At 73.2% G+C, this 55,989-nt stretch carries 54 protein-coding genes (2 of these 54 cut by a window edge); 23 read left to right on the top strand and 31 right to left on the bottom strand.

Features of this window, described 5'->3' with window-relative positions:
* On the bottom strand, positions 1-788 hold the 5' portion of the coding sequence (locus tag JOF41_RS12065) for an efflux RND transporter permease subunit (RefSeq protein ID WP_209618684.1). The gene continues 2,308 nt to the left of window position 1, outside the view; the window shows 788 of its 3,096 coding nt (coding positions 1-788); it begins with the start codon at positions 786-788; the stop codon falls past the left edge of the window.
* 239 nt (positions 789-1,027) lie between these two features.
* On the opposite strand from JOF41_RS12065, the gene JOF41_RS12060 reads away from it, so the two are divergent.
* Positions 1,028-2,299, top strand: a complete 1,272-nt coding sequence (locus JOF41_RS12060) for a cytochrome P450 (RefSeq protein WP_209618681.1) — start codon at positions 1,028-1,030, stop codon at positions 2,297-2,299.
* Positions 2,300-2,302: 3 nt separating this feature from the next.
* Here the strand turns inward: JOF41_RS12060 and JOF41_RS12055 are convergent, their stop codons facing one another.
* From JOF41_RS12055 to JOF41_RS12035, 5 genes are all read right to left on the bottom strand, one after another.
* Complete coding sequence (locus JOF41_RS12055) at positions 2,303-3,046, bottom strand: hypothetical protein (protein WP_209618679.1); 744 nt, start codon at positions 3,044-3,046, stop codon at positions 2,303-2,305.
* 43 nt (positions 3,047-3,089) lie between these two features.
* Positions 3,090-3,872: an IS630 family transposase gene (locus JOF41_RS12050; protein ID WP_209618676.1), complete on the bottom strand. Its 783-nt coding sequence runs from the start codon at positions 3,870-3,872 to the stop codon at positions 3,090-3,092.
* The gene (locus JOF41_RS12045; protein WP_209618673.1) at positions 3,761-4,177 is read right to left on the bottom strand and encodes a helix-turn-helix domain-containing protein; all 417 of its coding nucleotides are present in this window, start codon (positions 4,175-4,177) and stop codon (positions 3,761-3,763) included. The genes JOF41_RS12050 and JOF41_RS12045 overlap by 112 nt, the downstream gene beginning before the upstream one ends.
* Before the next feature lie 103 nt (positions 4,178-4,280).
* On the bottom strand, positions 4,281-4,853 hold the full coding sequence (locus JOF41_RS12040; protein WP_209618670.1) for a hypothetical protein: 573 nt from the start codon (positions 4,851-4,853) through the stop codon (positions 4,281-4,283).
* A gap of 49 nt (positions 4,854-4,902) precedes the next feature.
* Complete coding sequence (locus tag JOF41_RS12035; RefSeq protein WP_209618668.1) at positions 4,903-5,406, bottom strand: hypothetical protein; 504 nt, start codon at positions 5,404-5,406, stop codon at positions 4,903-4,905.
* A gap of 19 nt (positions 5,407-5,425) precedes the next feature.
* Here JOF41_RS12035 and JOF41_RS12030 point away from each other — a divergent pair, with 19 nt between their 5' ends.
* Positions 5,426-5,974 (top strand): transposase, encoded by a 549-nt coding sequence (locus tag JOF41_RS12030; RefSeq protein ID WP_209618666.1) that lies wholly within the window; start codon positions 5,426-5,428, stop codon positions 5,972-5,974.
* 923 nt (positions 5,975-6,897) lie between these two features.
* Complete coding sequence (locus JOF41_RS12025) at positions 6,898-7,194, top strand: hypothetical protein (protein ID WP_209618662.1); 297 nt, start codon at positions 6,898-6,900, stop codon at positions 7,192-7,194.
* A 47-nt stretch (positions 7,195-7,241) separates the two neighbouring features.
* Here the strand turns inward: JOF41_RS12025 and JOF41_RS12020 are convergent, their stop codons facing one another.
* Positions 7,242-8,780 (bottom strand): MDR family MFS transporter, encoded by a 1,539-nt coding sequence (locus JOF41_RS12020; RefSeq protein ID WP_209618645.1) that lies wholly within the window; start codon positions 8,778-8,780, stop codon positions 7,242-7,244.
* The gene (locus tag JOF41_RS36960; protein WP_229795634.1) at positions 8,780-9,406 is read right to left on the bottom strand and encodes a TetR/AcrR family transcriptional regulator; all 627 of its coding nucleotides are present in this window, start codon (positions 9,404-9,406) and stop codon (positions 8,780-8,782) included. The genes JOF41_RS12020 and JOF41_RS36960 overlap by 1 nt, the downstream gene beginning before the upstream one ends.
* A 175-nt stretch (positions 9,407-9,581) precedes the next feature.
* On the opposite strand from JOF41_RS36960, the gene JOF41_RS12010 reads away from it, so the two are divergent.
* The 3 genes from JOF41_RS12010 to JOF41_RS12000 are packed head-to-tail and all read left to right on the top strand — an operon-like array spanning position 9,582 to position 12,940.
* Positions 9,582-10,874 (top strand): ATP-grasp domain-containing protein, encoded by a 1,293-nt coding sequence (locus JOF41_RS12010; protein WP_244989571.1) that lies wholly within the window; start codon positions 9,582-9,584, stop codon positions 10,872-10,874.
* Between the two features lie 30 nt (positions 10,875-10,904).
* Positions 10,905-12,179 carry a 3-dehydroquinate synthase family protein gene (locus JOF41_RS12005; RefSeq protein WP_209618639.1) on the top strand — a complete coding sequence of 425 codons (1,275 nt, stop codon included), beginning with the start codon at positions 10,905-10,907 and terminating at the stop codon, positions 12,177-12,179.
* Positions 12,179-12,940, top strand: a complete 762-nt coding sequence (locus tag JOF41_RS12000) for an O-methyltransferase (protein WP_209618636.1) — start codon at positions 12,179-12,181, stop codon at positions 12,938-12,940. The genes JOF41_RS12005 and JOF41_RS12000 overlap by 1 nt, the downstream gene beginning before the upstream one ends.
* A 61-nt stretch (positions 12,941-13,001) precedes the next feature.
* Here JOF41_RS12000 and JOF41_RS11995 read toward each other — a convergent pair whose 3' ends face one another.
* The 4 genes from JOF41_RS11995 to JOF41_RS11980 form a co-directional block, all read right to left on the bottom strand.
* Positions 13,002-13,328 (bottom strand): DUF6204 family protein, encoded by a 327-nt coding sequence (locus tag JOF41_RS11995; protein ID WP_189223690.1) that lies wholly within the window; start codon positions 13,326-13,328, stop codon positions 13,002-13,004.
* Positions 13,329-13,417: 89 nt separating this feature from the next.
* Positions 13,418-13,864, bottom strand: a complete 447-nt coding sequence (locus JOF41_RS11990) for a DUF6098 family protein (RefSeq protein WP_189223691.1) — start codon at positions 13,862-13,864, stop codon at positions 13,418-13,420.
* Positions 13,865-13,937: 73 nt separating this feature from the next.
* A complete protein-coding gene (locus tag JOF41_RS11985; protein ID WP_209618634.1) occupies positions 13,938-14,159 on the bottom strand; it encodes a hypothetical protein in 222 nt (73 codons plus the stop codon).
* Positions 14,156-14,881 carry an AfsR/SARP family transcriptional regulator gene (locus JOF41_RS11980; RefSeq protein WP_189223693.1) on the bottom strand — a complete coding sequence of 242 codons (726 nt, stop codon included), beginning with the start codon at positions 14,879-14,881 and terminating at the stop codon, positions 14,156-14,158. Before JOF41_RS11980 ends, JOF41_RS11985 begins: the two co-directional genes overlap by 4 nt.
* A gap of 199 nt (positions 14,882-15,080) precedes the next feature.
* Between JOF41_RS11980 and JOF41_RS11975 the strand changes: the two genes are divergently transcribed.
* Together JOF41_RS11975 and JOF41_RS11970 are read left to right on the top strand one after the other, a co-directional pair.
* A complete protein-coding gene (locus JOF41_RS11975; protein ID WP_189223694.1) occupies positions 15,081-15,944 on the top strand; it encodes a manganese catalase in 864 nt (287 codons plus the stop codon).
* A 70-nt stretch (positions 15,945-16,014) separates the two neighbouring features.
* On the top strand, positions 16,015-17,247 hold the full coding sequence (locus JOF41_RS11970) for an Nramp family divalent metal transporter (RefSeq protein ID WP_209618631.1): 1,233 nt from the start codon (positions 16,015-16,017) through the stop codon (positions 17,245-17,247).
* A 59-nt stretch (positions 17,248-17,306) separates the two neighbouring features.
* Here JOF41_RS11970 and JOF41_RS11965 read toward each other — a convergent pair whose 3' ends face one another.
* A complete protein-coding gene (locus JOF41_RS11965) occupies positions 17,307-17,762 on the bottom strand; it encodes a DUF4383 domain-containing protein (protein WP_189223696.1) in 456 nt (151 codons plus the stop codon).
* Positions 17,763-17,837: 75 nt separating this feature from the next.
* Positions 17,838-18,158: a DUF6221 family protein gene (locus JOF41_RS11960; protein WP_189223697.1), complete on the bottom strand. Its 321-nt coding sequence runs from the start codon at positions 18,156-18,158 to the stop codon at positions 17,838-17,840.
* Positions 18,159-18,238: 80 nt separating this feature from the next.
* Here JOF41_RS11960 and JOF41_RS11955 point away from each other — a divergent pair, with 80 nt between their 5' ends.
* Positions 18,239-19,732 carry an FAD-dependent oxidoreductase gene (locus tag JOF41_RS11955; protein WP_189223698.1) on the top strand — a complete coding sequence of 498 codons (1,494 nt, stop codon included), beginning with the start codon at positions 18,239-18,241 and terminating at the stop codon, positions 19,730-19,732.
* Positions 19,733-20,021: 289 nt separating this feature from the next.
* Here the strand turns inward: JOF41_RS11955 and JOF41_RS11950 are convergent, their stop codons facing one another.
* Entirely contained in the window at positions 20,022-20,192 is a 171-nt protein-coding gene (locus JOF41_RS11950; protein WP_209618627.1) for a DUF397 domain-containing protein, read from the bottom strand.
* Positions 20,189-21,040, bottom strand: coding sequence for a helix-turn-helix domain-containing protein (locus tag JOF41_RS11945; protein ID WP_209618625.1), 852 nt, complete (start codon positions 21,038-21,040; stop codon positions 20,189-20,191). Before JOF41_RS11945 ends, JOF41_RS11950 begins: the two co-directional genes overlap by 4 nt.
* Before the next feature lie 354 nt (positions 21,041-21,394).
* Here JOF41_RS11945 and JOF41_RS11940 point away from each other — a divergent pair, with 354 nt between their 5' ends.
* Positions 21,395-21,652 carry a hypothetical protein gene (locus tag JOF41_RS11940; RefSeq protein WP_209618621.1) on the top strand — a complete coding sequence of 86 codons (258 nt, stop codon included), beginning with the start codon at positions 21,395-21,397 and terminating at the stop codon, positions 21,650-21,652.
* Between the two features lie 56 nt (positions 21,653-21,708).
* Here JOF41_RS11940 and JOF41_RS11935 read toward each other — a convergent pair whose 3' ends face one another.
* On the bottom strand, positions 21,709-22,725 hold the full coding sequence (locus JOF41_RS11935; RefSeq protein WP_209618618.1) for an NAD(P)-dependent alcohol dehydrogenase: 1,017 nt from the start codon (positions 22,723-22,725) through the stop codon (positions 21,709-21,711).
* Positions 22,726-22,836: 111 nt separating this feature from the next.
* On the opposite strand from JOF41_RS11935, the gene JOF41_RS11930 reads away from it, so the two are divergent.
* Positions 22,837-23,418 (top strand): TetR/AcrR family transcriptional regulator, encoded by a 582-nt coding sequence (locus tag JOF41_RS11930; protein ID WP_209618615.1) that lies wholly within the window; start codon positions 22,837-22,839, stop codon positions 23,416-23,418.
* A gap of 55 nt (positions 23,419-23,473) precedes the next feature.
* On the opposite strand, the gene JOF41_RS11925 is transcribed toward JOF41_RS11930, so the two are convergent.
* Positions 23,474-24,580: a trypsin-like serine protease gene (locus JOF41_RS11925; RefSeq protein WP_189223703.1), complete on the bottom strand. Its 1,107-nt coding sequence runs from the start codon at positions 24,578-24,580 to the stop codon at positions 23,474-23,476.
* 152 nt (positions 24,581-24,732) lie between these two features.
* On the bottom strand, positions 24,733-25,245 hold the full coding sequence (locus tag JOF41_RS11920) for an ArsR/SmtB family transcription factor (RefSeq protein WP_209618613.1): 513 nt from the start codon (positions 25,243-25,245) through the stop codon (positions 24,733-24,735).
* 74 nt (positions 25,246-25,319) lie between these two features.
* Here JOF41_RS11920 and JOF41_RS11915 point away from each other — a divergent pair, with 74 nt between their 5' ends.
* From JOF41_RS11915 to JOF41_RS11905, 3 genes are all read left to right on the top strand, one after another.
* Entirely contained in the window at positions 25,320-26,513 is a 1,194-nt protein-coding gene (locus tag JOF41_RS11915; RefSeq protein WP_244989570.1) for an MFS transporter, read from the top strand.
* Positions 26,514-26,688: 175 nt separating this feature from the next.
* A complete protein-coding gene (locus JOF41_RS11910; RefSeq protein WP_209618608.1) occupies positions 26,689-29,145 on the top strand; it encodes a LamG-like jellyroll fold domain-containing protein in 2,457 nt (818 codons plus the stop codon).
* 31 nt (positions 29,146-29,176) lie between these two features.
* A complete protein-coding gene (locus JOF41_RS11905; RefSeq protein WP_209618605.1) occupies positions 29,177-31,798 on the top strand; it encodes an NPCBM/NEW2 domain-containing protein in 2,622 nt (873 codons plus the stop codon).
* Between the two features lie 104 nt (positions 31,799-31,902).
* Here the strand turns inward: JOF41_RS11905 and crtI are convergent, their stop codons facing one another.
* Together crtI and JOF41_RS11895 are read right to left on the bottom strand one after the other, a co-directional pair.
* A complete protein-coding gene (crtI, locus tag JOF41_RS11900; RefSeq protein ID WP_307867385.1) occupies positions 31,903-33,366 on the bottom strand; it encodes a phytoene desaturase family protein in 1,464 nt (487 codons plus the stop codon).
* Positions 33,367-33,402: 36 nt separating this feature from the next.
* The gene (locus JOF41_RS11895) at positions 33,403-34,509 is read right to left on the bottom strand and encodes a polyprenyl synthetase family protein (protein ID WP_189223708.1); all 1,107 of its coding nucleotides are present in this window, start codon (positions 34,507-34,509) and stop codon (positions 33,403-33,405) included.
* Between the two features lie 143 nt (positions 34,510-34,652).
* Here JOF41_RS11895 and JOF41_RS11890 point away from each other — a divergent pair, with 143 nt between their 5' ends.
* Positions 34,653-35,585 carry a phytoene/squalene synthase family protein gene (locus tag JOF41_RS11890; protein ID WP_209618599.1) on the top strand — a complete coding sequence of 311 codons (933 nt, stop codon included), beginning with the start codon at positions 34,653-34,655 and terminating at the stop codon, positions 35,583-35,585.
* Positions 35,586-35,604: 19 nt separating this feature from the next.
* Positions 35,605-36,582: a DUF5914 domain-containing protein gene (locus tag JOF41_RS11885; RefSeq protein ID WP_209618595.1), complete on the top strand. Its 978-nt coding sequence runs from the start codon at positions 35,605-35,607 to the stop codon at positions 36,580-36,582.
* Between the two features lie 67 nt (positions 36,583-36,649).
* Here the strand turns inward: JOF41_RS11885 and JOF41_RS11880 are convergent, their stop codons facing one another.
* The gene (locus JOF41_RS11880; RefSeq protein ID WP_307867384.1) at positions 36,650-37,378 is read right to left on the bottom strand and encodes a class I SAM-dependent methyltransferase; all 729 of its coding nucleotides are present in this window, start codon (positions 37,376-37,378) and stop codon (positions 36,650-36,652) included.
* A gap of 140 nt (positions 37,379-37,518) precedes the next feature.
* Between JOF41_RS11880 and JOF41_RS11875 the strand changes: the two genes are divergently transcribed.
* Positions 37,519-37,920 (top strand): OsmC family protein, encoded by a 402-nt coding sequence (locus tag JOF41_RS11875; RefSeq protein WP_189223711.1) that lies wholly within the window; start codon positions 37,519-37,521, stop codon positions 37,918-37,920.
* Between the two features lie 357 nt (positions 37,921-38,277).
* Here JOF41_RS11875 and JOF41_RS11870 read toward each other — a convergent pair whose 3' ends face one another.
* Positions 38,278-38,433 carry a hypothetical protein gene (locus JOF41_RS11870; protein ID WP_189223712.1) on the bottom strand — a complete coding sequence of 52 codons (156 nt, stop codon included), beginning with the start codon at positions 38,431-38,433 and terminating at the stop codon, positions 38,278-38,280.
* Between the two features lie 161 nt (positions 38,434-38,594).
* Between JOF41_RS11870 and JOF41_RS11865 the strand changes: the two genes are divergently transcribed.
* On the top strand, positions 38,595-40,961 hold the full coding sequence (locus JOF41_RS11865) for a SpoIIE family protein phosphatase (RefSeq protein WP_209618592.1): 2,367 nt from the start codon (positions 38,595-38,597) through the stop codon (positions 40,959-40,961).
* Between the two features lie 30 nt (positions 40,962-40,991).
* On the opposite strand, the gene JOF41_RS11860 is transcribed toward JOF41_RS11865, so the two are convergent.
* Complete coding sequence (locus tag JOF41_RS11860) at positions 40,992-41,369, bottom strand: ATP-binding protein (RefSeq protein WP_229795645.1); 378 nt, start codon at positions 41,367-41,369, stop codon at positions 40,992-40,994.
* Between the two features lie 22 nt (positions 41,370-41,391).
* The gene (locus JOF41_RS11855) at positions 41,392-42,954 is read right to left on the bottom strand and encodes a fused response regulator/phosphatase (RefSeq protein WP_209618589.1); all 1,563 of its coding nucleotides are present in this window, start codon (positions 42,952-42,954) and stop codon (positions 41,392-41,394) included.
* Positions 42,955-43,129: 175 nt separating this feature from the next.
* On the opposite strand from JOF41_RS11855, the gene JOF41_RS11850 reads away from it, so the two are divergent.
* The 4 genes from JOF41_RS11850 to JOF41_RS11835 all read left to right on the top strand — a co-directional run bounded on the left by JOF41_RS11850 (position 43,130) and on the right by JOF41_RS11835 (position 47,062).
* Complete coding sequence (locus JOF41_RS11850) at positions 43,130-43,495, top strand: STAS domain-containing protein (protein ID WP_189223715.1); 366 nt, start codon at positions 43,130-43,132, stop codon at positions 43,493-43,495.
* Positions 43,496-43,516: 21 nt separating this feature from the next.
* Entirely contained in the window at positions 43,517-43,663 is a 147-nt protein-coding gene (locus JOF41_RS11845) for a DUF1059 domain-containing protein (RefSeq protein WP_189223716.1), read from the top strand.
* A 236-nt stretch (positions 43,664-43,899) separates the two neighbouring features.
* Complete coding sequence (locus JOF41_RS11840) at positions 43,900-45,111, top strand: glycosyltransferase (RefSeq protein WP_209618586.1); 1,212 nt, start codon at positions 43,900-43,902, stop codon at positions 45,109-45,111.
* 250 nt (positions 45,112-45,361) lie between these two features.
* On the top strand, positions 45,362-47,062 hold the full coding sequence (locus JOF41_RS11835; protein WP_209618582.1) for a helix-turn-helix transcriptional regulator: 1,701 nt from the start codon (positions 45,362-45,364) through the stop codon (positions 47,060-47,062).
* A gap of 207 nt (positions 47,063-47,269) precedes the next feature.
* Here the strand turns inward: JOF41_RS11835 and JOF41_RS11830 are convergent, their stop codons facing one another.
* From JOF41_RS11830 to JOF41_RS11810, 5 genes are all read right to left on the bottom strand, one after another.
* Positions 47,270-50,386: an AfsR/SARP family transcriptional regulator gene (locus tag JOF41_RS11830; RefSeq protein ID WP_209618579.1), complete on the bottom strand. Its 3,117-nt coding sequence runs from the start codon at positions 50,384-50,386 to the stop codon at positions 47,270-47,272.
* A 54-nt stretch (positions 50,387-50,440) separates the two neighbouring features.
* A complete protein-coding gene (locus tag JOF41_RS11825) occupies positions 50,441-51,334 on the bottom strand; it encodes an oxygenase MpaB family protein (RefSeq protein ID WP_307867383.1) in 894 nt (297 codons plus the stop codon).
* A 129-nt stretch (positions 51,335-51,463) separates the two neighbouring features.
* Positions 51,464-51,946 (bottom strand): metallophosphoesterase family protein, encoded by a 483-nt coding sequence (locus tag JOF41_RS11820; RefSeq protein WP_307867382.1) that lies wholly within the window; start codon positions 51,944-51,946, stop codon positions 51,464-51,466.
* 11 nt (positions 51,947-51,957) lie between these two features.
* The gene (locus tag JOF41_RS11815) at positions 51,958-52,143 is read right to left on the bottom strand and encodes a hypothetical protein (RefSeq protein WP_189223722.1); all 186 of its coding nucleotides are present in this window, start codon (positions 52,141-52,143) and stop codon (positions 51,958-51,960) included.
* A gap of 28 nt (positions 52,144-52,171) precedes the next feature.
* Positions 52,172-53,761, bottom strand: coding sequence for a serine/threonine-protein kinase (locus JOF41_RS11810; protein WP_307867381.1), 1,590 nt, complete (start codon positions 53,759-53,761; stop codon positions 52,172-52,174).
* Between the two features lie 445 nt (positions 53,762-54,206).
* Between JOF41_RS11810 and JOF41_RS11805 the strand changes: the two genes are divergently transcribed.
* The gene (locus tag JOF41_RS11805; protein WP_209618574.1) at positions 54,207-55,394 is read left to right on the top strand and encodes a S8 family peptidase; all 1,188 of its coding nucleotides are present in this window, start codon (positions 54,207-54,209) and stop codon (positions 55,392-55,394) included.
* Between the two features lie 108 nt (positions 55,395-55,502).
* Here JOF41_RS11805 and JOF41_RS11800 read toward each other — a convergent pair whose 3' ends face one another.
* Positions 55,503-55,989, bottom strand: the 3' portion of a protein-coding gene (locus JOF41_RS11800; RefSeq protein ID WP_189223724.1) for an ABC-2 membrane transporter-related protein. 380 nt of this gene lie beyond the right edge of the window; only the last 487 of its 867 coding nucleotides appear in the window; the start codon falls outside the window, past its right edge; its stop codon occupies positions 55,503-55,505.

Genomic DNA, 55,989 nt, shown 5'->3' with positions numbered 1-55,989 from the left:
GGCGCGGACTGCACCTGCGCCACGTCGCCGAGCCGGACCGGTCCGGCGGGCGAGGGCAGCACCAGGGCGCGCAGGTCCTCCACGGAGGTGATCGGCCCGCCGACCTGGACGGTCAGCGTGCGGTCTGCCTCGGTCAGCGAGCCCGCGGGCACCGTGGCGCCCGCGGCGGACAGCGCCGCGGTCAGCGCGGTCGGGTCGACGCGGGCGGCGGCCAGCCGGGCGTAGTCCACCGCCACGGTGACCTCGCGCTCGCGCTCACCGCTGACGGTGGCCTCGCGCACGCCGGGGATGGCCTCCAGGTCGGGCACCACCTCGGCGCGCAGCCGGGCGGCGGTGGCGATGTCGTCGTCACCGGCGGTGGCGGCCAGCGCGACCACCGGGATGTCGTCGGTGCTGCCCTGGGCCACGGTCGGCTCCACGCCCTCGGGCAGGCGGGGCTGCAGCCTGTTCACGGCCTGCTGGAGCTGGGAGACCCCGGCGTCGAGGTCGGTGCCGTAGGTGAACATCACCTGCACCGTCGCGGAGCTCTCCGCGGAGCGGGTGAGCACCTGCTCCACGCCCGCCACGCCGCGCGCGGCGGCCTGGATCGGCTCGGCGACCTGGCTGTCGACCAGGTCGGGCGAGGCGCCGGGGTAGGGCGCGACCACCACTGCGGCGGGCAGCTCGATGGACGGGAAGAGCTGCTGCTTCAACGAGGGCAGCGTGAGGACGCCGAAGCCGATGACCACCAGGCTGAGCAGCCCGACGAGGCTCCGGTTGGCCAGGCTCAGCCGAGCCAGCACGGACATGTGCCGTTTCTCCTTGGGTGACAAGCGCATGGGGACGCCCGCGAGTGGCGGCGGACGCGGGAAGCCTTTCACAGTCCACCTGAGACCGGCTCAGCCGGAAGTCGTCGCGTTCTCAGCCGTTGGTCGTCGCCTGCGCGACGCGGAGCGCCGACCCGGCAAGAACATTGCCCAGCGCGCACGCGTTGGTACCGTGGGTGACGAAGCCGCCCGGTCAGGGGGACCGGGCCGGAGGAGGACTGATGTCCGACACGCCCACCGCTTCCCACCCGCGCCCGGACCTGGACAGGTTCGGGCTGTCCCTGCCCTCGGTGCTCGCCGAGCGCCCCGAGGGCCACCCGTTCGACCCGCCCCGTGAACTGGTCCGCCTCAGCGGTCAGGCGCCGGTCCACCGCATCGCCACCCGCGACGGCGACCCGGTCTGGGTGATCACGGGCATGGCCGAGTGCCGCGCCGCGCTGGCCGACGCGCGGCTGAGCTCCGACATCCTGGGGCACCCCGCGGTGCGGGAGAAGCTGCTGCCGCACGTCCGCGAGCGGCTGCTCGACGAGCGCGCCCGCGCGGGCAGCTTCATCACCATGGACGCGCCCCGGCACACCCGCTACCGCAAGCTGCTCACCGGCCAGTTCACCGTGCGCCGCATGAAGCAGCTCGTCCCGCGCGTGCACCAGATCGTCACCGACCAGCTGGACGCGATGATCGCGCAGGGGCCGCCCGCCGATCTGGTGCGCGACTTCGCGCTGCCGGTGCCGTCGCTGGTGATCTGCGAGCTGCTGGGCGTCGACTACGCCGACCGGGCCGAGTTCCAGGAGCGCTCGGCCAAGGTGCTGCGGGTCGACCTGCCGGTCGAGGAGCTGCTGGAGGCGGGTGACGGCCTGCGCGCCTTCATGCACGAGCTGGTGCGGCACAAGCGCGAGCGGCCCGCCGACGACATCCTGTCCGGGCTCGTCCACAGCGCGGCCGAGCCGCCGCTGGACGACGACGAGCTGGTGGGCATCGCCAACCTGCTGCTCGTGGCGGGCCACGAGACCACCGCGAACATGCTCGCGCTGGGCACCTTCGCGCTGCTGCGCAACCCCGAGCAGCTCGCCGCGCTGCGCGCGGACCCCTCGCTGGTCGACGGCGCGGTGGAGGAGCTGCTGCGCTACCTGTCGATCGTCCACCTGGGCATCAACCGCGTCACGACCCAGGAGGTGCGGATCGGCGACGAGGTCATCCCGGAAGGCGCCACGGTGGTGGTGTCGGTGCCACTGGCCAACCGCGACACCCGCCAGTACGCCGACCCCGACGAGCTGGACGTGACGCGACCGCGCGGGGCGCACATCGCCTTCGGGCACGGCATCCACCAGTGCCTGGGTCAGCAGCTGGCCAGGGTGGAGATGGCGGTGGGGTTCACCGAGCTGCTGCGCAGGCTGCCGGGGCTGCGGTTGGAGGTCGAGCCGGAGCGGGTGCCGATGCGCAGCCAGATGATCGTCTACGGCGTGCACTCACTGCCGGTCAGCTGGGACAGCTGATCCTCAGGTCCGAGCGCTGGAGATCAGCGCCTCGGGCAGGTCCAACCACCACCTCGCCCGGCGCGCCACGTCCGGCGAGGTGGTGGCGCTCGTCCGGAGCAAGGTCAACGCCGCGCGGTCCCGGTTCATGGCCACCGCGTAGAGGACCGCGCGGTGCAGCGGTTCGTGCCCTTCCGCGCCGTGGTCGGCCAGCACCCGCCGCCACGCCGCGAGGTCGGTCCCGCCGGGCATGTGCGCCAGCGCGAAGGACGCCGCGGCGGCCCGGTCCGGTGCGGCGCACAGCAGCCGCTCCAGCGCGGGCCGGTGGCGTTGGGCCCCGAGGCTGCCGAGCAGGTTGATCAGCGCGGCCTCGGTCACCGCGTCGGTGCCCGGTAGTGGGGCGATCAGCAGTTCCGCCAGCGCGTCGGCGATGGCGTCGCGGAACGGCGAGGTGCGCAGGACGTTCGCGGCCACCACCCGCATGTCGCTGTCCGTGCTGAACAGCGCCTGCCGGACCAGTCGCGGCGCCAGCCCATCGTCGTGGTGACGGCCGGTCGCGGCGGCGACCAGGGCGTCGAGCAACCGGGTGACTGCCGGTGGGTCACCCACCACAGGGGTGCTCAGGCGGTGCGCGATGACCGTGCGGTGGCCGTGTTGCCCGGCCAGCCTGCGGCGCGTCCCCTGCGGCAGGACCTGGGACGGCATCGTGGCCAGCAGGTCGGCAGCGGCTTCCCGGACCGGCCGCGAGGCGCTCTCCGCGTGGAGCACCAGGCCACCTCGGCGAGCAGGCGGCGCTAGTAGACCGTCGCTTCTAACCTTTGGGGTAGAGGTGGCGGAGTCGGGTGCGGGCGTTGTCGGTGGTGAACTGCCAGCGGACCTTGCGTTGTTCGGTGTTGATGGCGTGTTGCCAGGCGGCGAGTTCGGCGTTGAGGGTGTCGAGGTCGCCGATGCGGCGGTCGAGGCATTGCCGTGTCAGCGCGGACGGTTCGATCTCGGCGATGTTGAGCCAGGACCCGTGCTTGGGGGTGTGGTGGATCTCCAGGCGCTGGGCCGGGGCGAAGGCCTCGCCGGGTTCGAACGCCTCGTAGAGCGAGGCGATGGTGTGGGTGTTGAGGTTGTCCATGACCAGCACCACGGTCTCGGCGTCGGGATAGTCCACGGTCAGGAGTTGTTTGACCTGCCCGGCCCAGTCGATCTTGGTGCGCCGGGGCAGGGCGTGGACACGGCGCCACCCGCGTAAGGGCTCTGCCCACACGAAGACCGAGCAGGTGCCGCACCGGACGTACTCGCTGTCCTCGCGGGCGTCTCGGCCCGGCCGGGCGGGCAGCGGCTCGCGGACCTGGCCGAGGAGCTGGAAGGGTTTCTCGTCCATGCACACCACCGGACGGGCGGGGTCGTGCGGCCGGGCGTAGACCGCGAGCACGTCCTCCATGCGGGCGGCGAACTCCGCGTTGGCCCGCGGCGGGATGTTCCAGCACTTCCTCAGATGAGGACGCAGTTCCGTTTTTTTAACACCCGCCCGATGGTGGAGTGGTCCAGATTCGGGATGTCCTCGGTGAGCTTGACGTGCTTCTCCAGCAATCGCAACGACCACCGGGCGTGCCCCGCCGGTGGCTGCGAGCACGCCAGCGCGATCAGTCGGGCCTCGACCTCGCCGGTCACCGGGGAGGGCACCGGCGGAAGGTCACGCTTCTTGCGCGAGATCGTGGCCAACACATCGCCGCCGGACTCGGCGAACCGCTTGGCCACCAGCCGCAGCGTCTCGCCCGAGACCCCGAGCCGCGCCGCGATCACCTCCTTCGGATCCGGCTCGCCCGCCGAGGTGTCCAGCGCGAGCAGCACCCGCGCCCGCATGATCGACGACGCCGGATGCACACCCGTGGTGGTCCACCGGATCAACTCCTCACGATCCCGCGCCGACAACCTGACCGGCCGTTTCAACTGGGAGGCCATAGCAACAGCCTCCCAGCCACATGCGTCAAAACTAAGCAGCGACACGCTACTAGAGATGGTCGACGTCGGCCGTCGTCGTTGTGTGCAATTCAAGGGTGCCGAGATGGTCCGGCGTGCCGGTAAGGTAGACGGTGCACTCCCCCCAACTGGCCTCGATCACTGCGACACCAAGCGCGTCGACCCGAGTCCCTGAAAGTGGATTCTGATCGATCATGATGTTCACGGGCACAGCGACTGCCTCGCCAACGGCGGCCCGGACCATGTCATAGTCCGCTGCGGAGCTTTCGCGCGTTGGCACGGCGTTACCAGGCTCGCGTTCGCGGGTTCTGATCAGGAAGTTGAGCAGTTGGATTTCAGTGTTCTCCACAGGAAGCCCTCGCGGGTCAAGACCGTGCGGTGACCGAACGGTCCTGATCTCCGACAGCAACCTCCCAGCCGGGCTCCTATAGGTGACATCGACGGCCCACGGCTGGCCATTGACGCCCTGGGTTGCCAAGGTGGCGATCGGTCCGAGGCCCATGCCCGAAGACGCCGAGGCTACCGGAGCTGGAAAGACGGCGATCTGGTCGCGAGGATGGGGGCTGCGAGGAACATCCGCAGCCCCCATCGATCGGTCGTCCATGAAGCGCTCACTTTCGGTTAGCTGAGCGCCTCATTGCTACAGCGGGCGCTCAGGAGATGACTGCAGTGTCGGCAGGTCCACCAGAGAAGCCGACCGTACCGTCCACGAGAATAGCAAAATTGACCAAGGCGATGACATAGGCCCTCGCGCTACCGCGCGTCAATCCTCCCACAATACGATTCTTGTCCACATAGCCGTCAGCGTCGTAGTGCCCCAGGGAATCATGCTTGGTCTGGCCGCCCTGATCGTCCAACGTCACGGTCCACGAGAAATCAGCTACCGCGTCATAAACCGAAAATCCGGTTCTGATGTTGACTTCCCTGTTGCCGCGCGGGGTAAGCCAAACCCACGACTTCCCACAGCCGCCTTCTACTTCGCCCTGCGCGATCAGGTCATTCGTCGAGCCCTTCGGGGTACCCCTTTTTACAGAGTATTGAGTCCCGTTCTCACTGGTTCGGATTTCGTAACCGTTCGCTTCGGCCACCGCGCTGTCGAAGCCGCCAACCTGCATCGAGACTTCCAGCTTGGAGGCATCTCCGCTCGCCGGCAACACCGGAGCAGCACTGGCGAAAGTGGTCGTGCTCCTCGGCCAGGTCCGCGACCCGCTGCCAGCCCGGCCGGGCCGAGATGCCCGCGAGGACAGCGAGTACGTCCGGTGCGGCACCTGCTCGGTCTTCGTGTGGGCAGAGCCCTTACGCGGGTGGCGCCGTGTCCACGCCCTGCCCCGGCGCACCAAGATCGACTGGGCCGGGCAGGTCAAACAACTCCTGACCGTGGACTATCCCGACGCCGAGACCGTGGTGCTGGTCATGGACAACCTCAACACCCACACCATCGCCTCGCTCTACGAGGCGTTCGAACCCGGCGAGGCCTTCGCCCCGGCCCAGCGCCTGGAGATCCACCACACCCCCAAGCACGGGTCCTGGCTCAACATCGCCGAGATCGAACCGTCCGCGCTGACACGGCAATGCCTCGACCGCCGCATCGGCGACCTCGACACCCTCAACGCCGAACTCGCCGCCTGGCAACACGCCATCAACACCGAACAACGCAAGGTCCGCTGGCAGTTCACCACCGACAACGCCCGCACCCGACTCCGCCACCTCTACCCCAAAGGTTAGAAGCGACGGTCTACTAGCGCCGCCTGCTCGCCGAGGTGGCCTGGTGCTCCACGCAGAGAGCGCGCCGCGCAGTTCGGAGTCGTTGCGGGGCGCGCGGAGCATGGACAACAACCGCTGCTCTGCCTCGAGCTCGCAGCTTCCGGCGAGCAAGGCGACCGGGTCCACGATCACCTGACACGCGGGGTCGGCGATGAACCCCTCGACGGCGGCGACCAGCGCGCGCCCGCCCCTCGGGTGCCGGTGCAACCGTTGCAGGGCGGACAGCCGCAGCAGGTAGTGCCAACCTGTGGAGATCGTCATCTCGACCACCAGCCGGTGCGCCAGTGAACGCCACTGGGCCAACGGGGGACCGGGGCGCGAGCGCACCAGGCCGTCAACGAGGTCGAACCACTCCACGGCAGTGACGGGATCGTCACCCAGGCACCTCTCCAACAGCTCCGGCTCCCGCACGGGGACCTCCTGCTCGCGCGGCGAGGTGCCGCCCAGACTGGTCACGATCGCGCTCAGCCGCCCCGAAGGCATCCCCAGCAGCTCCTCATACCGGCGCAGGACGCGCAGCGGTACGCGGCTCTGCCCCTTCTCCCAGCGCACCACCGTGCTGTGGTCGACCAGTGGCGTCTTCGAAGTCGCCAGGGCCGCGGCCAAACCCCTGCTCGTCCGGAGGGCTGGATCGGGGGCGTAGAGCCGGTTGTGGGTGAGCAGCCAGCCGACCGCGACCCTGCCGCGGACCCTCGTGGTCGGCCCTCCGACATCGTCGGCGATCGAGGTCAGTCTGCCTCGACGCCGGGTGCTCGGCGAGGACATGGAGCCGATCCTCTCAGCGGTCCGCCTGCTGCAGTCCGCCAAAAGGCCGCTTCCGCACCAAAAGCCGAATCGGCCTGCCCGTTGCCTAACTTCGTGGTCACCGATCGAAGGAGGAGCGGATGGCACGAGCCGACGAGGTCCACGCAGGCCACGTCTACAACTTCGAGTTCAACAAACAGGACTTCAGCGGTGCCGACAACAAGCAGAAGGTCGTCGTGCTGGTCGAGTCCTACAGCAACAGGAACGGCAGGACCAGGGCACTCATCAGCCGGGCCGAGACGAGGGGCAGCAAACTGCTGGTCGACCTGGACGAGGTCTACGCCGTGCCGGTGGAGAAGCTGGAAGCCCTCCAGCCCAGCCTGACGCAGGACGAGCTGCGCAAGGCCAAGGAGGAGCTGAAGAAGCGGATCGACTGACCGGCCGGGGTCGGGGAGGGTCGGCGCGGCCGACCCTCCCCGCTGGGTCAGTGGCCCGCCATCTCGGCGGCCAGCCGCTCGTCGCCGCTCTGCGTCTTGAGCGGCTTCTCCTTGATGAACAGCACCGCGATCAGCGCCACCGCCGCGATCGGGGCGCCGATGAGGAACAGCTCGGCGGTGGCCGTGGCGTAGATGTCCTGCACCACCGCGCGCACCGGCTCGGGCAGGGCCGCCAGGTCCGGCACCTCGCCGCCGCCCGCCGCCACCGGCCCGAACTTCTCCGCCATCAGCGAGGTGACCCGGTTGGCCAGCACCGCGCCCAGCACGCTCACCCCGATCGCGCCGCCCAGGCTGCGGAAGAAGGTCAGCGTTGAAGTCGTGGTGCCCAGGTCGCGGGCGGGCACGTCGTTCTGCGCGGCCAGCACGAGGTTCTGCATCAGCATGCCCACGCCGACGCCCAGCACGGCCATGTGCACGCTCACCACGAACACCGTGGTGCCCGCGTCGATGGTGGACAGCAGCAGCATCCCGACGACCATCACCACGCCGCCCGCGATCAGGAACGCCTTCCAGCGGCCCCACTTGGTGATCAGCTGCCCGGCCACGGTGGAGGACACCAGCAGGCCGAAGATCAGCGGCAGGCTCATCAGCCCGGCCTGGGTGGGCGTCTTGCCCATGCCGATCTGGAAGTACTGCGACAGGAACACCGTGCCGCCGAACATGGCCACGCCGACCAGGGCGCTGGCCACGGTGGCCAGCGCGGCGGTGCGGTTGGCGAAGATCGACAGGGGCACCACCGGCTCGGCCGCGCGGCTCTCCACCCACACCGCCAGCGCCAGCAGCACCACGCCCGCCGCCACCAGCACCGCGCTCCAGGCCGAGGCCCAGGCGAACTCGTTGCCCGCCAGCGAAGTCCACACCAGCAGGGTGGACACGCCCGCGACGATCAGCGCCGCACCCAGGTAGTCGATCTTGACCTCGCGGCGCACCACGGGCAGGTGCAGGGTGCGCTGGAGCAGGTAGATCGCGGCCAGGGTGAACGGCACGCCGATGAAGAAGCACCACCGCCAGCCCAGCCACTCGGTGTCCACCAGCAGGCCGCCGATCAGCGGTCCGGCCACGGTGCCCACGCCGAACACCGCGCCGAAGATGCCCGAGTAGCGGCCCAGCTCGCGCGGCGGGATCATCGCCGCCATCACGATGGTGGCCAGCGCGGTCATGCCGCCCGCGCCCAGGCCCTGCACGACGCGGCTGGCGATGAGCACCTCGACGTTGGGCGAGAAGCCCGCGATCAGCGAGCCGACCACGAACAGGCCCAGCGACAGCTGGATGAGCAGCTTGCGGCTGTAGAGGTCGGCGAGCTTGCCCCACAGCGGCACGGTCGCGGTCATCGCCAGCAGCTCGGTGGTCACCACCCAGGTGTAGACCGACTGCGACCCGTTCAGGTCGGCGATGATGCGCGGCAGCGCGTTGGACACGATGGTGGAGGCCAGGATGGACATGAACATGCCCATCATCAGCCCGGACATGGCTTGCACGACCTCACGGCGCGACGTGCGCGGCGGGGCCGTCGTGGAGTCGGTCATCATCCCTCGTCGGATCGGTGCGGCGGGTCCGCCAAGCCGGCGGCCACCAGGTCCATGGCCTCGATGAACAGCTCGGCCAGCCGCGCCGGGTCACGACGCCCCTCCGGGCTGGCCCACCGGGTCATCGCGACCCGGAAGGCGGCCCCGGCCGCGGCGGCCAGCAGGTGCGGGTAGATGTCGTGGGGGGAGAGCCCGCAGCGCGCGGCCACGGCGGCCACCATGTGCTGCTCGGTCTCCTCCCCCGCGGCGAACAGGCGGGTCAGCAGGGCGGGGTGCTGGTGCACCACCTTTATCCGCAGCAGGCACAGCTCGGGGTCGTCCGCCAGCTCGTCGGCTATCTCCGCCAGCAGGGTGTCGCGCACCACGACCGCGGCGGACCGGTCCTCGGGCTGGGCCGCGATGCGCGCGGCGATGCGCGCGGCCGCGTCCGGGTCGGGCCCGATGACGGCTTCTTCCTTGCCCGCGAAGTAGTTGAAGAAGGTGCGCGGCGACACCCCCGCCGCGGCGCTGATGTCGTCCACGGTGACGTGGTCGAGCCCCCGCTCGGCGGCCAGGAGCACGGCGGCGCGGGCCAGAGCCGCCCGTGTGCGCCGCTTTTTGCGGTCGCGCAATCCCTCCCCCGGCACGGCTCCACGATACGGAGAACGTGCAGACACTGCAAATTTGCATGATCGGCATTTGCGGTCGCTGTCCGGCACCGGGGACGCCCGCGAGCACACGTCCAGGTGAATCGGCAGGTCGGGCGGTTGCCCGCACTTCTGTCGGGCAGCCCTAAGCGGGCACGCGTCGGGAGGTGGGTTCGTGGCGTCGCTGTCGGCACGGGTACGCGGTGCGGCGCTGCTGGCCGCGCTGGTCGTCACGGCCCCGGTGTCGGCGCTGGTGTGCGGGGTGGCGCGCGTGGTGCTGCCCGAGCGCCCCAGGAACGAGCCGCCACGGGCGCGCACGGTGCTGGTCACCACCGCGCACATGACCAAGAGCCTGTTCCTGGCCAGGAAGTTCCACCAGGCGGGCCACCGCGTCGTGGCCGTGTCGATCCCCCGCCACCGCTGGGGGCCGCTGCGGTTCTCCCGCGCGGCCCGCGCCTTCCACCTCGTCACCGACCCCGCCGAGGACCCCCGCGGCTACGTCCGGGACCTGATCGCGGTCATCCGCGCCGAGGGCGTGGACACCGTGGTGCCGGTCATCGACGAACCGGGCCGCGCGCAGCCCACCTCCGACGCCGCTCCCCTGCTGGCCGAGCACTGCGCGGTGCTGGCCAACGACCCGGCGACCCACCACCTGCTCAACGACAAGGCGAGCTTCGCCGAACTCGTGCGCGCCGCGGGCCTGCCGCACCTGGAGACGCGCCGGATCACCGACGTGCGGCAGCTGCGCGAGGTCGACTTCACCGGCCGCGAGTTCGTGCTCAAGCCGCCCGAGTGGACCTGCATGGCGACCGACCACCGGGTCGTGGTGATGGCCGACCCGGCGGCGGCACCGCCGGACCTGGCGATCGGCCGGGACCGGCCGTGGGTGCTGCAACGACGCGCCGCCGGCCGCGAGTACTGCGCGCACACCACCTGCCACGACGGCCGGATCACCGCCTACACCTGCTCGGAGTCCTCGGCCCTGCAGCTGAACTACCACCACGTCGAAGTGCCCGCGATCTGGCTGTGGGCCCGCGATTTCGTCGCCGCGCACCGGCTCAGCGGGCAGGTGTCGTTCGACTTCATCGTCGGCGACGACGACGTCCCCTACGCCATCGAGTGCAACCCGCGCACGCACTCCGCCGTCGTGGCCTTCCACGACAGCCCCGAGCTGGCCGCGGCCTACCTCGACCCGGTGCCCGGCGAAGTCGTCCGCCCCCGGCCCGGCTCGCCGCCGGTGCACTGGCTGGGCGCGGAACTGGGCAGGCTGCCCGTGGTGCTGCGGCGGCGTGCGCTGCGGCCGTGGCTGCACGACCTGCTGCGCGGCAAGGACGCCGTGTTCGACTGGCGCGACCCCGTGCCGTTCCTGGTGGCGCACCACGTGCAGCTGCCGGTCCTCCTGCTGCGCGCGCTCGCCGAGGGCAAGCGCTGGCAGCGGGTCAACTGGGCCACCGGCAAGCTCGTCTGACACCGCCGTCCCGGCGAGAAAGGGCTTTCGATGAGCGCCGCGCGAGACAGCGACAAGTACGCCACTTCCGCCCGCTACGGCGGTTCCGGCCGGATCAGCCGCGCCGCGGACCGGCGGTCGCTGACCGTGGAGGCGACCTTCAGCCTGCGCAGCGAGGTCCGGCTGGTGACCGACGTGTTCGCCCCGACGACACCGGACCTGGCGGAGGTCTACCGGCCCGCGGGCCGGTGCGCCGCGATCGTGGACGCCACCGTCGACCGGTTGCACGGCGGCGCGCTGCGGGCGTACTTCGCCGCGCACGGCATCCCGCTGACCACGATGGTGTGCCGGGCGCTGGAGGAGGACAAGACCTTCGACACGGTGCGCCGCATGGCCGCATTCCTGGGCGGCGAGGAGTGCGACGTCGCGCGGGACGAGCCGGTGCTGGTCGTCGGCGGGGGCGTGCTCACCGACACCGCGGGCCTGGCGTGCGCCCTGCTCAACCGGCGCACCCCCTACGTCATGATCGGCACGAGCATCGTCTCCGCGGTGGACGCGGGCCCCTCGCCCCGCACCTGCGTCAACGGCACGCTGATCAAGAACGCGATGGGCGCCTACCACCCGCCCGTGCTCACGCTGGTCGACCGCGCCCTGTTCCGCACCCTGGCGCCCGAGCACCTGCGCCACGGCGTGGCGGAGATCGTGAAGATGGGCGCGGTCGACGACGAGGGCCTGCTCGTGCTGCTCCAGCGGCACGGCCGCGGGCTGCTGGAGACCCGGTTCGCCACCACCGGCGAGGACCGGGGACTGGCGGCGATCGCCGACGAGGTGCTGTTCCGCTCCCTCTACGCCTACCTGCGGCACGAGGGCACCAACATGTTCGAGACCCACCAGGACCGCCCGCACGCCTACGGTCACACCTGGAGCACCAAGTTCGAGCCGGTCGCCGGGCTGCTGCACGGGCACGCGGTGGCGGTGGAGATGGCGTTCACCGCGACGCTGGCCACCCTGATCGGCTGGCTGGACGAGGACAGCCGCGACGCGCTGCTGGAGGTGTGCCGGGACCTGGGCCTGGCCGTGCACCACCCGGTGATCGAGGACCTGGAGCTGATGCGGGTGGCCCAGGAGTCGGTGCGCCGCAAGCGCGGCGGGTCCGCGCTGTGGGCGGTGGCCCCGCGCGGCGGCCTGGGCAAGTGCGACTACCTGGCGGAGGTGGAGGACTCGTTGCTGGCCGAGGCGGTGGACAGGCACCGGGTTCGCTGCGCCGGGTTCCCCGACGGCGGCGCCGGGCTGGGCATGTACCTGCGCGACGCGAGGTGGTCCTGATGCGGCCGGTGACCCCGCTGGCCGTGCTGGTCGGCGAACTGGCCGCGCTGGGCCGGGAGCAGCCCTCGCCGCGGCTGACCAGGGCACTGGCGCTGGCCTCGGGCCTGGAGGACTACCTGTCCGCGATGACCACGGCCGAGTCCGAGCGGCTGGCCGCGGTGGCCGAGCGGACCGCCCGGCACGTGTGGGCCCACTCCCCCGACGCGGTGGCCACCCTGGAGCCGGAGATGCTGTCCGGCCACGTGGAGGGGCAACTGCTGAAGTTCCTGGTGGCCGTCTCGGGAGCGCGGCGGGTGCTGGAGATCGGCACCTTCACCGGCTACTCGGCGCTGGCCATGGCCGAGGCGCTGCCCGCAGGGGGCCACGTGATCACCTGCGAGGCCGACCCGCGCGCGGCGGAATTCGCCCGAGCCGCGTTCGACGGGTGCGACCGCATCACCCTGGCTCCTGGCCCCGCCCTGGAGACGCTGGACCGGCTCGCCCGGCAGGGCGCGATGTTCGACTTCGCCTTCATCGACGCGGACAAGACCCAGTACTGGGCCTACCTCGACACCGCCTACCGCCGCGGGCTGCTGGCACCCGGAGCGGTCGTGGTCGTGGACAACACCCTGTACCAGGGGGAGGTCTACCTGGACGCGCGGCACCGCTCGGCGCAGGGCGCGGCCATCGCCGAGTTCAACGCGCGGGTGGCCGCCCACCCGTCGTTCGAGCAGGTCCTGCTGCCGCTGCGGGACGGGGTGACGCTGATCCGGGTGCCCTGAACCGAGCGTTCGCGCACCACGAACCGAACGTTCGGGCCGCCCCGCCGCGGCGGGGCTCGGGCTAGCGGCGGCGCACCTTGATCAGGTCCACGTCGGTGGCCGAGGCGCGCATGTCGCGGAAGTCCACGCCGAACGCCTCGACCGCCTGGGCGGCCAGCGCCATGGCCCGGTCGCACACGGCGCGGTCGCTCGCCTCGACCTCGGCGCGCAGCTGCACGCGGAAGCTGAAGAAGTCCAGCGACCGGTCGTAGGACAGCGCTCCCCGCTCGGAGAAACCGTTGGTGAGCAGGCCGTGCCGGTCGACCTGGGCCAGCAGCCTCTGTCGTCCGGCCTGGTCGAGGTCGGTGAACCTGCCACGCACGATGACCCGGTAGGTGTGCTCGACCATCCGTTCCGCCCTCTCGCCCGCCGTTGTGCGGGCGTCAGCTTGGCCACCCCCCAGGCAGGGCGCAACCGATATACCCGTCCGCCGGGGCGTCACCTCTCCCGGTCCAGCGGTCCCCACCGGTCCGCGCCGTTGGCCTGGTCCACCAGCCGCTCGCACTCGCGCAGCACCTCGTCGGCGATCCAGCCGACCGGCCGGTGGCAGATCACCAGCGGCTCGTTGTCCGGGCCACGGCTGACCTCCTCCCCCTCGATCAACCAGGGACGCACCTCCGGGCCGCGCCGCTCGCGCAGGTGGCGGTAGTCGTAGAGGCGGCGGGCCACCCACAGCCGCAGCGGGCGGTCACCCCACCAGGGCTCCACGCGCAGCGGGTTGGCCGACAGCCCCGGCAGCCGCACCCCGGTCAAGGTGTCCCGGCTGGACTGCTCACCGCACCCGACCCCGTCCGCGTCCGGTCCCTTGGACCAGCGCACGAACAGCTCCGGCCCGCGCTGCTCGACCAGCTCGACGAGGTCCGCCAAGTCGGTGAAGGTCGTCATCGGCACCTCCTGTCCCACGGCGGACGGGTGCCCCGAACGGCGTGGTCCACACCTGCGCGTGACGAGGTCCGCCTCACCCGGTGAACGCCAGCAGCAGCACCCCGGCGGTGGCGACCACCGAGCACACCCCCAGCGCCCACGGGCTGGCCCGCTGCCAGGCCGCGATGCGGCGGGCCTCGCGCGCGGGCCGGGGCTGCTGCGCCGAAAGCCTGCAGGCCAGGCCGAACAGCGCCAGCCCGGCACCCCACAGCAGCGCCCACGCCACCAGCGCGGCGCCGAGATCGGTCCCGGTCACCGCGCGCCGCCCAGCAGCGGCTGGACCAACCGGTTCATCTCCGGCGACGGGCTCAGCCCCAGCTCGGCGCGCAGCAGGGACCGGTAGGAGGCGTACTGGCGCAGCGCCTGGGCCGGGTTGCCGTCGGCGATGTGCAGCTCCACCAGCGTGCGGTGGGCGCTCTCCCGCAGCGGGTCGCTGTGCACCGCGGCCAGCGCGGCCTGGTGGGCGCGCAAGTGGTCGCCGCAGGAGCGGAACCGCTCGCTGAGCGCCTCCAGCGCGCGCAGCCGGGCCTGCCGCCACCAGTCCTGCTCGGTGGCCACCCACGGCTGGTCCCAGCCGGGCAGCAGGTCGGCCTTGAACAACGCCACCGCGGAGGCGTCGGGCGGCGGGCCGGGCGCGGCGGCGCGCGCGACCAGCACGCAGGCGCGGCGGAAGTCGACCTCCACGCCGGGCCCCAGGCGCAGCGTGTCCTCGGCGGTCTCCACTAACGGCCCGGCGGGTTTGGCCAACCGCCACAGCGACGAGCGCAGGCAGGCCGCGGCCCGCCGGGCGGTGGCCTCCGGCCACAGCAGCGCCGCCGCGACGGTGCGGCTGACCGGGGACTCGCGCAGGGCCAGCAGCGCCAGCAGTCGCCGCGCCGCGGGCACGACGTGCACCTGCTGGTGCCCGTAGTCGAGTCGGAAGCCGTCGAGCAGGCGAATGCTCAGCCGGGAAGCGGGTTCAACAGGAGCAGCAGTCATCCGGGTCGGCCCATCGCGTGTGAGGGTTGGTCATGTCGGATGCCCGAACCCGGCCTCCTCACACCGGTTGTCACTCGTTTTCCGGCACCGCTCACCTGCGGCGGTGACGCGGCGGTCACGCGGGCGTGCCGCCGTCGCGCGAGTCGCGTCACACACCCCCCATAGCGTCACCGCACCCCGCATGGATCGAGGAGGTCAGATGTTCCTGCACACCAGCAGGTTGCAGTTCGAAGCGAAGCCGGCGAACCCCGACGCCCACTTCGCCCGCAAACTCCAAGAGCTCATCGGCGGCGCCTTCGGCGAGATGACCGTGACGATGCAGTACCTGTTCCAGGGCTGGAACTGCCGGATGGAGGGCAAGTACAAGGACCTGATCATGGACGTGGCCACCGAGGAGATCGGCCACGTGGAGATGCTGGCCACGATGGTGGCCCGGCTGCTGGAGGGCGCGCCCTCCGAGGTCACCGCGAAGATGGTCGCCGACGACCCGGTGGTGGCCGCGGTCATCGGCGGCATGGACCCGCAGCAGGCGATCGTCAGCGGCGGCGGGCCCACCCTGTCCGACGCCAACGGGGTGCCCTGGAACGGCCGCTACATCGTGGCCAGCGGCAACCTGATGGCCGACTTCCGCGCCAACGTCGCCGCCGAGGCCCAGGGCAGGCTGCAGACCGCGCGGCTGTACAACATGACCGACGACCCCGGCGTGCGCGACATGCTCAAGTTCAACCTCGCGCGCGACACCGCCCACCAGAACATGTGGCTGGCGGCCATCGAGGAGTTGCAGGAGGACGGGCTGGAGGGCCCGGTCTCGCCGAGCGCGCTGTTCGACGAGGAGCACCAGGAGCACGCGGGCACCATCTGGCACAACTCCGACGGCACCGCGGGCCCGGAGGGCCGCTGGGCCTCGGGCCCGGCGCCGGACGGCACGCACGAGTTCTCCTACCTGATGAACGTCGAGCCGCTGGGCGGCAAGGCCTCCGCGCCGCCGCCGGACCCGCTGCTGTACGCCACCAGCCCGGCCAACCTGGGGCTGATCGAGAGGGCCATCCGCAAGCTCACCTGAGCACCGGCTGCCACCGGCGCCGCCCGGCCCCGCGCCGGGCGGCGCCCCCGTGCACGGAAGGAGTCCAGGCATGGTCGGCATCTCGACGCGGGCGCCCGTCGCGGCGCGCCTGCGCTCGGCCGCGGTGGTCATGGGTCCGGCGTTCGTCGTCGCCGTCGCCTACGTCGACCCCGGCAACTTCGCCACCAACATGGCGGGCGGGGCCACCCACGGCTACCTGCTGCTGTGGGTGATCGTCAGCGCCAGCGCGCTGGCGATGTTCATCCAGTACCAGTCGGCCAAGCTGGGCATCGCCACCGGGCGCAACCTGCCGCAGCTGTGCCGCGAGCACTACCCCAAGCCGGTCACCGGGTTGCTGTGGCTGCAGGCCGAGCTGGTGGCCATGGCCACCGACCTGGCCGAGTTCGTCGGCGCGGCGGTGGCGCTGAACCTGCTGTTCGGGGTGCCGCTGCTGCCCGCGGCGCTGATCACCGCGGTGGTCTCGGCGGGAATCCTGGTGCTGCAGCCGCTGCGCAGGCGGCGGTTCGAGTCGGTGATCATCGGCCTGCTGGCGATCGTGCTGGGCGGGTTCCTCTACCAGACCCTGCAGCTGGGGCCGATGACCGGCGCGGCGGCCGGGCTGGTGCCCGGCTTCGCCGGGGTGGACAGCGTGCTGCTGGCCACCGGGATGCTCGGTGCCACGGTCATGCCGCACGTGATCTACCTGCACTCGGCGCTGACCCAGCGGTACCACCAGCCCGACCCGGCGACCCAGCGGCGGATGCTGCGGGCCAGCCGCGCGGACATCCTCGTCGCGCTGGGGGTGGCCGGGGCGGTCAACGCCAGCATGCTGCTGGTGGCGGCAAGCGCATTCCACGGTCAGGGCGCGCCCCGCGAGTCGTTGGAGGACATGCACGGCGGGCTGGGTTCGCTGCTGGGGCCGGGCGCGGCGCTGGCGTTCGCGCTGGCGCTGCTGGCCTCCGGGCTGGCCTCCTCCAGCGTGGGCACCTACTCCGGTCAGGTGGTGATGGAGGGGTTCCTGCGCAGGCGCATCCCGCTGTCGCTGCGCAGACTGGCCACCATGGCGCCCGCGCTGGGCGTGCTGGCACTGGGGGTGGACCCGACCCAGGCGCTGGTGCTCAGCCAGGTCGTGCTGTCCTTCGGCATCCCGTTCGCGCTGGTGCCGCTGGTGCTGCTGGGCAGGCGGGCCGACGTGATGGGGCAGGCGGTCAACAGCCGCGCCACCACGGTGGCGGGGGCGGTGGCCGCCGGGGCCATCTCCGCGCTGAACCTGTTCCTGCTGGTGCGCACGTTCACCGGGTGAACACGCGACTGCCGCTCCGCCGGTGGTGCGCGGAGCGGCAGTCGGGCGGGCGGCGGGGATCAGACCCCGCCGCGAGGATTGTCGGGCACCGACCGCTTGCCCAACGTCAGTCCCAGGGCGATCATGCCCAGGCCCAGACCGAGGTGCAGCCAGTTGTCGGCGTCGTTGAGCGGCACGAAGTTCGCCGCGCTGTCGTGGTCGACGAGCAGGCCGTACAACCACAGCAGCAGGTAGACCACGCCGCCGCCGACCAGGTAGGACGCGGCGCCCCGGACCGAGCGGGCCATCAGCAGGCCCACCGCGCCGAACAGCAGGTGCACCAGGTTGTGCAGCACGGACACGTTGAATATGCCCAGCAACTGCGCTTCGGACTGGTGACCGGCGAAGTGCAGCTGGTCGAAGTTGGTGGTCAGACCGGGGATGAACCCGGCGATGCCGACAAGGACGAACACCGCGCTCACCGCCATGGCCGCTGTCTGCACCGGTGTCCGGGTGACCGTCTGCATTCGGGACATCTTGACTCCAAAGGGGGAGGAAGAACGCGCTCCGTCACCGACCGTCTACCCGTGCCCCCCTGCCGCAAACGCCGATCACACGTAGGTCCGCCACTCCTCCTGCCATCCCACCCGCGTGTCGTAAGCGGCGGCCAGCATCCGCAACGTCGGCTCGTCCGCGCCCGCCTCCACCTCCGCGCGCAGGAACTCCACCTTCTCCCGGAAGGTCACCGGCGGGTCGTCGACGATGGGCACCGTGCCGCCCGCGGCCAGCAGCAGGCCACGCCCGTCGTCGGTGCGCATGACCCGCAGCCTGCCCATCTGCTCCGCGTCCTGCAGCAGCGGCGTCTTGCCCTCGGCCGCGCGCCGCTCGTCCTCGGCCAGTCCTTCCAGCACGAACTCCCGTAGATCGCTCATGGGCCCGTGGGTAACCGGTCGGGGGCGGTTCGAACCAGCCGCAGCGGGTATGCGCCGGGTAGTCGACCGGAAGGAGCACCGTGACCACCACGACCGCCGAGAACTCCCTGTGGCTGGAGGCCCTGCCGCGCCGCCGCTACCCCGCCGTGGCGGGCGAGGAGACCTTCGACGTCGCCGTGGTCGGCGGCGGCATCGCCGGGATCACCACCGCCCTGCTGCTCAAGGCCACCGGTCTGCGGGTGGCCGTGGTGGAGGCGGGCCGGGTCGGCACCGGGGTCAGCGGCAACAACACCGCCAAGGTCAGCGCGCTGCAGTCCACGGTCTACTCCAAGATCATCGACAAGCACGGCGCGGACGCGGCGGCCGACTACGCCGCCGCCAGCCTCGCCGGTGTCGCCCAGGTGGGCGTGCTGGCCGAGGGGATCGACTGCGACCTGCGCCGCGACCCGGCCTACACCTACGCCTACACCGAGCAGGAGGTCGCCGCCGTCGAGGCCGAGGCGGAGGCCGCGCGGCAGGCGGGACTGCCGGTGCACCTCGACCGCGGCGAGCTGATGGGCGTGCCGTTCCCGGTGCACGCGGCCGTGCGCCTGGACGACCAGATCGCCTTCCACCCGGTCAAGTACGTGCACGGGCTGGCCGCCAGGGTGGACGGCGAGGGCAGCCGGGTGTTCGAGGACAGCCGGGTCACCGACTTCGACGACGGCGAGCCCTGCCGGGTGCACACCCCGACCGGCACGATCACCGCCGACCGGGTCGTGATCGCCACCCACTACCCGCTGCTGGACCGCGGCGGCTTCTTCGCCCGCCTGGAGACCACCCGCTCCTACTGCGTGGCCGCCCGGCTGCGCGGGCAGCGGCCCCCGCGCGGGCTGGCCATCAGCGCGGGCAGCCCGTCCTGGTCCCTGAGCGCCTGGCGGGACCTGCTCATCGTGTGCGGGCAGAGCCACAAGACCGGCAGCGACGAGGGCACCCCCTACCAGGAGCTGGAGCGCTTCGCCCGGCAGCACTGGGACGTCGAGGCGATCACCCACCGGTGGTCGGCCCAGGACGTCAACGCCTACGACCAGCTGCCGATGGTGGGCAGCTACCTGCCCGGCTCCCGGCGCCTGTTCACCGCGACGGGGTTCATGAAGTGGGGCCTGTCCGGCAGCACCTTCGCCGCGATGATGCTGGCCGACCTGGTCACCGACCGGGACAACCCGTGGGCCGAGCGGTTCAGCCCCCACCGGGTGTCGCTGCGCTCGCTGGGGTCGGCGGCCAAGATGAACGTCGAGGTGGCCGCCGACATGGTCGGTGACCGGCTCAAGCCCGCCGACACGCGCTCGGTGGAGGAAGTGCCGCGCGGCGAGGCCAGGGTGGTGCGGGTCGGCACCGACAAGGTGGGCGTGTACCGGGACGAGGCCGACGGGCTGCACGCGGTGTCGGTGCGGTGCACCCACCTGGGGTGCATCGTGCGGTTCAACTCCGCCGAGCGGAGCTGGGACTGCCCGTGCCACGGGTCGCGGTTCGACGTGGACGGCGGCGTGCTGGAGGGCCCCGCCACCGAACCCCTGCCCCGCCACGAAGTCTGACCCGCAAGTACCACCCGTCACCCCTTCGCGCGCCGCCGACCACCACCCGACTCCCCGTCCGTCCTGACGCGACGGTCGGTGGCCGGTGTCGGGTAGTGGTCAGCGGCGTCTGTGGGCGGGTCGGGTGGTACTTGCCGACGCGCCCGAAGTGGTCAGGTCGACCGGAGCGCCGACAGGAAAGCAGTCATCTACTGGACTTCGTTCACTCAGTCGTTCTCACGTCGGTTCCCATCGCTGGGGGTTCACGGCAATACTCAGATGCGGGCGCACTGTCCGGCCCGCCAATCGATCAGTCTGCGCGGACTCCAGTCAGAAAAGCCCTGATCGCCCTAGCGTCGGTGAAGCGCAGCACCGGACCGCCGAGGTTCTTGGAGTCCCTGACCTCCTCCAAGGTCCTGCGCACTTCGACGCAGTTCGTGCTCTGCCCACTCCTGCTGGACTTCCGCCACTCCGTCGTCATGCGCTCCCCTTGATCCGTTCGGCTTCACCTGCGATCACCTCGACCGTACGGGTCGGGTCAAGCGCCAGAGCCCGCACCGCCTCCACGGACTCCGCGTATGCGGCGATATCCCTCTTGTCCCGGAGGAACAACCCTGAACGTTGATTTTCGATGTAGACCATCCTCGTGCTGTCCTGAATGTCGAGAATCACGAACGCGCCCTCCAAGCCGTGGTACCAACCAGCCTCGTCGGGAATTACGCGCAGGGTGACGTTTGGGCGCTCAGCGACCTTCATCAAGTACCGCAACTGCTCGACCATGACAGCCGGACTGCCGATGATGTGCCGCAGGACTGCCATACCGATGAAAGCAGTGAAACGCACCGGATCGTCCTCGCGCGTGAGGATCTCCCGGCGGCCTATCCGGGCAACAACGCGCACTTCAACCTCGTTGACGGGAACTTCGTTGCCGGTGCACATGATCGCGCGAGCATAGGCAGAGGTTTGCAACAGTCCCGGAACCAGCAGTGGTTCCACCGTGACGATCCGGGACGCCATCTGCTCGAACTGCAACAGCGCGGCGAGCTGGGCCTGGCGGTCGGGCAACGTCAGCGCGAGCCATGACGAACCCGCCATGCTCCTGGCCATCTCCACCAGCCGATCCCGCTCGACACCGCTGATTCCCAGCGAGGTGAGGTGGGCAGCGACCTGGCGGGGAGTCGGGGACCGCTGCCCCGACTCGATCCGGGACAACACGCTGTGGTCGACGCCGAGTTGTCGTGCCAACTCCCGCAGGCCGATGTCCTTGGCCTCCCGAACCGCTCGGAGCTGAGCCCCCAGTGCTACCGCCTTCGGACTGGAGCTGACCATGGGGCACAGCATAGGAGCCATCCACCCTTCAGCTTGATCGCCCGATCAGGGAATTGCGCTCATTGGTGCTGCACCGTGATGCTGGTGTTGCACCAGCACACTGGTGCCACGCCACAACCTCGGGAGTCCTCATGACAGCGACCGGCATACGCTGTCGTGATCGACACATCGTTACCTCGGACTTCCGGCCATCGGCCCACTAATCGCGTGGTGGCCGCGCGACGGAAACACCCATCACTCTCTTCGTGACAGTTCCGCTGCATAAGCCAAACCAGCGGAACACCCGAACCCACGCCCGCCGACGCGGTGCGTGACAGCGAGGACGAACTCACCCGAAAGGACACCGCACAACCCATGAGCACCATCACCACCAGCACGGGTGTCGGCATCTCGGCCTACGCCAAGGTCGTCGGCGACCAGCCGGTCAAGTGCGCGATCACCGCCGACGGCGACGTGGAGATCGGCTTCGGCCGGGATCTCGACCTCTGCCTGAGCCAGGCGGTGGCCCGCCAGGTGCACCAGAGTCTCGGGGCCGTGCTCGACCGGCCGGAGCCGCCTGCCACCGTGGCGGACGTGCGACTCGTCGTGGACGAGGATGCCGAGCAGGACTGAGGACGGCACGGGCGGCCCCTCGGCGAGGGGCCGCCCGTCCAACCGGGGGCGCCTGCTCAGAACTCCAGGACCGCCCGGTAGCGCGCCTGGCCCCTGCGGACCCGGTCCAGCGCCTCGTCGGCCCGCGCGACGGGGAACACCTCGGCTTGCGCTCCGATGCCGTGGCGCGCGGCGAAGTCGAACATCTGCCGGGTCTGCGCGGGCGAGCCCGGGATGGCGCCGCTGACGGCCTTCGCGCCGGGCAGCAGGCCCAGTGGTCCGACGGCGATCGGGCCGGTCGGGACTCCGACGACGCAGAGCTTGCCGCCGGGTCGCAGGGTGGCGAGGTAGTCGTCCCACGGCAGATCCGCCGAGACGGTGGACAGCACGAAGTCGAAGGAGTTCGCGGCCGCCCGCAGGGCTCCCTCCTCGCGGGTGGCGATGAACCCGGTCGCGCCGAAGCGGCGCGCGTCGGCCTCCTTGTCCGAGGTGGTGGAGATGGCGGTCACCTCACACCCCCACTTCGCCAGGAACTGCACGGCCAGGTGCCCCAGGCCGCCGATGCCGACCACCGCCACCCGGTCCACCGGCCGCACCCGGTGGGTGAGCAGCGGTGCGAACACGGTGGCGCCCGCGCAGAGCAGGGGCGCCGCCTGGGCGGAGGGGATGGCGTCGGGGATGGGCTGGACGTGACGCCAGTCGCCCGCGCGCACGTGGTGGGCGAATCCGCCGCGGACGCCGCGCAGCACCAGGTCGTCCTTGCGGGGGCACAGGTTCTGCCGCCCGCTCAGGCACCACTCGCACCGGAAGCACGACCCGGCGATGGCACCGACGCCGACGCGCCGCCCGATCGGCAGCAGTTCCTGGTCGACCGCCTCGCCGACGGCTTCCACGACGCCCACGACCTCGTGCCCGGCGACCAGGGGGTAGCTGAAGTAGTCCCACTCGTTGTCGATCGCCCCGACGTCGGTGTGGCAGATGCCGCAGTGCGTCACCCGCACGTCGACTTCGTCAGGGCCCAACGGCCCCGCTTCGTACTCGTAGGGGCGCAGCCCCGCCCCCGCCTCGTATGCCGCGTACGCGCGCACCTTCATCCGTGCACATCCCCTCGGTCGACAGTATACAACTAACTAGTTTGTTGCTTAATTCACCGTAGGGATCACCGAGCGCAAGTGTCAAACCAACCGGTTGGTTACACTGCTGCCGTGAAGGACGCACAGGCCACCCGACGCCGTCTGCTGGAGGCGGCCACCGCGGAGTTCGCCGCCTACGGCATCGCGGGCGCCAGGGTCGACCGGATCTCGGCCAACGCCAAGGTGAACAAGGCGCAGCTCTACGCCTACTTCGGCGACAAGGACGGCCTGTTCGACGCGGTGTTCAAGCAGCATGCCGAGGCCATCGTCGACACCGTGCCACTGGACGCCACGGACCTCCCCGGCTACGCGGTCGCCCTCTACGACGCCTGCCTGACCCGTCCCGAGTTGGCCCGCCTGGCCACTTGGGCGCGGTTGGAGCGCCTCCCTCGCGGCCCGCTGGCCACCGGCATGGACGAGCAGCACGCGCGCAAGCTGCGCGCGGTCTCCGACGCCCAGCGCGACGGGCACGTCGATCCGTCCTTCGACCCGGCCGACGTGCTGGCCCTGGTCGGCACGATGGCGCTGACCTGGTCGCCTGCCAGCCTGTTCGACGCGGTCACCGAGGACGACCCCGAGGCCGACCACGCCCGGCGTCGCGCGGCGCTCGCCGAGGCGGTGCGCCGCGCCTTCGCCCCCGCCACGGGTGCATGAGGCGCCGGTGGTGCCCCCGCCGGGACGGGGGCACCACCGGGTTACAGGGGGCGGGTTACAGGGGGATGTAGACGCCGAAGTCGCGGGAGGCGGTGCGGAAGTCCTGGAAGCCCAGCCGGGCTCCGGCGGTGCGGGTGACCGTGCCCTTGGCGATCACGCCGCCCGCCGAGGAGGGCCCGTAGACCGGGCCGCCGCTGTCGCCGGGGCGGGCGGCGGGCCTGCCGCCCTGCTGCTCGGCCTCCACCAGGTCCTCGCGGTCGCTGTAGAAGAACAGCACCTTCAGGTCGCAGACGGGGCCGCCGGTCTCCCGCGCGCTGGTGACGCCGGACTGGCACAGGTACTCGCCGGTGTAGACATCGCCCCAGCCGCGCACGATTTCGGTGCTGTTGCTGTCGCCGCCGCCGACGTACTGCTGGTTGACCACGTTGCCGGTGGGGATGAGCATGATGTCGTGGTCGGCGTGCCTGGCCCCGGCGTTGCCGATGTGCTCACCGGTCGGGTCGGTGACACGGGCGCCGGACTGGCCGCAGTGTGCCGCGGTGAGCAGGTACCGGGCGTTGTCGCCGGTGCGCACGGAGAAGCCGGAGGTGCAGGCGGCCGAACCGCCCAGCACGATGGTCGCCCCGCCCTTCCACGGCGGGCTGTCGTTCTGCCGTGAGACCGGCGCCAGCGGTTCCTCCACGACCGTGCGGACCGGGACGTCGACCTCCAGCGAGGCGGTGAACGCCTCCGCGCCCGGCCGGGTACCCAGCACCAGCCCGCTGCCGTCGGCGGGGATCTTCACCGCGTGCACAGGCGAGTCGGGGCCGCGTCGGGCGTCGATGGCGGCGGCCGCCGCGCGCAGCTCGGCGTTGGAGTGCGCGGCGGGGCGCACGCGGACCGGGGCCTGGCGGGTGGCGCGGGCGACGGCGGTGGTGATCGGCTCGGGCACCTCCCCCTTCCACCACAGGGCCACGTGGTCGTCCTCCAGGACGATGCCCGCGAACCCGGTGTGCCCGCCGCGCAGGACCTCGGCCTGGATCACGTCGGCGGCGCGGATGAGCGGTTGCTGCGCCAGCATCCGGTCCACCGGCTGATCGGCCAGCGCGGTGGGGACGGTGGCGGACGCGGTCGCCGCGGCGGTGGCCACGGCCAGTGCCAGCAGTGTGCGTGCTGTCCTCACGGGATGCCAACTCCCTTGTGTCGCAGGGGACCAAAGGACGGCGGCGGCACGTGCGAGCCTATGGTTCAGACCAATAAGCTGTCACTGACACGATCGGACAGAATCGGCGCGCGGCACACGCCGCCAGGCAGCGGCGGCGCGAGGGCACCGGCTCACTCCGCCATCCGGTGGATCACCAGGATGCCGCCGTGCACGGGCCGGTCGAGGCGCTGGTGCTCGGTGTCCGCGTACTCGTCGAGCACGGCGCCGATGCGCCGGTCCAGCTCGGCGAGGTCCTCCTCGGACAGGTGCAGCGAGAAGCGCGCGACCGTCCGCACCGACCCGGCGCCCGCCTCCCGCAGCTCGTCCTGGAACGCCTCCACGGGCGCCAGCGGCGAGTCCGGTTCGACCTCCTCCTCCGGCGCGCCGAGCCACCACGACCGCTCGGTGGACCGGTAGGGCTTCTCCAGGGCGCCGCTGTCGCTCGCGCGCACCGGCCCCTGCTCCAGCAGCCCCGCCCGGACCAGTTGGCGGACGTGGTAGAGCACGGTTCCCGGATCGCGGTCGAGTCGGTCGGCCAACTGCTTGTTGGTCAACTCCTGCTGCCCGCACAGCCGCAGCACGCGCAGGCGCAGCGGGTGGGACAGGGCCTTGGCCTCCTGGGCGGTGGCAGGACGACGGCGCATGGCCGGAGCGTATCCGCTGATCGAGAACTCCCACATCGATGGAGTTTTCTCCATCGATGTGGGATTCTCCACCGATGACGCGACACCCCCTCGGTGCGCCCTTCTGGCGGCTGTGGGCCTCCTCAGGGCTGTCCAACCTGGCCGACGGGCTGGTCAAGGTCGCCCTGCCGCTGGCCGCCGCCCACGCGACCCGCTCCCCCGTGCTGGTCGCGGGCGTGGCGGTGGTGACGACCCTGCCCTGGCTGCTGTTCGCACTGCCCGCCGGGGCGCTGGTCGACCGGGTGGACCGCAGATGGGCGGCGCTGGGCGCCAACACCGCGCGCGCCGCGCTGGCGGGCGTGCTCGCGGTCGCCGCCGCAGGGGGTGCCGACTCGATCTGGGTGCTGTACGCAGTGGCGCTGGGCGTCGGCATCGCCGAGACGGTCCACGACACCGCGGCGCAGTCGGTGCTGCCCGCACTGGTGCCGTCCGAGGCGTTGCCGCGCGCCAACGGCCGCTTGTTCGCAGTCGAGTTGACCACCAACGAGTTCGCAGGCCCGCCGCTGGCCGGGCTGCTGGTCGCGACGGGCACGACCCTCGCGTTCGGGGCACCCGCCGCGCTGTGGTGCGCCGCGGTGGCGGCGCTGTGGTCGGTGCGCGGAGGGTTCCGGACCGACCGCCGCGAGCCCACCGCCCTGCGCGCCGACATCGCCGAAGGACTGCGCTACCTGTGGCGCGACCGACTACTACGGGTACTGGCGGTGACCGGCGGAGTGTTCAACTTCGCCCGCGGCGCGGTGGGGGCGGTGCTGGTGCTGCACGCGGTCGGACCCGGCTCCGCGATGGGGTTGTCGGACACGGGCTTCGGCCTGCTGCTGACCGCGATGGCGGCGGGCGGGCTGGCCGGCTCGCTGGTGGCCGAACGGGTGGCGGGGGCCCTGGGGCGGACCGGCTCGTTCGCGCTGGCCGTCCTGGCGGGCACCGCGATGGCGGGTGCTCCGGCGGTGACGACCCAGCCGCTCCCGATCGGGGCCGCGTTCTTCGCGGGCGGGATGGGGGTCGTGGTGTGGAACGTCGTCGCGTTGTCGCTGCGGCAGCGCACCACCCCCGACCGGTTGCTGGGACGGGTCACCAGCGGCAGCAGACTGCTGCTCTGGGGTTCGCTGCCGCTGGGCGCGGCAGCGGGCGGCGTGCTGGGACAGGCGTTCGGGCTGCGCGCGGTGTTCGCCGCCTCGGCGCTGCTGACGTTGGGCCTGCTGACAGGAGTGCTCGCGGTGGCGCGCCGCTGACCGGGTCCGACCGCGCCCACGCATACCCCACCGCCGCCACCGGGTCAACCGAATGGTCCGGACAAATCCTGTCCTGCTGATCCCCATCGGTGGTCTTGACCCCGCCTCGACCGGCCGGTGACGATGGGCAGCGATCCCGCTACCGAGCGCGAACGGGCACAGGGGGCTGACAACGATGTCATCACTTCGGCGCACACGGTCCACGACCACCCGCCTGGCAGTGCTGCTGCTCTTGCCGGTCCTGCTCGCCACCACCGGCGCCGCGCCGGGCGGCTGGACGCCCAAACCGCCGAAGCTGCCCACACCGTGGTCGGCGCAGGTCTCCCCCGACAACGCCCTGCCCGAGTACCCGCGCCCGCAACTGGTCCGCCAGGACTGGCTCAACCTCAACGGCGTGTGGCAGTTCGCGGGCGCCACCCCAGGCGAAACGCCCCCGTTCGGGCGCACCCTGGGCGAGCGCGTGCTCGTTCCCTACCCCATCGAGTCGGCCCTGTCGGGCATCGAGCGGCACGAGGACCGCATGTGGTACCGGCGCACCTTCGACCTGCCCCGGCACTGGAACGACCGGGTCGTGCTCAACTTCGGCGCGGTGGACTACCGCGCCACCGTCTACGTCAACGGCAAGCAGGTCACCCAGCACGTCGGCGGCTACGGCGCGTTCTCCGCCGACATCACCGACGCCCTGCACCGCAGGGGACCGCAGGAGATCGTGGTCGGCGTGGAGGACCTGGCCGACGCCACCTGGCAACCGGTGGGCAAGCAGCGCCTGGTCCCCGACCGCGGCATCTTCTACACCGGCGCCTCCGGCATCTGGCAGACGGTCTGGCTGGAACCGGTGTCCAAGGCGCACGTGCGGTCGCTGGACATGACACCCGACGTCGACACCTCCACCCTCGCCCTGACCGTCCAGACCTCCGAACCGGACCTGACCGCCGACGTGACGGTCAAGGACCACGGCAAGGTCGTCACCCGCACCAGCGGCAAGGCGGGCACCAAGATGGACGTGCGGGTGCCACGCGCCAAGCTGTGGACACCGGACTCGCCGTTCCTCTACGACCTGGAGGTCACCCTCAAGCGCCGCGGCAAGCCGGTGGACCGGGTGTCGTCCTACTTCGGGATGCGCGAGATCGGCACCACCACGGGTGAGGACGGCAGGCAGCGCATCACCCTCAACGGCCGGGTGCTGTTCCTGATGTCCACACTGGACCAGGGCTACTGGCCCGACGGCATCTACACCGCCCCCACCGACCAGGCGCTGCGGTTCGACCTGGCCGAGCACAAGGCCCTGGGGTTCAACACCGTCCGCAAGCACATCAAGGTCGAACCCGACCGCTGGTACTACCACGCCGACAAGCTGGGACTGCTGGTGTGGCAGGACATGCCCTCCACCCGACCCGGACGCCCCCCGGCCGACGCGCAGCGGCAGTTCGAGGAAGAACTGCGGGAAATGGTGCGGCAGAAGAAGAACTGGACTTCGATCATCGGCTGGGTGCCGTTCAACGAGGGCTGGGGCGAGTGGTCGCGCGAGGACACCGGCCGCATCGCCGACGAGGTCAAAGCACTGGACCCCAGCAGGCTCGTCAACGCCCACAGCGGCGTCAACTGCTGCGACTCGCTGGGCGACTCCGGCCGCGGCGACGTCATCGACTGGCACAGCTACCCCGGCCCGGCCGCCCCGCGACCCGACGCCCGCCGGGTCTCCATCGACGGCGAGCACGGCGGCTACGGCCTGGAGGTCGCCGACCACATGTGGTTCGGCGAAGGCCACGGCTACGAGATGACCCCCGACAGCGCGACCCTGACCCGCAAGTACGTGGAGAACCAGCGCGACGTGCTCGCCGCCGCCCAGCGCTGCGCCATCAGCGGCGCGATCTACACCCAGATCACCGACGTCGAGCACGAGGTCAACGGCTTCCTCACCTACGACCGGCAAGTCCGCAAGATGGACTACGCCCAGGTCAAGGCGATCAACGAGCAGATCATCCGGGAAGCCGACGGCAGCGGCGGCCACACCCCGCCCGGACCGGGCACCCCCGGCCTGGCCGGGGTGCACGCCTACCGCTTCGACGAGGGCAGCGGCACCACCGCGCGGGACTCCGCGGGCGACGCCGACGCCACCCTGATCAACGCCGAGTGGACCGAGGGAGCGGTCTCCTTCAACGGCAGCGGTTTCGCCGACACCGGCGCCGCCCTGATCGACACCGCGGGCAGCTACTCGGTCGCCGCCAGGGTGCGGCTGGACGAAGCGGGCGGCGCGTTCCAGACCGTGGTCAGCCAGGACGGCGACCGCGACAGCGGGTTCTTCCTGCAGTACTCCGGCCAGGACCAGCGCTGGGCCATGAGCTTCGTGGGCCTGCGCGCCCTGTCGCCGACCAAACCCGAACCCGGCCGCTGGTACCACCTGACCGGCGTGCACGACGCCACGACCGGCACCGTCGCGCTCTACGTCGACGGCGAGCAGGTCGCCACGCGCCAAGCCTGCGTGCTCAAGCAGGCGGGCGGGCACACCGTCATCGGCCGCGCCCAGTACGGCGGCAACCAGGTCGACTTCCTGCGCGGCGACGTGGACGAGGTCCGGCTGTTCGACCGCGCCCTCTCCCCCGCCGAAGTCGCCGAACTGGCCGCCCGATAACCCTCCCCGCCGCCGCCCCCGGAGGTCACCCGTGCCCCGACCACCCCGACCCGCGCTCGGCGCGGCCATCGCACTGGCCCTGCTGGCACCCGCCCCACCCGCGCAGGCCGCACCCGACCGGTGGGTGGTCGACGGCCCGTCATCGCTGTCCGCCCAGGTAGCGCTGGACCCCGCCGACGGCACGGTGACCGTCGCCGCCACCCGCGACGGCCGCCAAGTCCTCGCCCCCGCGCCGGTCGGCCTGCGCACCACGCAGGCCGACCTCACCCGCGGACTGCGCCCGATCGGCCGCCGCGACCGCGTGGTCACCGAGCGGTACGCGATGACCACCGGAAAACGCCTCCAGCGCTCGTCGCGGATGACCGAGAGCACCCTGTCGTTCCAAGGCGAGCACGGCGAGCGGCTCGACCTGGTGGTGCGAGTCGCCACCGACGGCGTGGCCTACCGCTACTCCACTCCCGGCCCGGTCACCGTCACCGGCGAAGCCTCCGCCTTCGCCCTGCCCCCCGACGCACCGGCCTGGCTGCTGCCCTACAACGCCTGGTACGAGGCCAACCGCGTGCGCACCACCGCAGCCGCCACCGGCGAGTTCGGCTACCCCTCCCTGTTCCGGGTCGGCCAGGACCACGTGCTGCTCACCGAGTCCGATGTGGACGGACGCTACTCCGGCAGCAGGCTGCGCCACACCGAAGGCTCACCACTGCACGAAGTGGTGCTGGCCGACCAGCGGATCACCTCCCCCGGCCCGCTGCGCACCCCCTGGCGCACCGCCATCATCGGCGACCCCGCCACCCTCGGCGAGTCCACCCTGGTCGACGACCTCGCCCCACCCGCGAAGTTCACCGACACCTCCTGGATCGCACCCGGCAAGGTCGCCTGGTCCTGGCTGAGCGAGCACTCCAGCCCCGGCGACTTCGAACGCCAGAAGCAGTACGTGGACTTCGCCGCCCGCAACGGCTGGCAGTACACCCTCGTCGACGAGGGCTGGAGCGCCCAGTGGGTACCGGAACTCATCCGCTACGCCCGCGCCAGAGGCGTGCAGGTCCTGCTGTGGTTCCGCTGGACCGACCTGGACACCCCCGAAGAACGCGACTCGGTGCTACCACAGGTCAAGCAGTGGGGCGCCCGCGGCGTGAAGCTCGACTTCATGGAATCCGACAGCCAAGCCCGCTACCAGTGGTACGACGCCGTACTGGCCAAAACCGCCGAACTGCGCCTGATGGTCAACTTCCACGGCTCGACCATCCCGCACGGCCTGGCACGCACCTGGCCGCACGTGATGACCATGGAAGCGGTGCGAGGCGCGGAGAACTACCCGCCCGCGGCCAACAACCCCGTGCAGTTCTTCACCCGCAACGTCGCAGGCTCCATGGACTACACGCCCGTATCACTGGAAGTCGGCAACCGCGAAGCGTCCATCGCCCACGAAGTCGCACTACCGGTGGTCTACGAATCCGGCTGGACCCACTTCGCCGACAAACCCGAGGCCTACCAACGACACCCCCGAGCACTGCGCTACCTCAACCAACTGCCCACCACCTGGGACCGCACCGAAGTCCTCACCGGCGACCCCGACACCCACGCCGTGGTGGCCAGGCGCGACGCCGACCGCTGGTTCATCGGCGGCATCTCCGCGGGCGAGGCCCGCACCCTGCGAGCACCGCTGAACTTCCTCGACGGCGGCCGGTGGCTGGTCGAGGTGATCCGCGACGACCCCGCCCACACCCGCGGCGACGTCCAACGCGACACCCACCTCCTGCACCCCTGGCAGACGCTGACGGTCGACGTGCGCGCCAACGGCGGCTTCGCCGCCATCGCCTGCCGCTACCACCCCGGCCTGCACACCTGCGACCAGCCCATCCCCCAAGTCCCCACCACCTCGCTGACCGTGACCCCGCAGCAGGTCGTGGACGCACCCAAGGGCACCACCGTCGAGATCACCGGCGAGTTCACCCTCACCGGCGACGCACGAGCCACCAACGTCGTCCTCACCACCACCCCACCCCAAGGCTGGCAGGTCGACGGCCCACCCGTGCGACGACACCTGCTGCGCCAAGGCGAGAACATCAGTGGCAAGTGGACCGTGCGCGTGGCCGAGCACAGCCCCACGGGAAACATCGACCTCCCGGTGCACGCGGAATTCGACCTACCCGGACAAGACCGCGTCCACGTGGAACAAGCGGTGCGCGTATTCGTCCCACCGCCCGCCCCCACCGGCACCCCCTACCTCAGCGACCTCCCCTTCACCAACGAGACCAACGGCTGGGGCCCCATCGAACGCGACCTGTCCAACGGCGAGACCAACAGAGGCGACGGCAACCCGCTGACCATCGGCGCGGTCGTCTACCCCAAGGGCATCGGCACCCACGCCCCCTCCGAGCTGTCGGTCTACTTGGGAGGCCAGTGCACCACCTTCACCGCGGCCATCGGTCTGGACGACGAGACCACCTCCCCCGGCTCGGTCTCCTTCCAAGTCCTCGGCGACGACCGACCACTGCACGACAGCGGTGTGCTCCGAGGCAGAGGACCAGCACGACCGATCCAGGTCGACACCACCGGAGTACGCCTGCTCACCCTGCGAGTGACCGACGGTGGCGACGGCCGCAACTTCGACCACGCCGACTGGGCCGACGCCCGGCTGTCGTGCACCTGACCCCAACGGGCACAGGAGAACCCCTTTTCGTCCAGCGGCGGGTCCATTCCCACTGCCCACGCCGAACGCGAAGACTTTTCGATTTATTCCAGTCAACACTGAAGCTATTGAGCAGATCGCAAGCGCTGTGCCGCCAGGCGGCCGGAGATCAGCACCGGCGGGATGCCCACGCCGGGGGTGGTGCCGCTGCCCGCCAGCACCACGTTGCCGCGCCGGGACGGCAGGTTGCCCGGCCGGAACGGGCCCGTCTGGCCGAAGGTGTGGGCCAGCGAGAACGGCGTGCCCGCCGCCTGCCCCGCGCGCGCCCAGTCGTCCGGCGTGGCCAGCGACAGCACGGTCACGTCCGCCGCGGCCGGGACGAGCTTGCGCCGCGCCAGCTCCCCCACCAGCTCCTCGGCGTAGCGCGGCCCCAGCACGTCCCACCGCAGCGGCGCGGCCTCCAGGTTCGGGCACGGGGCGAGCAGGTACTGCAGGTGCCTGCCCGCGGGGGCCAGTCCGGGGTCGGTGAGGCTGGGCGTGGTCAGCAGCAGCGAGGGGTCGCTCATCAGCGCGCCATCGCCGACGATCTCCCGGAACGTGCGGTCCCACGCTTCGCCGAAGGAGATGGTGTGGTGCGCCAGGTCGTCGGCCACCCTGGCGGCCGACAGGTGCACCACCACCGCGGAGGGCGACCACCGCAGCGGCACCGGCCGCGCCCGGCCGCGCAGCAGGCGGGCGCTCTGCCCCGGCCCGGTGGCCAGGACCACCGCGTCGCAGGGGACGCACCCCTCCGCCGTGCGCACGGCGGTGACCCGCGCGCCCGACCGCTCCAGTGCGACGACCTCGGCGCCGTAGTGGAACCGGACCCCGGCCGCCTCGGCGGCGTCGGCCAGCGCCTGCGGCACCGCCCGCATCCCGCCGCGCGGGAACCACACGCCCGCGACGGTGTCCATGTAGGCGATGACCCCGTAGGCGGCCAGGGCGTGACGCGGGGCGACCCCCGCGTAGAGCGACTGGAAGGTGAACACCCGGCGCAGCCGCTCGTCGCGCAGGAACCGGCCCACCGCGCCCGCCAGCGACCCGAAGCCGCCCATCCGGGTCAGCGCCACCAGGTCGCGTCCCAGCAGGTCCAGCGGCGAGTCGAAGTTCGCGCCGATGAACCGCTCGCGCTCCACCTCGTACAGCCGGGTCAGCCACGACCTCAGCTCCCGGTAGCCCGCCGCCTCCCGTCCGCCCGCGAACTCGCGGACCGCCTGCTCCATCCGCTCGGCGTCGGTGTGCACGTCCAGCGCGCTGCCGTCGGCGAAGGTGGCCCGGTAGGCCGGGTGCAGCGGCAGCAGCTCCATCCGGTCGGCCAGCCGTTCGCCGACCGCGGCCAGCGCCTCGTCCAGCAGCTCCGGCATGGTCAGCACGGTGGGGCCGGTGTCGATCCGGTGCCCCTCCAGGTCCAGCCGCCCGGCCAGGCCGCCGGGGTGCGGCAGCCGCTCCACGACGGTGACCTCGTGGCCGTCGCCGCGCAGGTGCAGCGCGGCCGACAGCCCGGCCAGCCCGGCCCCGACCACCACGACCGAGTCGGTCCGACCGGTCACGACGTGCGCCACGGTGTTGCCCTCCGGTTGTCGTCCTCAGTACTTGCGGGCCGTGGCCTCGGCGGCCAGTCGCACCAGGCGCTCGCGCGCGACCGGCTCCACGGCGACGCCCTCCAGCGCCTGCAGCCCGCGCGCGGTCAGCGCGCCGATCCGCTCCTCGATCGCGGCCACCGCGCCCAGCTCGACCAGCAGGGCGCGCACCCGTGCCACGGTCTCCTCGTCGATCGGGCCGCCCAGGCAGTCCCGCAGCAGCCGCACGTCCCGCTCCCGCCCCGCGGCCCTGGCCAGCCCGAGGGCGGTGGCCACCAGCGGCGTGCGCTTGCCCTCGCGCAGGTCGTCGCCGACCGGCTTGCCGGTGACCGCCACGTCGCCGAACACGCCGAGCAGGTCGTCGCGCAGCTGGAAGGCCACGCCCACGTCCCGGCCGAACGCGCGCAGCGCCTCGACCAGGGCGGCGGGGGCGTCGGCCAGCGCGGCGCCCAGGTGCAGGGGCCGCTCCACGGTGTAGGCCGCGGTCTTGAACCGCGCCACCCGCAGGGTCTCCTCCAGCGACTCCTCGCGCCGCGCGGTGGCCACCAGGTCCAGGTGCTGCCCGGCCATCATCTCGGTGCGCATGGCCTGCCACGGCCGCCAGGCCCGCCGCAGGGCCGCCGGGTCGAGGCCCGCACCGACCAGGGCGTCGTCCGCCCAGGCCAGGGCCAGGTCGCCGACCAGGATGGCCGCGCAGTCGCCGTAGTGGCGCGAGTCGCCCGCCCAGCGGGCGCGGCGGTGCCGGGTGGCGAACGCGCGGTGCGCGGCGGGGCGGCCGCGCCGGGTGGTGGAGCGGTCCATCACGTCGTCGTGCACCAGGGCGCACGCCTGCAGCAGCTCCAGCGCCACCAGGGCGCGCAGCGCCGTCTCGGCGGCCTGCCCGCGCGGCGCGCCACCGGCCGCGCGCCAGCCCCACCAGGCGAACGTGGGCCGGACCCGCTTGCCACCGCCCAGCACCAGGGCGCGCACCTCCTCGGCGAGCTCGGGGGCCAGCTCGGCGTGCGGCCGCTCGCGCAGGAAGTCCTCCAGCGCTAATCCCAGCCGCGCCGGGAGGGCGTCGTCGGCGGGTGGCGCGGACGGGTGGCCGGAGTCGACCGTGGTTGCCAGCGACATCGCTGCCTCCTCGCGGGTGGTGGCCGGTGTGGTTCCGAGCTAAGCAGTGGCCGGGTGGGTCCGCATGACAGACGATCTCGCTGTGCGCGCGCGCACGCGCGGCCCTAGCGTTGGAGCCGCCCCTCCCGGAAGGACCACCCCGAATGTCCGTCGACCGCGAACTGGACGCCGCGGCCATCACCGACCCGGCGCTGCGCCTGGCCTACCGGCGCTGCCGCGCGCTCAACGCCCAGCACGGCCGCACCTACTACCTGGCCACCCGGCTGCTGCGCCCCGAGCAGCGGCCCGCGATCCACGCGCTGTACGGGTTCGCGCGGTGGGCCGACGACATCGTCGACGAGATCGGTGACGGCCGCGACCCCGCGCAGCGGGCCGCGGAGCTGGCCGCCGTGGACGACCGGCTGACCCGCGGCCTGGCCGAGGGCCGCAGCGACGACCCGGTGGTCTCCGCGCTGGTCGACACCACCCGCCGCTACGACATCGACCACCAGCTGTTCCGCGACTTCATGGACTCGATGCGGATGGACCTGACCGTCACCGAGTACCCCACCTACGCCGACCTGGCGCGGTACGTGCACGGCTCGGCGGCGGTGATCGGCCTGCAGGTGCTGCCGGTGCTGGGCACCAGCGCGCCGCGCGAGGAGGCCGCGCCCAGGGCGGCGGCGCTGGGCGTGGCCTTCCAGCTGACCAACTTCCTGCGCGACGTGGGCGAGGACCTCGACCGCGGCCGGGTGTACCTGCCCGCCGACGAGCTGGCCGCGTTCGGCGTGGACCGGCCGCTGCTGGAGTGGGCGCGGCGCACCGGCCGCACCGACCCGCGCATCCGGCGCGCGCTGGCCCACCAGGTCGCCCGCACCCGCGCGGTCTACCGGGAGGCCGCGCCGGGCGTGGCGATGCTCGCGCCGCGCTCGCGCCCCTGCGTGGCCACCGCGCTGCGGCTCTACGGCGGCATCCTGGACCTGATCGAGGAAGCCGACTACGACGTGCTCTCGCGCCGGGTCGTGGTGTCCAGCGGCAAGCGGCTCGCCGTCGCGCTGCCCGCGCTGGCCAGGGCGGTCCTGGCCCGTTCCGCCTGACCGACCGGAGGAGTGCCCGATGCCCAGCCGCATCCCGTTGCGCCGGTTCGCCGTCCGTCCGTGGGCGGAGCAGGAACCGACCTGGCGGGACGCCAAGCCCGCGCTGATCGAGGCGGCGCTCAAGCGCGCCCAGGCCCGCCCCTCGGGCAACTGGTACGTCGTCGGCGCCAGCCGCGAGGTGGTGGCGGACAAACCGTTCGGCCGCACCGTCGCGGGGCGCGAGGTGGTGCTGTGGCGGGGGTCCGCGGGCACGTTGAAGGCGGGCGGCGGCTCGTGCCCGCACCTGGGCGCCCCGCTGTGCGACGGCGCGGTGCACCGGGGCAGGCTGGTGTGCCGGTGGCACGGACTGGCGCTGGGTGAGAAGAAGTTCGGCGCGTGGACGCCGTTGCCCGCGCACGACGACGGCGTGCTGGTGTGGGTGCGGCTGGACGAGGTGGGCGGGGAGGAGCCGCTGCCCGAACCGGTGCTGCCGGTGCGCCCGCCGTCCGGGTCGATCGACGCGGTGGCCACCCTGGTCGGCCGCTGCGAGCCGGAGGACGTGGTGGCCAACCGGCTGGACCCGTGGCACGGCGCGTGGTTCCACCCGTACTCGTTCGCCAACCTGCGGGTGCTGGCCACGCCGACCGAGCAGGACGACCGGTTCCTGGTCGAGGTGACGTTCAAGGTGGCGCGGCGGGTCGGGGTGCCCGTGGTCGCCACGTTCACCTGTCCCGAGCCGCGCACCATCGTCATGCACATCGTGGAGGGCGAGGGTGAGGGCAGCGTGGTCGAGACCCACGCCACCCCCCTGGCCCCCGCTCCGGACGGCTCGGCGCGCACCGCGGTCGTCGAGGCGACCATCGCGCACTCCAGCAGGCGCGGCTTCGGCCTGGCCCGGCCCGCCGCCCCGGTGATCCGGCCGCTGATGCGGTGGGCGGCGGCGCGGCTGTGGCGCGACGACCTCGCCTACGCCGAGCGCCGCTACGCCCTGCGCAGCACCGGCCGCTGGCCGGACTGACCGCGCGGGCCTTCGACGCGCACGGCCTCGCGGTCGCGCCCGGTCATCCGCCCGGTCATCCGCGCGGTCACCCGCGCTCCGGCAGGGGCGCGCGGCCCAGGAAGGTGTGCGCGACACCCAGTTGCGACCCCGGCAGGGGCGTGCTGCGGACGCCGGTGAAACCGTTGCGGCGCAAGCGATCCCGCAGCTCCCCCGGACTGTCGAAGCGCAACGCGCTGCGCCACAGGTAGGTGTAGAGGCGGTGGTCGCGGGTGACCAGCAGGCCACCGGGGATCACCACACCCCAGCACAGCGCGGTCCAGATCGCGGTGCGCAGGAGCGAGCCGCGCACCGCGTACTCGTGCACCACCAGCGGCGCGCCGGGGCGCAGCAGCTCGCGCACCACGCGCAGGGTCGGGTCGGGGTCGGGCAGGTTGCGCACCAGATAAGCGGCGAACACCGCGTCGAACGGCCCGCTCACCCCGGCCTCGGCCAGGTCCTCGGCGCGGGAGCGCACGAAGCGGACCCCTGCGGGCCAGGACTTGGCCCGAGCGCGGTCGAGCATCCCGGCCGAGGCGTCCACGGCGACGATCTCCGCCTCCGGCGCCACCGACAGCAGCGCGGCGGTCGAGGCTCCGGTGCCGCAGCCCAGGTCCAGCACCCGCAGCCCGGCCCCGCCGCCGGGCAGCCGCAGCGCCCGCGCGGAGCGGCGCAACCCCTCGTGGTAGCCGGGGTTGAGGCCGACCAGCAGGTCGTAGCCCGCCGCCGCGGTGTCGAACGCGCCCGGCACCTGGCCGGTGGACAACCGCGGTGTCACACGGCCTCCTCCCGCACCCGGCAATCCACGTCTCCTCCGCCTCGGCTCACAGTGCACCGTATGGGGCTACAGCGCGGTCCGCATGACAGCGGGCACAGGGGGTACCCCCGATCCCGCACCGACTGCGACAGGAGCACCCCATGACCAGCAGCGCCACGCAGCTCTACACCACCACGGCCGTGTCCACCCGCGCGTCGGTCCGGGTGGACGACGCCGAGCCCGCGGAGCTGGCCGTCGCCGCCCCGCGCGAGCTGGCCGGTCCCGGCGGCGGGTGGAACCCCGAGCAGCTCTACGCCGCGGCGCTGGCGACCTGCCTGCACCAGAGCCTCGCGGTGATCGCCTCGTCGGCGGGTGACGACCTGACCGGCTGCCAGGTGACCGCGGGCGTGTCGCTGCGCCACGAGGGAACGCAGACCTACGACCTGGACGCGCGGTTGAAGGTCGAGCTGCCCGGCGTGCCCGAGGAGCGCAGGCAGGACTTGGTGGACCTGGCCGTCTCGCACGCGCCGATGATCGGCGGGTGGCACGTCGCCGTCGCCTGAGCGGTGTCCCCTGAGCGGTGTCCCCTGAGCGGTGTCCCCTGAGCGGTGTCCCCTGAGCGGTGTCCCCTGAGCGGTGTCCCCTGAGCGGTGTCCCCTGAGCGGTGTCCCCTGAGCGGTGTCCCCTGAGCGGTGTCCCCTGAGCGGTGTCCCCTGAGCGGTGTCCCCTGAGCGGTGTCCCCTGAGCGGTGTCCCCTGAGCGGTGTCCGGAGCCGCCGTGACGACGCCGGGGGCGCGGGTCGACGATCGGGCGTGCCGTCGGGGACGCCCGATCGATGGAGTGGTGTTCGAGGAGCTGAGCCGGGCTGGGAGCGCACGACCGTCCGGCCCCGGCGGTCGCCGGGGCCGGACGGGGCGGCTTCAGTTCAGACGGGTGCGCTTCGGGTTGGCCAGCGGACCCAGGACCAGGTCCTGTTCCGAGGGCTCGCCGGACTGACGCGCGGAGGTCTGCGACTGCTGGGCGTCCGGGTGGCCGAACAGGTCGGCGCCGGGACGCGAGGAGAACTGGCTGTGCATGTCCCCATGTTTCTCCACTTCGCGCCGTTTCCAACCGTGATCTCCGAAACACCCGTCGGTCCACGTTCCCGGCTCGCGTCTCGATAGGCTCCAGCGGTGCCAGGTCCCGTCATCCCCGCCACCCGTCCCGCCGGTCGTCCAGACGGGACGGCTCCGCGCGCATGAGCGCCGGGCCGCAGGAGGACCGACCGGGGACGTCCACCCTGGTGGACGACGTCGGCGCGGTCGTCTGGCGGGCCGACCCGCGCACCCGGCGCTTCACCTTCGTCTCCGCGCACGCCGAGGCGCTGCTGGGCCACCCGGTGCGCCGCTGGCTGGCCGAGCCGGACTTCCCCGCGACCCTGGTCCACCCCGGTGACCGCGCCGCCGGTGCCGCGCGGTGGGACATCGCGGGCCGCGACGACTTCGAGCTGCTCTACCGCGCGGTCACCGCGGGCGGGCGCGTGCTGTGGCTGCACGAGAAGGTGCACGTGGTCCGCGACGCCGATGGCGCGGCCCTGGTCCTGCAAGGTGTGATGGTCGACGTCTCCGGCCTGTGCGCCGCCGAGGAGCGGCACCGCTTCCTGGCGCTGGTCGAGCGCGAGCTGCGACGGCTCGACGACACCGAGGAGGTCGTGGCCGCGGCGACCCGGCTGTTGGGCGGGCGTCTGGGCGCCGACCGCTGCGCCCAGGCCCGTGCCGAGCCGGGCGAGGACCACTTCGTGATCAGCGGCGACCACGCCACCGGGCTGCCCCGGCTGCCCGGCCGGGTCGCCGCGAGCGAGCTCGGCGAGGACTGCCTGCGGTCCCTGCGCGCCGGGCGGCCGTGGGTGGTCGCGGACAGCGGGAGCGATCCACGGCTGGTCGGGCGTGACCTGGCCGCCTACGAGCGCGCGGGCGTCCGCGCGGCGGTCTGCGTGCCGCTGTCGCGCGGCGGGCGGTTCGCCGCGGCGCTGGTGGTGCACCAGTCGACCGCGCGGCGCTGGACGCCCGAAGAGGTCGAACTCGTGTCGGCGGTAGCGGTCCGGTGCTGGGAGTCGTCGCGGCGCGCGCACGCCGAAGCGGCGCTGCGGGACCGGGAGGGGTGGCACCGGCTGCTGGTCGAGCGGGCCGCCGACGGCATCTGGGCGCTCGACCGCGACCTGCGCTTCGTCGAGGCCAACCCGGCCGCCTGCGCGCTGCTGGGGTACAGCCGGGAACGGCTGCTGGGCGTCGGCGTGACCGAGCTGGCGGTGCCGGGCGAGGAGAGCGGACCGTTCGCGCTGGCCGCCGACCCGTCCACCGCGCGGGTGGTCGACGAGGTGTGGCGGCTGCGCCGGGCGGATGGTTCGGTGGTGGCGTTGGAGCTCAGCGTCCAGGTCACCGCGACCGGTGTGCGGGCCATCGGGCGTGCCGCCGCCCAGCGGTCCACCGGGACCGAGGGGGAACCACCGCCGCACCGCGAGCACGGGATCGCCGAGGCGCCGCGACACGACCCGCCGCCCGCGCTGGACCGGCTGGCGATCTCCGCGCGCCGCCTGCCCACCGCGCACCACGCCCGCGTCGGCGGCGACTGGTACGAGGTGCTGCCGGTGACCGGCACGGCGGTGGCCTTGTCGGTGGGCGACGTGGCGGGCGGGGGCAGCACCACCGCGGTGGTGGGCAGGCTGCGCAGCGCCCTGGTCGGGTACCTGCTCCAGGGCCACTCCCCCGCCGCCGCGCTGCGGCGCCTGGACACCTTCGCCCGGCGGGTCGACGGCGCGGCGGGCAGCACCTGCGCCTGCGCGACCGTGGACTGGGCCACCGGCGCGCTGCGCTGGGCGGCTGCCGGGCACCCGCCGCCGCTGGTGGTCGACGGCGGGTGGGCGCGGTTCCTGCCCGGCGACGCGGGCCCGGCGCTGGGCACCCCCGGCGGGCCGCCCCACCACGACCGGACCGCCGCGCTCACGCCGGGCGCCTCGGTCGTGCTCTACACCAACGGCCTGCTCCAGCGCCGCGGCGCACCGGTGGAACAGGGCCGGGAGCGGCTGCTGACCGCCGCCCGCGACGCCCACGAGCTGGCTCCGGAGGGGATGGCCACCGCCATAGCCGACGCGCTGCTGACCGACGACCGGGACGACGTGGCGCTGGTGGTGGTCCGGCGCCTGCCCGAGCCGCTGCGCGCCCGCGTGCCCGCCCTGGCGGGTGAGCTGGCCGCGATGCGCCGCCGCGTCGCGGCGTGGGCGGGCGTGGCGGGTCTGCCCGCGGACCTGGTCGACGACCTGCAGCTCACCCTCGGGGAGGCGGCGGCCAACTCGGTGGACCACGCCTACCCGGACGGACCGGGCGAGTTCGACTACGAGGTGGCGACCACCGCGCGGGGCGTCCACGTCACCGTGCGCGATCGCGGGACGTGGCGTCCGGCGCCCGCGGACAAGGGCCACCGCGGGCGCGGGATGCAGATCATCCGGACCATCGGCGAGCGGGCGGTGTTCCACCACGACGAGCACGGCACGACGGTCGATTTCGACCTGGTCGCCACACCGGCGGTGCCACCCGGCGCGACCACGTCCCCGGGCGAGCCGACCTGAGCTCTCGCGCGGCGCGGTCGTCGAGCCCCGTCACGCGGGCAGCCGCGCCCACACCGTCTTGCCACCGGGACGGCGCAGCACGCCCCACTCGGCGCTGATCGCCTGCACCATGAGCATTCCCCTGCCACGCAGGGAGCCCAGCGTGGACCTGCCCGGTTCGGGCACCAGGTCCGGGGTGCCGTCGTCGACCTCGACGCGCACCGCGCCCGGAGGCAGCGACACCTTGGCGCACCACGGCGCCCTGGCGTGCTCGAAGGCGTTGGTGGCCAGCTCGGTGACCACCAGCTCCACGTCGGCCACCACGTCCGGGTGCAGGTGCGCCAGCAACCGGCGCACCTCGGCGCGCAGTTCCGACAGCGGAGGCCGGTCCGGGCCGTCCAGGTCGAACCGGTGCACGGGGACGCTCACCCGCCCACCCCCGGCAGTCCCGTCACGGACGCCGGAACACCAGCAGCGCGATGTCGTCCCGCTTGTCCCGGCCGAACCGCTCGATGAGCCGGTCGCACAGTTCCTCCCCGTCGTCGTCCCAGGACACCGCCGCGCGCAGCAGCTCCATGCCCTCGTCGAGGTCCACTCCGGAGCGCTCGACCAGCCCGTCCGTGGTGAGCACGACCAGCGTGCCCGGCGGCAGCGGCACCACCGAGGCGGGCGGGTGCGGCAGGCCGACGCCCAGCAGCGGTCCGGCCACCTCCAGGTAGCGCGCGCCCGCCGCGTCGGCCACCAGCGGCGGCACGTGCCCGGCGTTGGCCACGGTCATGGTGCCCCCCTCCAGGTCCACCAGCAGCAAGCACACGGTGGTCAGGCCGCGCAGCGGGTGGAAGCGCTCCAGCATCCGGTCCAACCGGGTCAGGAGCGCGACCGGGTCGTGCCCCTCCACGGCGTAGGCGCGCAGCGCGTGCCGGACCTCGCCCATGATGGTGGCCGCGGTGATGGAGTGCCCGCACACGTCCCCGATGGCCACCAGCAGCTTGCCGTCCAACTCGGTGACCTCGTAGAAGTCACCGCCGACTTCGGCGGTGGCCGAGGCGGGCACGTAGCGCACCGCCATCGGCAGGCCGGTGTCCTCGGGCAGGCTCTGCGGCAGCATCCCGCGCTGCAGCGCCAGCGCCAGGTCGTGCTCCTCGGCGAACGCGCGCAGCGCGTCGGCGGCCAGCGCGGTGGTCTGCGCCAACTGGCGCAGCAGGCCGCGGTCCTCGTCGGTGGCCGCGGCGGCGGCCTCCACCGCGACGCACACCGGCGCCCGCCGGGATTTGCCCCGTGCCATCGCCACCGCCGTCGCCATGCCCTCCCGGCCGGGGAAGTCGGTCACCACCGCCAGGTCGGCGTGCTCGGCGGCCACGGCCACTTCCCGCAGCACCGGAGCCACCAGCGTGCGCGTGGTCACCTTCACGCCGCCCGCCCCCGCGCCATCGGCCCTGGCCGCGCAGACCGCGTTGTCGGTGTTGCCGACCAGCACCACGGCGGACGTGCCGAACACCTCGGCCGTCCCCGTCGCGGCCGCGGCGGCCAGCTCGGCGAACGTGGCCGCGCCGTTGACGCGCAGCGTCGCGGCGGTGAGCCGGGCGAGCCGATCGGCCAGGCGCTCGGCCAGCCTGCGCGCCCGGTACGGCCGCAGCGACACCTCCACGGTGGCCAGCAGCTCGTCGGGGTCGACCGGCTCGGTGAGGTAGGCGTCCGCGCCGCGGTTGAGGCCCGCGGTCCGGGTGTCGGTCCCCACGGGGGTGGCCGAGACGTGGATCACCGGGATGGCCGAGGTGCGCGGGTCGGCCTTGATCCGCCTGCAGACCTCGTAGCCGTCGATGTCGGGCAGCCGCACGTCCAGCATCACCAGGTCGACGTCCTGCTCGCCCAGCACGCGCAACGCCTGGGCCCCGGTGACCACCTCGGTCACCTCGTGCCCGCCGCGGCGCAGCCTGCCCGCGGTGAGGCAGCGGCTGGTCTCGAAGTCGTCCACGACCAGGATGTGGGCGGGCCCGTGGGTCGGGGAGTTCATCGGGGCACCGTCCTTCGCAGCCACCACAGCTTCCCGCACGGCGGGGCGGGCCGCATCCGCCGGGAGGCGGGAGGCGGCACCGGGCCCGCCGGGCCGCGGGAGCCGTGACGATCTACGATTTGCCGTGTTCGAGATCCCCCATGTGAGTGAGCCAGGAGAAAGGGACGAGTCGCGCATGAGCAGGCCGGAACAACCCGCGTCCGCCGTGGCGGATTCAGCCCTGCGGGTGACACGCGAACGACGTGGTGACGCGGAGGTCGTGACCGTCGCGGGCGAGATCGACATGGCCACCGTGGAGCAGCTGCGGTCGGCCGTGCGCGCGGCGCACGAGACCGACCCCCGCCTGCTCGTGGTAGACCTGACAGGAGTCGGGTTCCTGGCTTCCACCGGGCTCGGCGCGCTGGTCGAGGCGCACGAGCTGTGCGGGCAGGCGCTGCGCGTGGTGGCGGCGAACCGGGCGGTGCTGCGGGCGCTGGGCCTGGTGGCGCTGGACCGGGTGCTGGTGGTGCACCCGACGCTGGACGAGGCACTGTCCGCCTAGGACGGACCGGGAAGGACGAGGATGAAGCGCAACATCACCTGCCCCTGCGGCGAGCGGATCACCGGCCAGGACGAGGACGACCTGGTGGCGAAGACCCAGCAGCACCTCAAGGAGAACCACCCCGGTCACGACTACTCCCGTGACGAGATCCTGTTCATGGCCTACTGATCCGCTCCGCACCGGCACGAGCAGCACCCTCGGCTCGTCGTCCCGCCAGGGCGACGAGCCGAACCGCGTTCCGGGGCGGCTCGGCCGCCGCACGGGCCGGGAACCGGTGGCGCAGGAGGGGATGACGCTCCCCGCCACCTTCAAGGTATAGCGGTCCAGGGGGCTTGCGGCAAGACCGGGGACCTGCTCCACACTTGCCGCCCGAAGCCGGGACGTGCGCAAACAGGGGGCCGGGAATGCGTGTGCTGCTGACGTCGTGGGGGTCGCGCGGGGACGTGGAACCGCTGGCGGCACTCGCCGTGGCGCTGCGGGGGCTGGGCGCCGAGGCACGGGTGTGCGCACCGCCGGACGAGGAGTTCGCCGAACTGCTGGCCCGCGTAGGCGTACCGCTGGTGCCACTGGGGCCGACGGTGCGCTCGGTGGTCGCCCGACCGGAGCGCCCGACGGTGGAAGACGCTTTCCGGCTGGCCGCCCGGCTGGTCGCCGAGCGGTTCGAAACGCTCCCCGCGGCGGCCGAGGGGTGCGACGCGCTGGTGGCGACCGGTCTGATGCCCGCGGGCGCGCGGGACGTGGCCGAGAAGCTGGGCATCCGCTACGTGCTCGCCTGCTTCCACCTGCTCGGGCTGCCGTCGCGGCAGTTCCCCCCTGGGGCGCGGCCGGGCAAGCCGTCCCCGGAGGGCGAGACCGACAACCGGGTGCTGTGGCAGCAGGACGCCCAGCGGGTGAACGCCTTGTACGGCGAGGCGCTCAACAGCCACCGCGCGGCGATCGGCCTGCCGCCGGTGGACAACGTCCGCGACCACGTCCTGACCGACCGGCCGTGGCTGGCGGCGGACCCGGTGCTGTGCCCGTCGCGGGGCATGACCGACCTCGACGTCGTGCAGACCGGGGCGTGGGTGCTGCCCGACGACCGCCCGCTACCCGAAGGACTGGAGTCCTTCCTGGCGGCGGGCGCGCCACCGGTGTACGTGGGTTTCGGCAGCATGGCCTCGTACGTCCCGAAGGACATCGCCCGCGTGGCCATCGAGGCGGTCCGCGCCCAGGGCCGCCGGGTCGTGCTCGCCCGTGGCTGGGCCGGGCTGACACCGGTCGACGACGCCGAGGACTGCTTCGTCGTCGGCGAGGTCAACCAGCAGGCGTTGTTCGGCCGCGTGGCCGCCGTGGTGCACCACGGCGGCGCGGGCACCACGCTGACGGCCGCCAGGGCGGGCGCGCCCCAGGTGGTGGTGCCCCAGATCGCGGACCAGCCGCGCTGGGCCGCCAGGGTAGCCGAACTGGGCATCGGCGCGGCGCACGAGGGCTCGACCCCGACCTCGGACTCCCTGTCCGCCGCGCTGGCCGCTGCCATGAGACCGGAGACCCGAGCGCGGGCCGAGGCCGTGTCGGGCGAGGTCCGGGCCGACGGGGCGGCGGTGGCCGCGCGGCTGCTGCTCGACACGGCCGGGTGAACCACGACGACGCCGGTCCCACCGGTCCGCGCAGCGCGCTGCGCCGGACGGGCTGGGCAGTCGCGCTGCTCTCGTGGGGTCGCTCCCCCGCCGCTGGCGTCCTCCCGGTGAGTCCGGGGTGCTCCGACCACCGGTGGCACTCCCCGCGTCCACCTGGTGGTTCGACGTGATTGGTCGACGTCGGCGCTCCCCTGGCCCACGGCAAGCGCCTGCTCAGCGCGCGCTCAGCGGCGCTTCCCAGGATGGGGCGATGAGCGAGGCGAAGACGGGAACCGGGGCCGCGCCCCACTGGCCGTTCCTGGGTCGTGACGAGGAGGTTCGGGTCGCCGTCGCGGCGTCCCGCCCCGGTGTGGTCCTCTCGGCCCGCCGGGCCGGACTCGGCCGCACCAGCACCGCCCGACGGGCCGCCGCGGTGTGGTTGGCCGGTGGCGGGCGCACCGAGTGGGTCACCGCCACGCGCAGCACGGCGACCATCCCGTTCGGCGCGGTCCGGCACCTGCTGGCCGATCCCGACCCCGGCGGGGACCGGCCTGCCGCGCTGCGCAAGGTGCGCACACGCCTGCACGGCGCGCTCGTGGTGGTGGACGACGCCCACCTGCTCGACGACGCCTCCGCCGCGGCCGTGCACCACCTCGCCACCGCCGGTGACGCGGTGCTGCTGGTGACCACGCGCGAGGGTGAGCCCGCGCCGGACGCGGTGACCTCGCTGTGGAAGGACGAGGTGCTGGCCCGCGTCGAACTGCCGCCGCTGTCGGTCGCGGCCACCGCCGGGGTGCTGCGCGAGGCGCTCGGCGGCCCCGCCGACGAGGTCAGCGCCCGGCTGCTGCACGAGCGCAGCCAGGGCGTGCCCGCCAGGCTGCGCGACCTGGTCACCTCGGCGCGGCGGTCCGGTGAGCTGGCGCCCGGCCGGGCCGGGCTGTGGCGCTACCGCCCCACGGGCTCGTTGACGCCTCCGCGCGTCCGCACGGGTATGGGGCTGGTCCGGGCGTTCCTGGACGGCACCCTGCCCGGCGCGGGTGGGCTGGCCGCCGAGCGGTACCGCGCGGCCGTGCGCACCGGGTCGGCGGCGGACGCGGGCGGCTGGGCGGTCGGTCGGGGGGTGGTGGCCCGGCTGCGCGGCGACGTGAGCACCGCGATCGAGGCGCTGCACCAGGCGGTCACCCTCCTCGACGGCCCCGAGCCCGCCGGTCCGGTGCGGTTGTGCTGCGCGGAGCTGGCCTCGGCGCACGCGCTGGCCGGTGACGCGGCGCGAGCGCGGCAGTGGCTGGACCAAGCGGTCACCGCCGGGCGGGGCTTCGAGCCGTGGGTGGAGCTGGCCGCGGCGTGGACAGCGGCGGCCGGGGGCGATTCACTGCGCGGCGCACGGCACGCCCGCGCCGCCGCCGCTGTGGCACGCGACCGCGGCGACCACGCCTTCGAGGCGACGGCGCTGTACGACGCGGCCCGGCTCGGCTCACCCCGGCCGGTGCGGCGCAGGCTGGACGAGCTGACCGGCCTCCTGCCCGGTCCGGCCGCACCGGTGCTGGCGGCCGCGGCGACCGCGTTGGCGTCGGGCGACGCGACGGCGCTGGACGGGACGGCGGCCGCGTTCGAGGACCTGGGGATGCCGCTGCTCGCCGCGGAGGCGGCCACGACCGCGGCCTTGGCGCACCAGCGCGCGGGCCGAGCGGTCGCGGCGGTCCGCTCCCGCGAGCACGCCGCTTCGGCCCGGCTGGAGTGCCCGCTGGCGCGGACCCCGCTGCTGCTGGTCGAACGGCTGGTCGGGTTGACGCCGAGGGAGCGGGACATCGCGGCGATGGCCGGGGAAGGGCTGTCCAGCCCGGCCATCGCGCGCCGGTTGGAGTTGTCGGTGCGGACCGTGGACAACCACCTGGGGCGGGTCTACGCCAAGCTCGGTGTGACGGGCAGGCGCGCCCTGAGGGCGGTGCTCCAGCCTCGCGGCACCCGCTGAGTCCCCGCGCCCTTGGTGCGAGTGGGGCCTGCGGGGACTCGGGTGTTCACGACCTCGACCGGAGCGGCACCTCACCACTCCGGCCGAGCGGGCGACTCGGTCAGCCGGGCGTGCCGCGGTACCAGTCACCGGCCGAGGTGCACACGGTCACCTTGAGGCCGCGCGCGAACGCGGAGTTCGCGGTACCCGAGCGTTCGACTCGCGGGGTCAGGGGGTGAGGGCCCTGGCTCGGGTCAGGAGGCGGGTGGTGGCCTGCTCGCCCTGTCGGTGGCCGATCTCGCGGTGCAGGTCCAGCGCCCTGCTCGCGGACTCCACCGCGGCGTCCACCGCTCCGGCCGCCAGGTGCAGCTCCGCGCACAGCGTGCGGGCCCGTGCCTCCAGCAGGCGGTAGCCGGTCTCCACCGCCACGGCCAGCGCGCGCTCGGCGTCGGGCAGGTCGCGGCGCGCGGCCGCCAACCCGATCATCGCCTTGACCTCGCCGAACCGGTACGACGCGGCGCGCGCGGTGGCCAGCGCCTCGCGGAGGTGGCCGATCGCCTCGGCGTGCCCGCCCAGCGCCTGGTGCGCCAGGCCCAGCACCACCAGCACGTCCACCTCACCGCGCCGGTAGCCCGCCTCGCGGGCCAGCTCCAGCGCGTCGCGGGCCAGCCGCGCGGCCTCGGCGTGCCTGCCCGACTCGTGGTGGGCGGCGGCCAGCTCGCCCGTCGCGTCGGCCTCGCCGCCCCGGTCGCCCAGCTCGCGGTGCAGTGCCCGCGCCCGCTCCAGGTGGTCCGCCGCGCCGTCCAGCTCGCCCAGGTCCCGCCAGACGCCGCCGAGGTAGGTCAGGCCGTTCGCCTCGCCCTGTCGCGACCCGATCTCCTCGTTGATCGCCAGCGCCTGCGCGTGCTTGTCCAGCGCCTGGCGCAGCCTGCCCAGGTGCCGGTAGACGATGCCCAGGTTGCTCAGGTTGTTGAACTGGTTGGTCAGCCTGCCGGTGCGGCGGTTGAGCTCGAAGGCCCGCTCGTGGTGCTCGGCGGCCTCGACCAGCCTGCCCGAGGTGCGCGCCAGGTTGCCCAGGTTGCCCAGCGCCGCGGCCTGCCCCTCCAGCCAGCCGCCGCGCCCGCCGTGCTCCAGCGCGCGGGTGGAGTACTCGGTGGCCTGCCGGTGGTGGCCCTGCCGGTGGTGGGCGTCGGCGATGCTCAGACACGCCGCAGCCTGCGCGCGGTCGTCCTGGTTGGCCTCGCCGATGCTCAGCCCGGCGTGCGCCACGGCCAGCCAGTCCACGGTGTGCATCCGCAGCCAGAAGTAGCCGCGCAGGGCCTCGGCCAGCAGACCCGCCTCGGGCAGCGGCCGGTGCCGCGCCGCGTGGGTCACCGCGGCGACCAGGTTGCCCCGCTCGGCGTCCAGCCACTCCGAGGCCGCCGCGTGGTCGGCGAACACCGACTGGGGCGCGGGCCTGCCGGGCAGCGTCAGCCGGATCATCTGCGGGTAGAGCACCGAGGCGGCGGCGTCGACCGCCCGCAGGTACCAGCGGTGCAGCCGCAGCACCGCCGCGTCCCGCTCGGCGGCGGGCAGGTCCTGCTCGCGGGCGAACAGCCGCAGCAGGTCGTGGTAGCCGTAGCGGCCGGGCGCGGGCCGGGTGAGCATGTGCGCGGCGGCCAGCTCGTCGAGCAGCCCGGCCACCTCGGTCACCGGGTCGCCGCTGAGCGCGGCGGCGGCCTCGGCGGTGAAGTCCGCGCCGGGGAACGAGCCGAGCAGGGCGAACAGCCGCCGGGTGGGCTCGCCCAGCGCCGCGTGGGACAGCTCGAACGCGGTGCGCACGGCGGTCTGCTCGTCGCCGTCGACCCGCAGCGCGGCCAGCCGGTTGCCCGCCAGCCGGTCGGTGTAGGAGGTCAGCGACCCGGTCGGGTTGGTGATCAGGTTGGCCGCGGCGATGCGCAGCGCCAGCGGCAGGTGGGCGCACAGCTCCGCGAGCCGGACCAGCGCCTCGGGCTCGGCTCGGGCGCGCCGCGCGCCGAGCAGGCCGGTCAGCAGTGCGCGGGCCTCCTCGGCGGTGAGCACGTCCAGCGGGACGCTGTGCGCGCCGTCGCGGGCCACCAGGCCGGTCAGCGCGCCGCGGCTGGTCACCACCACCGCGCAACCGGGCGTGCCCGGCAGCAGCGGTCGCACCTGCTCCAGGTCGCGGGCGTCGTCGAGGACCACCAGCGCGCGGCGGCCCGCCAGCTCGCTGCGGTAGAGCGCGGCGGCCTCCTCCAGGTCGGTTGGCACCCGGTCGGGCGGCACGTCCAGCCCGCGCAGCAGCCGCGACAGCGCGGTCAGCGGCGGGGTGGGCGGCGCGGTGGCGTTGCCCTGCAGGTCCACGTGCAGCTGACCGTCGGGGAACCGGTCGCGGGCGCGGTGCGCCCAGTGCCTGGCCAGCGCGGTCTTGCCCACGCCCGGCGTGCCGGTGATCACCACGATGGGCACCGCCCCGGTCTCGTGGGCCTGGCCCACGACCCGGTCCAGCAGGCGCAGCTGCCCGGCGCGGCCGGTGAACAGGCTGACCCCGGCGGGCACCTGGGCGGGTACCGCGCGCGGCCGGGCGGCAGGCCGGGACGGCAGCAGCCGCAGGTCGTCGGCGAGCACGGCGCGCTCCAGCTCGCGCAGCTGCGGCCCCGGCTCCACCCCCAACTCCGAGACCAGCAGGGCGCGGCCCGCGCGGTAGACCGCCAGCGCCTCGGCCCGCCGCCCGCACCGGTACAGCGCGGTCATCAGCAGCGCGCGCAGTCCCTCGCGCAGCGGGTGCCGCTGCACCAGGCGGGTCAGCTCGTCGACCACCTCGGCGTGGCGGCCCAGTTCGACCTGGGCACCCAGCCGCAGCTCCAGCGCGGTCACCCGGCGCTGCTCCAGCCGCGTCACCTCGGCGGCCAGCGCGTCGCTGGCGGGCACGTCCTGGAACGCCTGACCGCGCCACAGCCGCAGCCCCTCCGCCAGCCGCCCGACCGCCGCCTCCAGCTCGCCCGCGGCCAGCTCGCGCTGCGCGGACTCCACGCAGCGCTCGAACACCGCGGCGTCCACCTGCCCTTCGGGCACCACCAGCTGGTAGGCCGCGCCGCGGGTGACCAGCCGGGCCCCGCCGTTGTCGCCAAGGAGCCTGCGCAGGCGCACCACGTAGCCCTGCACGGTGTTCAGCGCGGTGCGCGGTGGGTGGTCGCCCCAGATGGCGTCCACCAGCCGGTCGGCGCTGACCGCGCGGCCGGGCTCGGTCAGCAGGACCGCGAGCAGCACGCGCTGCTGCGGCGCGCGGACCGCCGCCCAGTCGTGGCCGTCCCAGACCTGCAGCGGACCGAGCACCTGGAATAACATCGGCTCACCCCGAGGGTGAATCTACTCACGGCGGGATGGCGTTACCAGGTCCGGTCAACCGGCGGCCCGATCATCCCCGTGCGGCGCATCCACGACCGGGGGCAGCGCCCAGCGCACCACCCTGGTGACGCCGTGGCCCGCCAGGCGGGCGGCGGTGGCTTCGAAGACGGGCAGGAACGGCAGGCGCAGCGGCAGCCGGGTCCACACCGGCAGCGAGGCCACCGCGGCGGCGGCCAGCGCCGCGTAGGGCGCCCGCACCGGCCCCGGGATCGGCGGCTTAACCAGCAGGAACCATGCCGCTTCCCGCGCTTCGGGGGTGCCGCGCAGCTCCGGCCGGTACGCGGCGAGGCGGGCGGCCAGCGCGGCGGTGGTGGTCGGCGGGTCGGGCACCCCCAGCGCGAGGGCCACCCGCGCGGTGTCGGCCACGTAGCCGTCGGCCTCGGCCGGGGTCAGCGACGTCGCGCCGTAGCGCTGGTGGCAGCGCAGGAAGCTGTCCACCTCGGCCACGTGCACCCACTCCAGCAGGTGCGGGTCGGCCGCGTGGTAAGGCACGCCGTCGGCGGTGACCCCGCGCACGCGCTGGTGGATCGCGCGGACCCGGCGCACCGCGGCCTCGGCGTGCGCCGCGGTGCCGAAGGTGGTGGTGGCCAGGAAGGTGCTGGTGCGCTGCAACCGCCCCCACGGGTCCTGGCGGTAGTCCGAGTGCCCCGCGACCCCGGCCATGGCCAGCGGGTGCAGCGACTGCAGCAGCAGCGCCCGCAGCCCGCCGACGAACATCGCGGCGTCGCCGTGCACCCGCCGGATCGGCCGGTCCGGGCCGAACCAGCGGGGACCGGCCGCGCCGTGGATGCGGTCGCGGGCGCGCTCGCCCTGCGGGCCCGCGACGCGGTCGAACAGCGCCGCTCCGACGCGCTTCCTCAGCGGCTCCAGGTTCAGGTCCACGTCCACGTCCCTTCGGCACCCCGGCGGTTCCGACTCACGCCGCTGGGTGCGCAGGCGCACTGCCGATCGACGCCCTGTGCTCTCAAGACGCCTCGGAGAGGTGACCCGGTGCGGTCGGGGCAGGCCCCGTCCCGGTCAGGTCACCTCGACGATACGCGCTTGGACCAGCGATCCTTCCTCGATCCGCAGCAACCCGATGGTGCCGTGCGGCTGGCGGCGGCGGTCCGTGGGCGATCCGGGGTTGAACACGCGCACCCCGTCACCGGTCGCGTCGAGGGGGATGTGGGAGTGGCCGAAGACGACGAGCCGGGCGTTCGGGAAGCGGCGGCGCATCCGGGCGGTGCGGCCGGTGGCCGGGCCGCTGTCGTGGACCATCGCCACCGGCAGTCCCGCCAGGTCGAGCTCGACGGTCTCCGGCGCGCCCCACGCCGCCACGTCCGGTCCGTCGTTGTTGCCCAGCACCGCGGTCACCGGCGCGTACTGGGCCAACTCGTCGAGCACCGGCGCCACGCAGACGTCCCCGGCGTGCAGGACGACGTCGGCGTGGCGCAGGTGCTCGGCCACGGCGGGCGGGCAGGACTTCCAGCGACGCGGGGCGTGCGTGTCCGACAGCACCACCACGCGCACGATCAGCCCCGGTCGGGGTCGTCGGCCACGGACCGGTCGGCCGTGCCGATGGTGCCGGTCGGGTCGGCCTCCGGCCGGTTGGGCCTGCCCGGTTGGAGCTCGCCCCGGTCGACCGGGTCGGCTCCCTCCTCGGCCAGCGAGGTGCGCTGTTCGGCGTCCTGGTCGCGCATCGGGTCGGTGTGCTCCATGCGCCGGGACTACCCGATCGGGCCCGACCTACGCGCCGCGCTGGCTGTCGAAGGCCCACTGGCCGTTGACGTTGACCATCGAGTAGACGTGCCGCTCCCGCTCGGTGTGGCCGTCCTTGAAGGTGTAGGTCACCGTGGCGAAGACCTGGTCGCCCTCGGACCGCACGTCGGAGACCGCCACCGCGCTCATCCGGTTCCAGAAGTCCTGGTAGTTGGCGAACGACAGGTTGCGCTCGGCCTTGAAGCGGTCGGTCAGCCTGCCGAAGGCGCTCTGCTGGTCACCGGGCAGCAGGCCGTAGTAGTCGATCACCGCCTGGTCCGGGCCGACCTGCTGGGGTGGCTGCTGGGGCGGCTGCTGCTCGGTGGTGGTCGTGGTGGTCCCGGTGGTGGTCGTCTGCTGCTGGGACGTCGCGGTCGTGGTGGGTTCGCCGGACGTGGCGGGCGGCGGCTGCTCACCCGCGGAGGTGGTAGTCGCCGCAGCGGTGGGGGTGGTCCCGTCGCCGGAGGGTTGACCGTCGTCGCCCAGGTTGCGGGTGAGCAGGAAGGCCAGCGCGGCGACGGCCAGCACCACCACGGCCAGCAGGGCGATCCGGGCGCGCCGTCGGCCGCTGTCCCCCGCCGGTGGCTCGGGGGTCGGAGCCGGTGCGGGGACCAGGGGTTCGGGAGTCGGGGACTCCGGAGCCGAGGACTCGGCAGCCGGGGGCGCGGTGGTGGGTGCCACCGGCTCGGAACCGGCGGGCTCCGGCTCCACCGGCTCCTCCACCAGCGTCGGCGCGGGCGGGGTGGGAGTGCTCAGCACCGCGGTCGGCGCGGGGTCGAGCACGCGGCCCTCCTGGAGCATCTCCGCGGCCTCGGCCATGTTCGGCCGGGTCGAGGGCTCCGGGTCGAGCAGGCGCTCCAGCACCGGCGTCAGCGGCCCGGCGTGCCGCGGCGGCGCGTACTTGCCCTCGGCGACGCGGTGCAGCAGGGCGATGGTGTTGCTGTCCAGGCCGAACGGCGGCTCCCCCTCGACGGCGGCGTAGAGCGTCGCGCCGAGCCCGTAGACGTCGGACGGGAAGTCGGCCTTGGCGCCGCGGGCCACCTCGGGGGACAGGTACGCGGGGGTGCCCACCAGCATCCCGGAAGCGGTGACGGTGACCTCGTCGGCCGCGCGGGAGGTGCCGAAGTCGGTGACCTTGACCGTGCCGAACTCGGTCACCAGCACGTTGGCGGGCTTGACGTCGCGGTGCACCACGCCCGCCCGGTGGGCGGCGGCCAGGCCCGCGGCCAGCTGCGCGCCCAGCCGCTGCGCCTCCTCGTGCGGCAGCCTGCCGCGCTCGGACAGGATCGCCGCGAGGCTGCGCGAGGGCAGGTACTCCATGACCAGCCACGGGTGGCCGTCGTGCTCGACCACGTCGTAGAGCGCGATGACGTTGGGGTGCTGCAACCGGGCGGCCATCCGCCCCTCCCGCACCGCCCGCCGGGTGGCCTCGTCGTCGAAGCCGGTGTGCGACAGCAGCTCCTTGACCGCGACGACCCGCCGCAGCCGGGTGTCCTGGGCCCGCCACACCACCCCCATCCCGCCCGAGCCGATCCTGTCAGTCAGCCGGTACCTCCCGGCGATCGTGCGGTCCTCCACCGGTGCTCCCAACCATCGCCGCGCACGTTCGGCTTATGGGATACCCAATCGAGTGAGGGATGACTCACTCACTGTTCCCATGCCGTCGTTCAGCCTTCCAGGTGTGCCGCCGACAGGTGAACGGGGCCTCCTTGATCCATTCGGGTGCACCCGATCACTCCACTCCGGACCGCGGCGGGGTCGGCCTGCCGGATGGCTGCAAGCCCGTTGCAGGCCCGTTGCAGGAAGGGTCGGGGACGCTGGTGCCATCCCCGAGCGGAGGTCCCCCGCCATATCCGGTGCGGACCGCGCAGGCGGGTGCAGCCCGCCGGGTCCCTCCCCATGGGGGTGGGGAGGGACCCGGTGCCGTTCCGCGGCCAACGGCTCCGATCGGCCCTGTCGCGGACCACGGGGCCGTGCTGTGGTTTCCAGGAGTCCCCGAATCCGCCCCGCGGTTGGAGGAACGATGGAGATCAAGCACGTCCTGGCGGCGGTGCTGCTGACCGGAGCGGTCGCCGCACCCGCGAGTGCGGCACAACGGGCGGTGCTCTACAGCGGCCACGGCGAAGCCGTCGACGGCAGCTACGTCGTAGTCCTCCACCCCGGACAGGACACCGCCGCGGCGCGCTCGCTCGTGACCCGATCGGGCCGCGTGGAGCACACCTACACCTCGGCGCTGCACGGCTTCTCGGTGCGCGCCACCCCGGCCGCGGCCAGGAGCCTGGCCGCGGACCCGCGAGTCGCCTACGTCGCCCAGGACCTGGTGGTCCGGCTGCCCGACGCGGTTTCCGCGCGGGAGGTGGTGGTGCAGCCGGACCCGCCGTCGTGGGGCCTGGACCGGATCGACCAGCGCTCCCTGCCCCTGGACGCCAAGTACCACCACGCGAACACCGCGCCGGACGTGCGGGCGTACGTCGTCGGCACCGGCATCCGCTACTCCCACCAGGAGTTCGGCGGTTCGGCGGTGCCGGGCGTCGACGCGGTGGGCGGCGTCACCCCGCCCGGCGGCGACTGCAACGGCCACGGCACGCACATGGCGGGCACCATCGGCGGGCAGAGCACGGGCGTGGCCAAGGACGTCACGCTGGTGTCGGTGCGGGTGCTGGACTGCTCCGGTGCGGGCTCCTACAGCCAGGTCCTGGCGGGCGTGGACTGGCTGACCCGCGACAGCGGCGGCAGGCCGTCGGTGGCGCTGATGAGCCCGGGCGGGTCGTTCTACCGGCCGCTCAACGACGCGATCACCGCCTCGATCAACGCCAACGTGCACTACTCGGTGGTCTCCGGCGCCTCCGGGGCCAACGCCTGCGACTTCTCCCCCGGCAGCACGCCGCTGGCCACCACCGTCGGCGCCACCGACCGCACCGACGCCAAGACGAGCTGGTCCAACCACGGCGGCTGCATCGACGTGTGGGCGCCCGGCGCGCAGATCACCTCGGCGTGGGGCACCGCCGACGACGTGTACGCCACCATCAGCGGTGCCACCGCCTCCGCCCACGCGGCGGGCGCCGCCGCGCTGTGGCGGCAGCGGTTCCCGACCGACCCGGCCACCGCGGTGGCCGACGCGCTGCGGGCCAACGCGACGCCGGGCGTCATCGGCGGCCTCGCCCCGGACTCGCCGAACCTGCTGCTCTTCACGGGCGCGGTCCCGTCGTGACAGCCGCCCCGAGTCGCGCGTCCGGACACCGCGAACCGAGCGGTCGGGCACGTCGGGTAGTAGTTAGCGGCCCGTGTGGAGGCCTCGGGTAGTACTTGCAGACGTTGGTCAGGCCAGGCGGAGACGGCGGTGCAGCACCCAGGCGCCCAGGCCCAGCAACGCGGCGCTCAGCGCAAGGAACACCCCGGCCTCGACCGCCTGGAACGCCCAGAACCGGTCGTCGGGGTGGAACAGCGCGTGGACGCGCACCTTCCCCTCCTCGAAGCACCGGTTGACGTCGTCCCCGCAAACCGCACGCAGGTCCACCGGGTTGCCCGCGCCGTCCACGTAGCTCGTCTCGACGCGCCACGCCTTCTCCCGCAGCATGGTCGAGTCGACCACGCCGCCCTGCGGCTCGGCGTAGTGCGGGCGCAACCCGTTCCCCACCGCGATCAGCACCGGCACGTACCCGACGATGGCGGTGACCATGGCGCCCAGGGTGTTGCGCACGAGCAGCCCCGCCGTGGCGCCGAGGGTGAAGGCCAGCGCGGTGTACGCGCCGATCGCCACCCCCTGCACCTCGAAGGACGGGATCGCCAGGCGGGCGCCGCGCAGG

It is taken from the genome of Saccharothrix coeruleofusca (assembly GCF_017876325.1).
GTDB lineage: Bacteria > Actinomycetota > Actinomycetes > Mycobacteriales > Pseudonocardiaceae > Actinosynnema > Actinosynnema coeruleofuscum.
This window is presented reverse-complemented; position numbering and strand designations above follow the sequence as displayed.

Excerpts from the sequence above, each read along its gene's own strand:
- JOF41_RS11940 (WP_209618621.1), top strand. The coding sequence starts at position 21,395 with ATGAGCACCATCACCACCAGCACGGGTGTCGGCATCTCGGCCTACGCC.
- JOF41_RS11995 (WP_189223690.1), bottom strand. The coding sequence starts at position 13,328 with ATGGTCGAGCACACCTACCGGGTCATCGTGCGTGGCAGGTTCACCGAC.
- JOF41_RS11835 (WP_209618582.1), top strand. The coding sequence starts at position 45,362 with ATGAGCGAGGCGAAGACGGGAACCGGGGCCGCGCCCCACTGGCCGTTC.
- JOF41_RS11910 (WP_209618608.1), top strand. The coding sequence starts at position 26,689 with ATGTCATCACTTCGGCGCACACGGTCCACGACCACCCGCCTGGCAGTG.
- JOF41_RS11850 (WP_189223715.1), top strand. The coding sequence starts at position 43,130 with ATGAGCAGGCCGGAACAACCCGCGTCCGCCGTGGCGGATTCAGCCCTG.
- JOF41_RS11970 (WP_209618631.1), top strand. The coding sequence starts at position 16,015 with ATGGTCGGCATCTCGACGCGGGCGCCCGTCGCGGCGCGCCTGCGCTCG.
- JOF41_RS11805 (WP_209618574.1), top strand. The coding sequence starts at position 54,207 with ATGGAGATCAAGCACGTCCTGGCGGCGGTGCTGCTGACCGGAGCGGTC.
- JOF41_RS11845 (WP_189223716.1), top strand. The coding sequence starts at position 43,517 with ATGAAGCGCAACATCACCTGCCCCTGCGGCGAGCGGATCACCGGCCAG.
- JOF41_RS12020 (WP_209618645.1), bottom strand. The coding sequence starts at position 8,780 with ATGACCGACTCCACGACGGCCCCGCCGCGCACGTCGCGCCGTGAGGTC.
- JOF41_RS11840 (WP_209618586.1), top strand. The coding sequence starts at position 43,900 with ATGCGTGTGCTGCTGACGTCGTGGGGGTCGCGCGGGGACGTGGAACCG.
- JOF41_RS11875 (WP_189223711.1), top strand. The coding sequence starts at position 37,519 with ATGACCAGCAGCGCCACGCAGCTCTACACCACCACGGCCGTGTCCACC.
- JOF41_RS11975 (WP_189223694.1), top strand. The coding sequence starts at position 15,081 with ATGTTCCTGCACACCAGCAGGTTGCAGTTCGAAGCGAAGCCGGCGAAC.
- JOF41_RS11990 (WP_189223691.1), bottom strand. The coding sequence starts at position 13,864 with ATGACGACCTTCACCGACTTGGCGGACCTCGTCGAGCTGGTCGAGCAG.
- JOF41_RS11920 (WP_209618613.1), bottom strand. The coding sequence starts at position 25,245 with ATGCGCCGTCGTCCTGCCACCGCCCAGGAGGCCAAGGCCCTGTCCCAC.
- JOF41_RS12040 (WP_209618670.1), bottom strand. The coding sequence starts at position 4,853 with ATGGACGACCGATCGATGGGGGCTGCGGATGTTCCTCGCAGCCCCCAT.
- JOF41_RS11960 (WP_189223697.1), bottom strand. The coding sequence starts at position 18,158 with ATGAGCGATCTACGGGAGTTCGTGCTGGAAGGACTGGCCGAGGACGAG.
- JOF41_RS11945 (WP_209618625.1), bottom strand. The coding sequence starts at position 21,040 with ATGGTCAGCTCCAGTCCGAAGGCGGTAGCACTGGGGGCTCAGCTCCGA.
- JOF41_RS11865 (WP_209618592.1), top strand. The coding sequence starts at position 38,595 with ATGAGCGCCGGGCCGCAGGAGGACCGACCGGGGACGTCCACCCTGGTG.
- JOF41_RS11950 (WP_209618627.1), bottom strand. The coding sequence starts at position 20,192 with ATGACGACGGAGTGGCGGAAGTCCAGCAGGAGTGGGCAGAGCACGAAC.
- JOF41_RS11915 (WP_244989570.1), top strand. The coding sequence starts at position 25,320 with ATGACGCGACACCCCCTCGGTGCGCCCTTCTGGCGGCTGTGGGCCTCC.
- JOF41_RS12005 (WP_209618639.1), top strand. The coding sequence starts at position 10,905 with ATGAGCGCCGCGCGAGACAGCGACAAGTACGCCACTTCCGCCCGCTAC.
- JOF41_RS11890 (WP_209618599.1), top strand. The coding sequence starts at position 34,653 with ATGTCCGTCGACCGCGAACTGGACGCCGCGGCCATCACCGACCCGGCG.
- JOF41_RS11855 (WP_209618589.1), bottom strand. The coding sequence starts at position 42,954 with ATGAACTCCCCGACCCACGGGCCCGCCCACATCCTGGTCGTGGACGAC.
- JOF41_RS12025 (WP_209618662.1), top strand. The coding sequence starts at position 6,898 with ATGGCACGAGCCGACGAGGTCCACGCAGGCCACGTCTACAACTTCGAG.
- JOF41_RS11830 (WP_209618579.1), bottom strand. The coding sequence starts at position 50,386 with ATGTTATTCCAGGTGCTCGGTCCGCTGCAGGTCTGGGACGGCCACGAC.
- JOF41_RS12000 (WP_209618636.1), top strand. The coding sequence starts at position 12,179 with ATGCGGCCGGTGACCCCGCTGGCCGTGCTGGTCGGCGAACTGGCCGCG.
- JOF41_RS11980 (WP_189223693.1), bottom strand. The coding sequence starts at position 14,881 with ATGACTGCTGCTCCTGTTGAACCCGCTTCCCGGCTGAGCATTCGCCTG.
- JOF41_RS11935 (WP_209618618.1), bottom strand. The coding sequence starts at position 22,725 with ATGAAGGTGCGCGCGTACGCGGCATACGAGGCGGGGGCGGGGCTGCGC.
- JOF41_RS11870 (WP_189223712.1), bottom strand. The coding sequence starts at position 38,433 with ATGCACAGCCAGTTCTCCTCGCGTCCCGGCGCCGACCTGTTCGGCCAC.
- JOF41_RS11815 (WP_189223722.1), bottom strand. The coding sequence starts at position 52,143 with ATGGAGCACACCGACCCGATGCGCGACCAGGACGCCGAACAGCGCACC.
- JOF41_RS11885 (WP_209618595.1), top strand. The coding sequence starts at position 35,605 with ATGCCCAGCCGCATCCCGTTGCGCCGGTTCGCCGTCCGTCCGTGGGCG.
- JOF41_RS11965 (WP_189223696.1), bottom strand. The coding sequence starts at position 17,762 with ATGTCCCGAATGCAGACGGTCACCCGGACACCGGTGCAGACAGCGGCC.
- JOF41_RS11895 (WP_189223708.1), bottom strand. The coding sequence starts at position 34,509 with ATGTCGCTGGCAACCACGGTCGACTCCGGCCACCCGTCCGCGCCACCC.
- JOF41_RS12060 (WP_209618681.1), top strand. The coding sequence starts at position 1,028 with ATGTCCGACACGCCCACCGCTTCCCACCCGCGCCCGGACCTGGACAGG.